Annotated in this window: 46 protein-coding genes (1 of these 46 cut by a window edge); 26 read left to right on the forward strand and 20 right to left on the reverse strand. The window is 54.3% G+C overall.

Annotated elements, in window-relative coordinates; genetic code table 11:
* The 5 genes from tsaD to COO92_RS09670 all read left to right on the forward strand — a co-directional run.
* On the forward strand, nt 1-341 hold the 3' portion of the coding sequence (gene tsaD, locus COO92_RS09650; protein ID WP_101301649.1) for a tRNA (adenosine(37)-N6)-threonylcarbamoyltransferase complex transferase subunit TsaD. Its footprint begins 718 nt before the window's first position; 341 of the gene's 1,059 nt are visible here — the last part of the coding sequence; its start codon lies off the left edge, out of view; its stop codon occupies nt 339-341.
* Nucleotides 342-388: 47 nt separating this feature from the next.
* Nucleotides 389-1,393, forward strand: a complete 1,005-nt coding sequence (locus tag COO92_RS09655) for an NAD(P)H-dependent glycerol-3-phosphate dehydrogenase (RefSeq protein ID WP_101301651.1) — start codon at nt 389-391, stop codon at nt 1,391-1,393.
* Nucleotides 1,394-1,508: 115 nt separating this feature from the next.
* Nucleotides 1,509-1,787: a YciI family protein gene (locus tag COO92_RS09660; RefSeq protein WP_022732746.1), complete on the forward strand. Its 279-nt coding sequence runs from the start codon at nt 1,509-1,511 to the stop codon at nt 1,785-1,787.
* 3 nt (nt 1,788-1,790) lie between these two features.
* Nucleotides 1,791-2,204 (forward strand): EVE domain-containing protein, encoded by a 414-nt coding sequence (locus tag COO92_RS09665; protein ID WP_101301652.1) that lies wholly within the window; start codon nt 1,791-1,793, stop codon nt 2,202-2,204.
* The gene (locus tag COO92_RS09670) at nt 2,201-2,536 is read left to right on the forward strand and encodes a Rieske (2Fe-2S) protein (RefSeq protein WP_101301653.1); all 336 of its coding nucleotides are present in this window, start codon (nt 2,201-2,203) and stop codon (nt 2,534-2,536) included. Before COO92_RS09665 ends, COO92_RS09670 begins: the two co-directional genes overlap by 4 nt.
* 27 nt (nt 2,537-2,563) lie before the next feature.
* On the opposite strand, the gene COO92_RS09675 is transcribed toward COO92_RS09670, so the two are convergent.
* A complete protein-coding gene (locus COO92_RS09675) occupies nt 2,564-3,376 on the reverse strand; it encodes an alpha/beta hydrolase (protein WP_240626391.1) in 813 nt (270 codons plus the stop codon).
* A 68-nt stretch (nt 3,377-3,444) separates the two neighbouring features.
* Between COO92_RS09675 and COO92_RS09680 the strand changes: the two genes are divergently transcribed.
* The 4 genes from COO92_RS09680 (at nt 3,445) to COO92_RS09695 (ending at nt 6,889) form a co-directional block, all read left to right on the forward strand.
* Entirely contained in the window at nt 3,445-4,659 is a 1,215-nt protein-coding gene (locus COO92_RS09680; protein WP_101301657.1) for a glycosyltransferase family 4 protein, read from the forward strand.
* A complete protein-coding gene (locus COO92_RS09685; RefSeq protein WP_420823343.1) occupies nt 4,656-5,684 on the forward strand; it encodes a glycosyltransferase family 9 protein in 1,029 nt (342 codons plus the stop codon). The genes COO92_RS09680 and COO92_RS09685 overlap by 4 nt, the downstream gene beginning before the upstream one ends.
* Nucleotides 5,685-5,914: 230 nt before the next feature.
* Complete coding sequence (gene infC / locus COO92_RS09690; protein ID WP_022732740.1) at nt 5,915-6,430, forward strand: translation initiation factor IF-3; 516 nt, start codon at nt 5,915-5,917, stop codon at nt 6,428-6,430.
* A gap of 54 nt (nt 6,431-6,484) precedes the next feature.
* The gene (locus COO92_RS09695; protein WP_022732739.1) at nt 6,485-6,889 is read left to right on the forward strand and encodes a response regulator; all 405 of its coding nucleotides are present in this window, start codon (nt 6,485-6,487) and stop codon (nt 6,887-6,889) included.
* A gap of 79 nt (nt 6,890-6,968) precedes the next feature.
* Here COO92_RS09695 and COO92_RS09700 read toward each other — a convergent pair whose 3' ends face one another.
* On the reverse strand, nt 6,969-7,928 hold the full coding sequence (locus COO92_RS09700; RefSeq protein ID WP_101301658.1) for an AEC family transporter: 960 nt from the start codon (nt 7,926-7,928) through the stop codon (nt 6,969-6,971).
* 253 nt (nt 7,929-8,181) lie between these two features.
* Between COO92_RS09700 and rpmI the strand changes: the two genes are divergently transcribed.
* The 4 genes from rpmI (at nt 8,182) to pheT (ending at nt 12,362) form a co-directional block, all read left to right on the forward strand.
* Complete coding sequence (gene rpmI / locus COO92_RS09705) at nt 8,182-8,379, forward strand: 50S ribosomal protein L35 (protein WP_022732737.1); 198 nt, start codon at nt 8,182-8,184, stop codon at nt 8,377-8,379.
* Nucleotides 8,380-8,395: 16 nt separating this feature from the next.
* Nucleotides 8,396-8,752, forward strand: coding sequence for a 50S ribosomal protein L20 (rplT, locus tag COO92_RS09710; protein ID WP_022732736.1), 357 nt, complete (start codon nt 8,396-8,398; stop codon nt 8,750-8,752).
* Between the two features lie 126 nt (nt 8,753-8,878).
* Nucleotides 8,879-9,949, forward strand: coding sequence for a phenylalanine--tRNA ligase subunit alpha (pheS, locus tag COO92_RS09715; protein ID WP_022732735.1), 1,071 nt, complete (start codon nt 8,879-8,881; stop codon nt 9,947-9,949).
* Between the two features lie 4 nt (nt 9,950-9,953).
* Nucleotides 9,954-12,362, forward strand: coding sequence for a phenylalanine--tRNA ligase subunit beta (gene pheT, locus COO92_RS09720; RefSeq protein ID WP_101301660.1), 2,409 nt, complete (start codon nt 9,954-9,956; stop codon nt 12,360-12,362).
* 107 nt (nt 12,363-12,469) lie between these two features.
* On the opposite strand, the gene COO92_RS09725 is transcribed toward pheT, so the two are convergent.
* Together COO92_RS09725 and COO92_RS09730 are read right to left on the reverse strand one after the other, a co-directional pair.
* Nucleotides 12,470-12,943, reverse strand: a complete 474-nt coding sequence (locus tag COO92_RS09725; RefSeq protein WP_101301661.1) for a hypothetical protein — start codon at nt 12,941-12,943, stop codon at nt 12,470-12,472.
* Nucleotides 12,944-13,054: 111 nt separating this feature from the next.
* Nucleotides 13,055-15,103, reverse strand: a complete 2,049-nt coding sequence (locus COO92_RS09730; RefSeq protein WP_101301663.1) for a sensor histidine kinase — start codon at nt 15,101-15,103, stop codon at nt 13,055-13,057.
* Nucleotides 15,104-15,666: 563 nt separating this feature from the next.
* Here COO92_RS09730 and lepA point away from each other — a divergent pair.
* Both lepA and COO92_RS09745 read left to right on the forward strand, forming a co-directional pair.
* Nucleotides 15,667-17,472 (forward strand): translation elongation factor 4, encoded by a 1,806-nt coding sequence (lepA, locus tag COO92_RS09740; RefSeq protein ID WP_101301666.1) that lies wholly within the window; start codon nt 15,667-15,669, stop codon nt 17,470-17,472.
* A 137-nt stretch (nt 17,473-17,609) separates the two neighbouring features.
* Nucleotides 17,610-18,071 carry a heme-degrading domain-containing protein gene (locus tag COO92_RS09745; protein ID WP_101301668.1) on the forward strand — a complete coding sequence of 154 codons (462 nt, stop codon included), beginning with the start codon at nt 17,610-17,612 and terminating at the stop codon, nt 18,069-18,071.
* 49 nt (nt 18,072-18,120) lie between these two features.
* Here the strand turns inward: COO92_RS09745 and COO92_RS09750 are convergent, their stop codons facing one another.
* From COO92_RS09750 to COO92_RS09760, 3 genes are all read right to left on the reverse strand, one after another.
* A complete protein-coding gene (locus COO92_RS09750; protein WP_101301670.1) occupies nt 18,121-18,393 on the reverse strand; it encodes a hypothetical protein in 273 nt (90 codons plus the stop codon).
* Nucleotides 18,394-18,535: 142 nt separating this feature from the next.
* Nucleotides 18,536-18,943 (reverse strand): GFA family protein, encoded by a 408-nt coding sequence (locus COO92_RS09755; RefSeq protein WP_101301672.1) that lies wholly within the window; start codon nt 18,941-18,943, stop codon nt 18,536-18,538.
* A 27-nt stretch (nt 18,944-18,970) separates the two neighbouring features.
* Nucleotides 18,971-19,993 carry an NAD(P)/FAD-dependent oxidoreductase gene (locus COO92_RS09760; RefSeq protein WP_101301673.1) on the reverse strand — a complete coding sequence of 341 codons (1,023 nt, stop codon included), beginning with the start codon at nt 19,991-19,993 and terminating at the stop codon, nt 18,971-18,973.
* Nucleotides 19,994-20,233: 240 nt separating this feature from the next.
* Here COO92_RS09760 and tsaE point away from each other — a divergent pair, with 240 nt between their 5' ends.
* The 6 genes from tsaE to trxA (COO92_RS09790) all read left to right on the forward strand — a co-directional run bounded on the left by tsaE (nt 20,234) and on the right by trxA (COO92_RS09790) (nt 29,702).
* The gene (tsaE, locus tag COO92_RS09765; protein WP_101301674.1) at nt 20,234-20,710 is read left to right on the forward strand and encodes a tRNA (adenosine(37)-N6)-threonylcarbamoyltransferase complex ATPase subunit type 1 TsaE; all 477 of its coding nucleotides are present in this window, start codon (nt 20,234-20,236) and stop codon (nt 20,708-20,710) included.
* The gene (locus COO92_RS09770) at nt 20,707-21,831 is read left to right on the forward strand and encodes an aminoglycoside phosphotransferase family protein (protein WP_101301676.1); all 1,125 of its coding nucleotides are present in this window, start codon (nt 20,707-20,709) and stop codon (nt 21,829-21,831) included. Before tsaE ends, COO92_RS09770 begins: the two co-directional genes overlap by 4 nt.
* The gene (locus COO92_RS09775) at nt 21,828-22,589 is read left to right on the forward strand and encodes a nucleotidyltransferase family protein (protein ID WP_101301678.1); all 762 of its coding nucleotides are present in this window, start codon (nt 21,828-21,830) and stop codon (nt 22,587-22,589) included. Before COO92_RS09770 ends, COO92_RS09775 begins: the two co-directional genes overlap by 4 nt.
* The gene (addB, locus tag COO92_RS09780; protein WP_101301680.1) at nt 22,589-25,756 is read left to right on the forward strand and encodes a double-strand break repair protein AddB; all 3,168 of its coding nucleotides are present in this window, start codon (nt 22,589-22,591) and stop codon (nt 25,754-25,756) included. The genes COO92_RS09775 and addB overlap by 1 nt, the downstream gene beginning before the upstream one ends.
* Nucleotides 25,753-29,217 (forward strand): double-strand break repair helicase AddA, encoded by a 3,465-nt coding sequence (gene addA / locus COO92_RS09785; RefSeq protein WP_101301682.1) that lies wholly within the window; start codon nt 25,753-25,755, stop codon nt 29,215-29,217. The genes addB and addA overlap by 4 nt, the downstream gene beginning before the upstream one ends.
* A 164-nt stretch (nt 29,218-29,381) precedes the next feature.
* Nucleotides 29,382-29,702, forward strand: a complete 321-nt coding sequence (gene trxA, locus COO92_RS09790) for a thioredoxin TrxA (protein WP_022732720.1) — start codon at nt 29,382-29,384, stop codon at nt 29,700-29,702.
* Nucleotides 29,703-29,771: 69 nt separating this feature from the next.
* On the opposite strand, the gene COO92_RS09795 is transcribed toward trxA (COO92_RS09790), so the two are convergent.
* Nucleotides 29,772-30,722, reverse strand: coding sequence for a hypothetical protein (locus COO92_RS09795; RefSeq protein ID WP_133125055.1), 951 nt, complete (start codon nt 30,720-30,722; stop codon nt 29,772-29,774).
* Between the two features lie 349 nt (nt 30,723-31,071).
* On the opposite strand from COO92_RS09795, the gene lanM reads away from it, so the two are divergent.
* Entirely contained in the window at nt 31,072-34,236 is a 3,165-nt protein-coding gene (gene lanM, locus COO92_RS09800; RefSeq protein ID WP_101301684.1) for a type 2 lanthipeptide synthetase LanM, read from the forward strand.
* 119 nt (nt 34,237-34,355) lie between these two features.
* Here lanM and COO92_RS09805 read toward each other — a convergent pair whose 3' ends face one another.
* Complete coding sequence (locus tag COO92_RS09805) at nt 34,356-35,297, reverse strand: GNAT family N-acetyltransferase (protein ID WP_101301686.1); 942 nt, start codon at nt 35,295-35,297, stop codon at nt 34,356-34,358.
* Between the two features lie 226 nt (nt 35,298-35,523).
* Between COO92_RS09805 and COO92_RS09810 the strand changes: the two genes are divergently transcribed.
* Together COO92_RS09810 and COO92_RS09815 are read left to right on the forward strand one after the other, a co-directional pair.
* Complete coding sequence (locus COO92_RS09810) at nt 35,524-35,715, forward strand: hypothetical protein (protein WP_133125056.1); 192 nt, start codon at nt 35,524-35,526, stop codon at nt 35,713-35,715.
* Nucleotides 35,716-36,022: 307 nt separating this feature from the next.
* Complete coding sequence (locus tag COO92_RS09815; RefSeq protein WP_101301688.1) at nt 36,023-36,232, forward strand: hypothetical protein; 210 nt, start codon at nt 36,023-36,025, stop codon at nt 36,230-36,232.
* A 133-nt stretch (nt 36,233-36,365) separates the two neighbouring features.
* Here COO92_RS09815 and COO92_RS09820 read toward each other — a convergent pair whose 3' ends face one another.
* From COO92_RS09820 to COO92_RS09840, 5 genes are all read right to left on the reverse strand, one after another.
* A complete protein-coding gene (locus tag COO92_RS09820; protein ID WP_101301689.1) occupies nt 36,366-38,825 on the reverse strand; it encodes a DNA translocase FtsK in 2,460 nt (819 codons plus the stop codon).
* 86 nt (nt 38,826-38,911) lie between these two features.
* Entirely contained in the window at nt 38,912-40,102 is a 1,191-nt protein-coding gene (locus COO92_RS09825) for an aminotransferase class I/II-fold pyridoxal phosphate-dependent enzyme (protein WP_101301691.1), read from the reverse strand.
* A gap of 214 nt (nt 40,103-40,316) precedes the next feature.
* Nucleotides 40,317-41,555: an ammonium transporter gene (locus COO92_RS09830; RefSeq protein WP_022732713.1), complete on the reverse strand. Its 1,239-nt coding sequence runs from the start codon at nt 41,553-41,555 to the stop codon at nt 40,317-40,319.
* Nucleotides 41,556-41,896: 341 nt separating this feature from the next.
* Nucleotides 41,897-43,225: an ammonium transporter gene (gene amt, locus COO92_RS09835; RefSeq protein ID WP_101301692.1), complete on the reverse strand. Its 1,329-nt coding sequence runs from the start codon at nt 43,223-43,225 to the stop codon at nt 41,897-41,899.
* A gap of 23 nt (nt 43,226-43,248) precedes the next feature.
* Nucleotides 43,249-43,587 (reverse strand): P-II family nitrogen regulator, encoded by a 339-nt coding sequence (locus COO92_RS09840; protein ID WP_007088725.1) that lies wholly within the window; start codon nt 43,585-43,587, stop codon nt 43,249-43,251.
* Between the two features lie 518 nt (nt 43,588-44,105).
* Between COO92_RS09840 and COO92_RS09845 the strand changes: the two genes are divergently transcribed.
* The gene (locus COO92_RS09845; protein ID WP_101301693.1) at nt 44,106-45,329 is read left to right on the forward strand and encodes a UbiH/UbiF/VisC/COQ6 family ubiquinone biosynthesis hydroxylase; all 1,224 of its coding nucleotides are present in this window, start codon (nt 44,106-44,108) and stop codon (nt 45,327-45,329) included.
* Between the two features lie 224 nt (nt 45,330-45,553).
* Complete coding sequence (locus COO92_RS09850; protein WP_101301695.1) at nt 45,554-46,219, forward strand: OmpW/AlkL family protein; 666 nt, start codon at nt 45,554-45,556, stop codon at nt 46,217-46,219.
* 136 nt (nt 46,220-46,355) lie between these two features.
* Here COO92_RS09850 and COO92_RS09855 read toward each other — a convergent pair whose 3' ends face one another.
* The 6 genes from COO92_RS09855 to COO92_RS22190 form a co-directional block, all read right to left on the reverse strand.
* The gene (locus tag COO92_RS09855; RefSeq protein WP_022732709.1) at nt 46,356-46,745 is read right to left on the reverse strand and encodes a gamma-butyrobetaine hydroxylase family protein; all 390 of its coding nucleotides are present in this window, start codon (nt 46,743-46,745) and stop codon (nt 46,356-46,358) included.
* A gap of 15 nt (nt 46,746-46,760) precedes the next feature.
* On the reverse strand, nt 46,761-46,949 hold the full coding sequence (locus COO92_RS09860; protein WP_022732708.1) for a Trm112 family protein: 189 nt from the start codon (nt 46,947-46,949) through the stop codon (nt 46,761-46,763).
* 47 nt (nt 46,950-46,996) lie between these two features.
* Nucleotides 46,997-47,686 carry an LON peptidase substrate-binding domain-containing protein gene (locus COO92_RS09865; RefSeq protein ID WP_101301696.1) on the reverse strand — a complete coding sequence of 230 codons (690 nt, stop codon included), beginning with the start codon at nt 47,684-47,686 and terminating at the stop codon, nt 46,997-46,999.
* Nucleotides 47,683-48,603: a thioredoxin gene (trxA, locus tag COO92_RS09870; protein ID WP_101301697.1), complete on the reverse strand. Its 921-nt coding sequence runs from the start codon at nt 48,601-48,603 to the stop codon at nt 47,683-47,685. The genes COO92_RS09865 and trxA (COO92_RS09870) overlap by 4 nt, the downstream gene beginning before the upstream one ends.
* A gap of 133 nt (nt 48,604-48,736) precedes the next feature.
* Nucleotides 48,737-49,246 (reverse strand): prolyl-tRNA synthetase associated domain-containing protein, encoded by a 510-nt coding sequence (locus COO92_RS09875; protein WP_101301698.1) that lies wholly within the window; start codon nt 49,244-49,246, stop codon nt 48,737-48,739.
* Nucleotides 49,243-49,463: hypothetical protein (locus COO92_RS22190; RefSeq protein ID WP_206186387.1), on the reverse strand; the 221-nt coding region annotated here is incomplete at its 5' end. The genes COO92_RS09875 and COO92_RS22190, both read right to left, overlap by 4 nt.

The raw sequence follows: 49,463 nt of genomic DNA on the forward strand, positions 1-49,463 counted from the left end.
CCTTTCAACGTGCGGTGGGCGATACCCTGATTGATCGGGCGCGCAACGCTGTATTCGAATTCATGCAAGATTACCCGGCGGGTAACACGCTTGTTCTGGCCGGTGGGGTTGCGGCGAATAAATATCTGCGTGGGCGTTTGACCGAGCTTACCGATCAGGCGGGCATGAAGCTGGTTGCGCCACCCCTTGATCTTTGTACCGATAATGCCGCCATGATTGCATGGGCCGGGCTGGAACGGTTCCGTCTGGGCGAACGTGATGATCTTGATTTCAAGCCACGCCCGCGCTGGCCGCTGGACCCCGAAGCCCCCAAGCGCCCCGGTGCCGGGGTTAAGGCATAAATCGATTCGATTAAAAACGACCTCATATTTTGCCCGGAAAACAGATCATGAAAAAGCGCATTACAGTTATCGGCGGCGGCGCCTGGGGAACGGCATTGGCCATACAGGCCGTCCGTGCGGGTGCGGATGTTGAACTGATTTTGCGCAATCCCGATCTGGCCGAACAGATCAACGCCAATGGCGAAAATGATCTTTATCTGCCCGGTGTTTCGTTGCCCGGCGCATTGCGGGCAACCACGGCCTATGACGGGTTGCGCGATGCGGATGCGGTTTTATTGGTGACACCGGCCCAGCATTTGCGTGAAACCCTGACCAAGCTTGCGGCCCACTGGACCGACGATCTTCCGGCTGTGATTTGCTGCAAGGGGATCGAAAAGGAAACCGGGGCATTGATGGCGCAGGTTGTGACTGAAACGCTGGGCAATGTGCCGGTTGCGGTTCTTTCCGGGCCAACCTTTGCCAAGGAAGTTGCCACCGGGTTGCCTGCGGCGATTACCCTTGCCTGCGAAGATCGCGGCTTGGGCAAGCGCCTTGTCGAACTGATTGGCACACCGGAATTTCGCCCCTATTTCAGCACGGATGTTGCCGGGGTTGAAGTTGCCGGTGCGATCAAAAACGTTCTGGCGATTGCCAGTGGCGTGGTTGCCGGGCTTGAGCTTGGCGATAATGCGCGCGCGGCCTTGATTACGCGTGGCATTGCTGAAATGTCACGGCTTGCGGTTGCCATGGGCGGGCGGGTTGAAACCATGCTGGGGCTTGCCGGGCTTGGGGATTTGACCCTGACCTGTACCGGGACATTATCGCGCAATTACACGTTTGGTGTTGCCCTTGGACAGGGGCGCAAGTCTGCTGATATTCTGGGCGAACGCCGTTCGGTGACCGAAGGCGTTTATACGGCGGCCTCAATTACCGCAGTTGCGATGAAATATCAGGTCGAAATGCCGATTTGCACGGCAGTTGATCAGGTTGCCAACCATGGCAGCGATCTGCGCAGCACGATCAATGGGCTTTTGCAGCGTCCTTTCCGTGATGAACTTGAGGCCGCGCAGTAGACTTTTCGCACATACTGACCACAAGCAGGTCATTGGCGATTGGTTCAGCTTGAGAATGGGGCAACCTTCTGTCACTTTACGGGTATTGAACCCATAAAGAAGCAGGAAACAGTCCATGCATTTCTATATCCGTTGTGTTGATAAACCCGGTCACCTTCACGTGCGTAAAGCCAACCGTGATGACCATCTGGCCTATATCAAAGGCGGTTTTGCCGAGCGTATCGTTGCGGCGGGCCCGACCCTTGATCCTGATATGGAAGGCATGAATGGTTCGGTCTTTATCATCGAGTTTGATGCGATTGAAGATGCGCGCGAATTTGCCGCCAATGATCCATATGCCAAGGCCGGTCTTTTTGAATCTGTTGTGATCCGTCCGTTTAAAAAGGTCTTCTGATCCATGGCGTATTGGCTGATCAAAACCGAACCGGGCAGCTGGTCGTGGGACGATCAGATCAAGAAGGATGTTGAAGGGTGGGATGGTGTGCGCAACCATCAGGCTGCCAAGAATCTCCGCACCATGAAAATTGGCGACAAGGCGTTTTTCTATCATTCAGTGAATGAGAAACGCATTGTTGGCATCGTTGAAGTGGTGCGGGAATTTTACCCTGATCCGACGGATGCAAAGGGCAAATTTGTTCAGGTTGATTTCAAAACGGTCAAGCCGCTGAAATTACCGGTTACCCTTGCCGACATCAAGGCCGATCCACGGTTTGCCGAGCTTTCGTTGCTCAAGCAATCTCGCTTGTCGGTCATGCCGATTGATGATGCGTCCTGGGCGGCGATTTGTGAAATGGGTGGTGTCGCACCATGAGCGATTTGCCCAAAGCAGGCACAGTTTTGTGCGCGCTAACCGATCTTGATGCGACCGGTGCCAAGGGCATTAATCTTGGCGGGACGGGCATTTTTGTCGTGCGCAGCGATGAAGGTGTTTTTGGCTATGTAAATAGCTGTCCGCATATCGGTGTGCCGCTTGATATGGAACCAGATGAATTCATCAGCGACTTTGGTGATGAAATCATCTGTTCGACCCATGGGGCGCGGTTTCGCATCCAAGACGGTGAATGTGTTTCTGGTCCCTGCACAGGCGATGTGCTTGAACCGGTTGCGGTTAAGGTCGAGGACAACCAGGTTGTCCTCGCCTGACACTTCGTGGTGGCAAAGGCGGTTGGATTATCCTTTCGCCTTTGCCAAAATTTCATCGAGATGTTTGGTAATGACGTCGAGCTGATCAGGTTCGGACAATCGATGATCGCCGGTCTTGATCAGATCAATGCGGACATCGTCGGTTACCAGTGCGTCGGTCAGACGAAGGGCGGTTTGCCACGGTACATCGGGGTCTTTCATGCCTTGAACCAGACGCACCGGGCATTTGATTTCCAGTGGTTTGCGCAAAACGAGCTGATCGCGGCCATCCTCTATCAGATTGCGTGTGATGGTATAGGGATCGTCGCCATAGTCGGTGGGTTCGATCAAGGCGCCGTCTTCCATAATCGATTTTTTCTGATCGTCGCTAAACTGTGCCCACATCAGGTCTTCGGTAAAGTCAGGTGCGGCCGCGATCCCCACAAGCCCGGCAACCCGTTCTGGTCGGGCAAGGGCGACCCGCAACATGATCCAGCCGCCCATCGATGACCCGACAAGAATTTGTGGTCCGGTGGTAATTTCATCAAGAACGGCAATGGCATCCGCCGCCCATTGGCCGATTGTGCCATCGGCAAATTTGCCTGACGATTGTCCGTGACCACCATAGTCAAAGCGGGTATAACCCAGCCCCTGCCGGATGCAGTGCTCCTCAAGGTGCGTTGCTTTTGTACCGGTCATGTCTGACATGAAACCGCCAAGGAACATAACGCCCGGCATCTTTAAAGTCCGGGAATTGGCGGCTTGAGTGTCAGATTGCTTGCCGGGCGTGTGATGGTATGCGATTTTCAATCCATCCCGCCGGTCGAGATGTTGGGGGTGTTCAAGCTGCGGTTTAGGCATGTCATGTGTCATCCGGGGCGGAGTCCTTGGATGTTGGTGGTTGGAGTTGCATGAGCGCGTCAGAAGTAATGACTGAAGCAGTCTATCGATCAGAGCCCCGAGCGCAAGGCGGGGACTATCGTCCTGCCGTAATTTTACAGGTTTTGCCAGAACTTGACGCCGGTGGGGTCGAGCGCGGAACGGTTGATATTGCCCGTGCCATCGTTGACGGTGGCGGCAAGGCGCTTGTCGCATCCCAGGGGGGACGGCTTGAGCGCGAACTGGACCGCTTTGGGGCCAAGCATATCAATTTGCCGCTGAAGTCCAAAAACATCCTGACCATGCGCAAGAATATCGACGCACTGGTGAAGCTTATTTCGGACGAAGGTGTGGACATCATCCATGCCCGTTCGCGTGCACCCGCCTGGAGTGCCTATTTTGCGGCGCGCAAGGCCGGAATTCCGTTTGTGACGACGTTCCACGGGACGTATTCCGGGTATAAAAATCCGTTCAAGCGCCGCTATAACGCGATCATGACGATGGGGGATCAGGTTATTGCGATTTCCCAGCACATCGCCACCCACATCAACAAGTATTACAAGGTTGAACCAGATCGTTTGAATATCGTTCCACGCGGAACGAATGTTGATCTTTTCAATCCCGAAAATGTCAGTCAGGAACGGCTTATTGCGCTGTCAAACCTGTGGCGTCTGAATGGCGAAGAATATGTGATTATGTTGCCGGGTCGTATCACGCGCTGGAAGGGGCATGGTTTCCTCATTCGTGCCTTGCCGGCGGTTCTTGAGGCCCTTGGGCATCGTCGTGTGCGGTGTCTGATTGTTGGATCAGATCAGGGCCGGACCGGTTACCGCGACGAAGTGCTGCAGGTCACGAATAAGCTTGGGCTTGAAGATGTCGTACATATTGTCGACCATTGTGCCGATATGCCTGCGGCCTATATGCTGGCCGATGTCGTTGCCTGCCCGTCGATTGAACCCGAAGCCTTTGGCCGTATTCCGTCCGAGGCACAGGCAATGGGACGTCCGGTTGTTTCAACTGCGCACGGTGGGGCGATGGAAACGGTTCTTCCGGGCGAAACCGGGTGGCTTGTTACGCCCAATGAAGTCGAACAGCTTTCACGCGCACTTGTTCAGGTTCTGAGTATGACGCCTGAAAAACGCGCGACCCTTGCGGCCAAGGGGCGTCAGCATGTGATCGATCATTACTCGCTTGAACAGATGGCCGAACAGACACTTGGCGTTTATGCCAAGGCGCTTAAGCGCGTTCACAGGAATGCAGCATGAACGACGATATCATGAGTATGCCAGTTGATCCGGTTGTTACAACAGCCGGTAAAGAACTGGCGGTGGATGCGTCGGCAACGGGCAAGCGTATTCTGGTGATCAAGCTTTCTGCACTGGGCGATGTTATTCTGGCAATGGGGCCGTTTGCGGCGATCCGTGCTGCCCATCCTGATGCGCATATCACGGTTCTGACCACACGGCCGTTTGTCGATCTGATGAAAGCCAGTGGATTTTTTGATGCGATTGCCATCGACCGTCGCCCAAAATTGACCAATCTGCGCGAAGTTTTTGCCCTGCGCCGTTTTCTGCGCAACGGTAATTTTGACCGCGTTTATGATTTGCAAACCTCGGACCGGTCCGGGTTCTATTACAAATTGTTCTGGCCAAGCCCAAAGCCCGAGTGGTCCGGAATCGCACGTGGATGTTCACACCCGCATGCAAATCCCGAACGCGATAGCATGCACGCGCTTGATCGAATTTTTGACCAGCTTGAATATGCCGGTCTTTCGAAGGTTCCTGTTCCCGTTCTTGCCGGACCTGACATTGATCTGGATCGTTTTGGCATTCGCAGTCCGTTCGTTCTGATTTGTCCGGGCGGCGCGCCGCATCGCCCGGCAAAGCGATGGCCCGCAGAACGGTTTGGGCTTTTGGCCAAGAAACTTGCTGATTATCGCTTAACGCCGGTTCTGATCGGAACCGAGAAGGAAAGCGACGTCCTGGGCAAGATTGATGCCATGTGCCCGAAGGCCCGCAATCTGATGGGGCGCACCGGGTTTCTTGACATTGCATCGCTTGGTGCGCGGTCGGTTTTGGCGATCGGCAATGATACGGGGCCGATGCATATTGCGGCTGCCGCAGGGGCGCCATCCATTGTCCTGTTTTCGCGCGAATCGGATCCAAAATTAAGTGCACCGCGCGGAATTGGCGCAAATGCCGTTAGCACCGTTCGCGAAAGTGACCTGCGGGAATTAACCGTTAATCGTGTGATGGAAGAAGTGCGCCGTCGTCTTGATTTGGACGAATAAAAAACCGGTAATGGCACAATAAGCACACCGTTAATTCAAAAGCGCGGAAATTGGCGCTTTGAAAGGTTTTGACTTGCCTAAAAACATTGCTTTCTGAGCGCACCGGGATATGCTAGTGCAGGTCTAGTGAAAAACGCGGTTTCATAGAAACGCGGTTTTCCATATTACTCTTTCTGACCGATTTGTTTGATTACCATAGGAGATTATCCATAGCACGACCACGCAAACCGATGCAGCCGACCAAGGATGGTCCGCGCGTCAATGAGGATATTAAAGCCCGTTTGATCTGTGTTGTCGACGCTGAAGGCAATATGTCGGATCCGATGACGGTGCGTGAAGGCGTTGAAAAGGCAGCAGAAGTTGGACTCGACCTTGTCGAAGTCGCTCCGAATGCCGAACCGCCAGTGTGCAAGTTGATCGACTACGGCAAGTTCAAATACGAACAAAGCAAAAAGCAGAACGAAGCCAAAAAGAAACAGAAGGTTATCGAAGTCAAGGAGATCAAACTCCGTCCGAACATCGATATCCATGACTACAACGTCAAACTGCGCGCCGCGCAGAAGTTTCTTGGCGGTGGTGATAAGGTGAAAGTTACGTTGCGCTTCCGCGGACGTGAAATGGCCCACCAGGATCTTGGTCTTGGCATGCTCCAGCGCTTCTCGGGGGATCTTGAAGATCTTTCCAAGCCGGAAATGATGCCGAAGATGGAAGGTCGTGTTATGATTATGGTACTGGCGCCGCGTTAAGACGCGGCGTTTTGCCGTTCTGCCCAAAGAGGTCCAAGCCAAAGAGGGAATGCCATGCCAGCCGTAAATGATCTTCTGATCGTTGGTGTTGATGACGACCCGAAAAGTCTGGTTCTTCTGAAACGAATCGTCGAAAGCGGCGGTTATCAGTTTCAGGGGGTTTCCTCTGGCAAGGACCTTTTAAAACTCCTGAAGTCGGCAAGGCCGCGCATCATCCTTCTGGATATCATGATGCCCGACATGAACGGGTTTGAAACCGCACTTAATGTGCGGACCCATTTCCCCAATCTTGCCTGCGCGATCATTTATGTCACGGCACGTCAGAGCGAAGAAGACCTGCGCGGCGGTGTTGCCGCCGGGGGCAACGATTTTGTCCTTAAGCCGGTCAATCGCGAAAAGCTGATGACACGAGTCGAAAAATGGATCGGCCGCGCCCATAACATCAAAACGGCGGTTTGACGGTTCACCTGTAATCTGCACCTTCACGCATTGCGTTTGAATGCCAGCCCTGTCGGTATCAGCCGATGGTGGAGTGTGTTTATGGGATAAGTGGGCGCAGGGCTGTGATCAGCGAATCAATATATAATGTCAGGATCGAAAAGCTGATAACGCCGACGGCTGTGGTCACCAGAACAATTGACGAGCTTCTAACGATATATCGGTCATAGGTTGTTGCGATGACAAAAACATTCCCCGCCGTTGGTAAGCCTGCAAGCAGTAAAACAGCCTGTGCCTCCAGCCCGGAAACGGTTCCAAGAGTATAAAACGCAATGAAGACGGCCACGGGATGGGCAACCAGTTTGGCAATGCTCATGACGGCTAGCTCGGCACGGTTTTCGGCAATCGGACGACCGACAAGTGCGACGCCAATGGCAAATAGTGCTGCCGGCCCGGCACTGCGTCCCAGAAGTTCCAGCAGATAATCCACACCGTCTGGCCAGCGAAGGTCAAGAATGCTGGCCGCAACGCCGGTCAGAATCGCGATGACAACCGGATTAAGCAACGTTCCGCGCAGGATTTTGCCCAATGGGTTTGTGCCATCGGCATGTTTCGCTGTTTCAAGCAGGAACAGCGAAAGCGGCAACATGAAAATCAGATCAAACGACAGGGCGACAATCAGGGGAACAGTCGCCTGCGTTCCAAGCAACCCAATGATCAGGGGTAAGCCCATGAAACCGACATTGGGCATGGTGCTGCCAAAGGAAAAAAGCGTCTGGCAGGCGGGATCGAGTTTGAAGACACGTTTTGCAATAAGCCGCGTTGCGCCATAAACCAGAAGCGTTGCCCCGCCGTAAGCAAGCAAAATGTCGGGCTGCCAAATCTCTGATGGTGTCCGGCTGGCAAGGGCGCGAAACAAAAGGGCAGGCAAGGCAAAGTAAAAAACAAAGCCATTGATGCCGCGCATCCCTTCGCTCGAGACGATCTTGGTCTTTCCGCCAATCCAGCCAAGGGCAATCAGGCTGAAAAAGGGCAGGATGATAGATGTAATTTGTGCCATGCGACCTGTGATATAGAGGCGAGAGAATGAAACTGGGCGGGTTTATTTGATCTGTCGAATGCACAATGGCGGGGCAGAGCCGCAAAAAGCAAGGGCAAAGGGGCGAATTGGTCCTTGAAAAAGGCAAATGCTGAGTCTATAACCACCCGTCCCCGAAACAGGTGGTGAGGCTGGAAAGTTTGTTATGAACTTTCAGGGCATGCCCAGCCGCCGTAGGGGATTTCGTTTTCATTGCATATGCAAGGATAGAAAAATGCCCAAGATGAAGACCAAAGCGAGTGCTAAAAAACGCTTTAGCCTGACTGCAAGCGGAAAAGTGCGTCGCAACGTGGCAAACAAGCGCCACCTGCTGACTGCAAAACCTACCAAGATGAAGCGCCAGTCGCGTGGTACAGAGATTCTCTGTGACGCCGATGCCCGCATTGTCAAAAAATTCCTGCCGTACGGTTAAGGTTAAGGAGAGTTAAATGGCTCGTGTAAAAGGGGGCGTGTCTTCACACGCCCGTCACCGCAAGGTTATTAATGCTGCCAAGGGTTACCGAGGCCGCCGCAAGAATACTTTCCGCACTGCCGTTCAGGCTGTGGAAAAAGGTTTGCAGTATGCATACCGCGATCGTCGCGTTAAGAAACGCCAGTTCCGTTCACTCTGGATCCAGCGTATCAACGCCGGTGCACGTGAAAACGGTCTGAGCTATTCGCAGTTCATGAACGGCCTTAAGAAGGCTGGCGTTGAACTGGACCGCAAGGTGCTTGCTGACATCGCAGTGCGTGAACCTGAAGCTTTCAAAGCTCTGGTTACACAGGCGCAGGCTGCACTCGGCTAATAAACCTTTGTAATAAGGTTTATATAGGCACTTGCCTGATTTGATCGGGGGCGGCCATATTGGCCGTCCCCTTTCTTATTTTACGTTCTTTTTGTTTTTGAAACCCAAGCCAAAGCGTCGGAAGTTATGGAAAACATCGAAGCATTGCGCGAAGAGGTTCTGGCGGAAGTCGAAAATGCGGCCGATCTGGCTGTACTTGAAGATGTCCGCATCAGCGCCCTTGGCAAGAAAGGCCGTATTACCGGCCTGATGAAAAACCTTGGCAAGATGGACCCCGATCAACGTCGTGAATTTGGTCAGACGCTGAACGCGGTCAAAGACCAGGTTGCAGGCGCAATCGACACCCGCAAAACGGCCCTTGAAGATGCCGCCCTTGAGGCGCGCCTGTCGGGTGAGCGGATCGACGTTACCCTGTCGTCACGTCCTGATGAAACGGCAGGCCGTATTCACCCGATCAGCCAGACGATTGACGAAATTGTCTCGATCTTTGGCGAGATGGGCTTTGCACTGGCCGAAGGGCCGGACGTCGAAGACGATTTCCATAACTTTACCGCGCTTAACATTCCGCCGGAACATCCCGCGCGCGAAATGCAGGACACTTTCTATCTGCCTGAACGCGAAGACGGGTCGCGCCTTGTGCTGCGGACCCATACATCGCCTGTGCAGATCAGAACCATGCAAAACAAAACCCCGCCGATCCGCATCATTGCACCGGGGCGCACATATCGTTCCGATAGCGATATGACCCATACGCCGATGTTCCATCAGGTCGAAGGTCTGGTGATCGATAAAAAAACGCACATGGGGCATCTCAAGGGCTGCCTGCTTGAGTTTGTGAAAACCTATTTCGAACTTGATGACGTGCCGGTGCGCTACCGTCCAAGCTTCTTCCCGTTCACCGAGCCGAGTGCCGAAATGGATATCGGCTGTTCGCGCAAAGGCGGGGAACTCAAGATTGGTGAAGGCGACGACTGGCTGGAAATCCTTGGCTGCGGCATGGTGCATCCGCGCGTCCTGTCGGCCTGTGGTCTTGACCCGGAAGAATATCAGGGCTTTGCCTTTGGCATGGGGATTGAACGTATTGCCATGCTGAAATACGGCATTCCCGATCTTCGTACCTTCTTCGATACCGATCTGCGCTGGCTGAAACATTATGGTTTCGTGCCGCTGGATGTACCGAACATGGTAAGGGGCTGAGATTATGAAATTCACACTTGATTGGCTAAAACAGCACCTTGATACCGATGCGTCGGTTGCGGTGATTGCCGAGAAACTGACTGATATCGGCCTTGAAATCGAAGGGCTTACCGATCGTGCAGCAGCCCTTGCCGACATTCGTGTTGCCCATATCGAAGAAGCCGGACAGCATCCGGATGCAGACCGTTTGAAGCTGTGCCGGGTCAATACCGGCGAGAAAATCATTCAGGTCGTTTGTGGTGCACCAAATGCGCGCACTGGCATCAAGGTTGCCTTGGCTCAGCCCGGTGCGATCATTCCGATTGATGGATCGAAACTGAAACCGGGTAAAATCCGCGGTGTCGAAAGCCAGGGGATGATGTGCTCAACCCGTGAGCTGTGCCTTGGTGACGATCATGACGGCATTATCGAGTTGCCCGATGATGCGCCAATTGGTGCACCAGTTGCCGGTATCTTGGGTGCGGATGATACGATTTTTGAAATCGGTCTGACACCGAACCGCCCCGATTGCACCGGTGTGCGTGGTATTGCACGTGATCTGGCCGCAGCCGGTATCGGTACGCTTAAGGCCGACCCGCGTCAGGAAGCCGTTTCAGGTACATTTGACAGCCCGGTTGGTGTCACGATCAGTGACGACATTGCATCGAATAATGCGGTTCCGGCATTTTATGGCCGGTATATCCGTGGTGTGAAAAATGCCCAAAGCCCAGATTGGCTTAAAGCCCGTCTGGAGGCCATCGGCCTGCGCCCGATTTCGGCCCTTGTTGATATCACCAATCTGGTAACCCACGATCTGGGCCGTCCGTTGCATGTGTTTGATGCCGATAAACTGTCGGGTGACATCAATGTGCGTTATGCGACCAATGGTGAAAAAATCGCGGCCCTTGATAACAAGGAATACGCGCTTTCCGATACCATGGTTGTCATTGCTGACACGGCAAAGGCACTTGGCATTGGTGGCATCATTGGCGGCGAAGAAACCGGGTGCCTTGAAGACACAGTAAACGTGTTTGTCGAATGCGCCCTGTTTGATCCGATCAGCGTTGCCAAGACCGGTCGTAAGCTTCAGATCAATTCCGATGCGCGCTATCGTTTCGAACGTGGCGTTGATCCGCAATCGATTGCTTGGGGCATGGAAGTCGCCACCCATTTGATTACGGAAATCTGTGGTGGTGAAGTTTCGAACGTTGTCAAAGCTGGCGAAGTGCCAAACCCGCGCAACAGCTTTGATCTGCGTATTGACCGTATTCGTGAGCTTGGCGGTGTTGCGGTTGAGGCTGATCGTGTTGTTGAAATCCTGACATCGCTTGGCTTTGAGGTCAGTGGTTCAGGCCCGGTCATTTCCGCCGTCGCACCGACATGGCGTCCTGACGTGATTGGCGAAGCCGATCTGGTCGAGGAAGTCCTGCGAATTGTCGGTTACGACAAAATCCCGACTGTTGCGTTGGAACGCGAAAGCAGCCTGCCGGTACCGGCCCTGTCGCCGATGCAAAAACGTGTTGGTCTGACCCGTCGTGTTCTGGCGTCACGTGGCCTTTATGAGACCGTGACATGGGCCTTTACGGACTCGCGTTGGGCAAAGCTGTTTGGTGAGCTTAAAGACGGCCTGTATCTGGCCAATCCGATCAGTTCCGACCTTGATGTGATGCGGCCTAATGCGCTGATCAATATGATCGCGGCGGCCGGACGCAACCACGCACGCGGGTTTTCTGATCTGGCTTTGTTTGAAGTTGGGCCGGAATTCTTTGGTGATCAGCCGGGTGATCAGCGTCTTGTGGCGGCGGGTCTTCGTTCTGGTGCCACCACAGCACGCAGTTGGACCGGTTCGCGCCGTGACGTTGATGTGTTTGACGTTAAGGCCGATGCAGAAGCGCTGCTTGAGGCGCTTGGGACCAATGCGGCCAATGTGCAGGTTTCTACCGACGGTGCGCCAAGCTGGTATCATCCGGGACGCTCAGCCGCCTTGCAGCTGGGTCCGAAAAACGTTCTTGGGTATTTCGGTGAGTTGCACCCCAAAGTGCTTAAGGCGCTTGGTGTTAAAGGTCGTGTCGTGGCGTTTGAGCTGTTTGTCGAAAACGTGCCGATGCCAAAGAAAAAAGGTACGGCCCGTCCGGCGCTTAACGCATCAAGCTTCCAGTCGGTTGAGCGGGACTTTGCCTTCTTGCTTGATCAGGATGTGAAGGCCGAAGCCATTATTAAGGCTGCGCGCAGTGCCGACCGTAACCTGATTGTCGATGTGACGATCTTTGATCTTTATGCCGGCAAAGGCATCGAGGATGGCAAGAAATCATTGGCATTTTCGATCACATTACAGCCGACCAAGGCAACCTTGACCGAAGAAGAAATTGATACGGTCAGCAAAAACGTTGTCGCGGCTGTCGAAAAGGCAACCGGCGGATCTTTGCGGGCCTAGTTTGGCACCAAGTCAGTAAAACATTTAAAAACGGGTCGCTTTCGGGCGGCCCGTTTTCTTTTATCGGGGATGCAAAGTGTGGCTAATGCCAAGCGGCCGGGATAAATTTACCGACCGGGGCGCTTGCGCAGGATGGCATATTCTTCCTCGTCGAGATCAAGTGCGATCAACTCGGGCCCGTTGCTAAAGATGTGCCATTCCATATCGGTGTCATCGCATTCGATGCTGAGCTGATCGGCCATGCTGTTCCATGTGCATTGTTCGCGATCGTCATCGGCATCAAGGCGCCCGACACCATTGTCATAAAGATGCAAAACCAGAAGCTGCTCATCCTCGTCAATCGAATAGATGGCATATGTTTCGTTTGCAAAACGGTAGTTGATTTCCCTGCCATCCAGCCGCCGCCATCCGCGCGGCAATGGCTCCCCCGGTTCGTGCTGGGCAAAGAAGTTGGCAAGGGTCTGCATGTGATTGTCATTCATGGTGCGCATGTCCGAGCCACAGGCGCCAAGCGTAAGTAGCCCCAGCATTGCGACAGATGTCAGGATCGAACGACGGTTGCGGGCAAAGCTTATGGTCATGTTTTCCGTAACTCCCTTGGTGCCAGAGCGAGGCAGCTTTTTCCCTGCGTCACGCCTATGCCGACATACCAAGCAATATGCTTGCCATTTGATGCCGGGTTCTAGCCGTCGTTATTCAGACCGGCTGGCACGGAGTGTAAAGATGAATGTGGCGCCCGGATCACTGATCGGGCGGGTGGTATCAAGCCAGATTTTCCCGCCGTGCTGTTCGACAATTTTCCGACATAGCGAGAGGCCAAGCCCGGTTCCGGAAAATTCATCCTTATGCAGGCGCTGGAACAGACGGAAAATACGCTGGGCATGTTCGGGGTGAATGCCAATGCCGTTGTCACGCACTGAAAAACGCCAGAAATCACCCGACGGCGTATCGGGTTCAACCGTAATGTCAATATGGGGCGGGACGCCCGGACGCCGGTACTTGATCGCGTTTGACACAAGGTTCTGGAACAGCCGCGAAAGACCAATGCGGTCACCCATCAGGCTGGGCAGTTCGTTATGGGTTATGGTGGCATGTTCCTGACTGATGATTGTTTTAAGGTCTGCCTGTGCTTCGTTGAGGACCTGATTGCAGTCAACTGTGCTGAAATCTTCATTGGTGCCGGTTTTGGCGTATTCCAGAAGGTGGCTGATCAGCTTGTGCATCCGCTTTGCGCCATCAACCGCATAGTCGATATATTCGTCGGCTTCCTGATCAAGTGTACCGGCATAGCGTTTTTTCAAAAGCTGGGTATAGCTTGCGACCATGCGTAACGGTTGTTGCAAGTCATGTGATGCAACATAGGCAAACTGTTCGAGGTCCTCGTTGCTGCGTTTAAGCTGATCAAGGGTGTCGCGCAGTTTGTTGGCATTTTCCACAAACTCGGTGACATCGCGCGCGCTGCTAAAGGTCATGCCGTCAAAGGGCCCGATGGCATGCCACGAAAGCCAGCGGATATTGTCGTTGCGATCCCGAAGGCGCAGGATCTGCTTTGTGTCACCCGAATCACGCTTTTCGGTAAGGGAGCGTGATGAGGCAAGGGCGATTTGCTGGTCTTCGGGCTCGAACAGTTTGAAAAATGGCTGGCCGATCAGATTATACAGACGTGTCCCGACCAGTTCTTCGAACGCAGGGCTAAACCCGTGCAAAATTCCATCGGTATCAACTGCAATTGATGGTTCGGGCGTGTGGCGCAAATAGGTTTCGAACGGATTGCAAAGTTCCTGCTGTGCAGCGGTTTCAAGCAATAGAACGGAAATAAAATCACGTTCGTTCTCAAGGTACCTATGCGCCATAAGATAGAAACGCTGGGTATGGTTGGCATCAATGCGAATATCGACCATCGCGCCAATCCGCGCGTCCGGCCAGACATTGTCAATAAGCGGTCCGCGCAGTCTTGCCATTGAGGATGGCGTTAACCGGTCAAGGAATTCGGTTAGCAGCGGTTTGATGTTTTCATTCGACGGGCCAAGAATTTCGGGCCAGTTCATTTGTGTGACTAATTTCCCGTCAGCAGTATCGACCGGCCAGCTGATGACCGCACAGCCACATTCCGACAGAGTGTTTTCCGTCTCGCTGAAATGTTCGGCCAAATGGGCGGCGCGCAAATGCTGGCGCTTAAGGCGTTGCCACAGCCAGATCGCCAACCCGCACAGGATGGTCATGGCCATGACAAACAAAAGCGCGTGCAAAATGATGGCCTGGCGCCAGTTTTCCATCAGTTTTGATCGCGGGGTATAGGCAACCAGGATCCGATCAAGATCAGGCAGTTTGCTATAGGCCAGAATCATGACCTGTTGCCCATGGACGCACAGCAATGAATCGCGATCCGCAGGCTGCTTGACAATGTATTCCGCCAGATCGCCAATCAGATGTGGCGGGATATATCCGCTGACCTGTTCAAGTTGACCATTTAACAGCCCCACCGTGACACCGGAATTGTCATCAACGATTTTTTGCAGATCGACTGTGCTGTGTTGTAACAGCATCAACCCCAGTCGGTAGGCGGTTGCCTCAAGTTGGCTGCTGGCTTGGTCAACGGCGCTGTCATACAGCGTTTTCTGGATGAAGAAGAAGGAAAACAGCAGGACAAACACGCCGGTCATGGTCAAGAGCGCCAGCCTTTTGCGCAGCTTTGCCAAGCTGCGACGAGACAGGGTTTGCTCGATTGAGGTCATGAACATGTTGGCAGGCGTTCCCACTCGGACTGTTTCGGCTCATCCTTGTTAGATGGGGTGAGCTCTGACTAAAACCTATGTTCTTTTTCTGCGGTTGAAAAGCGCGTAGATGGTCTAAATCTTATGTAACGACAAAGAAATTGCGTCTGCAAACAGGGATTTGATGAATGCGGTGGCACCTTTGACGCAATGACAGGTGGATCGCGATGATGTTCGGTCGTGATGGCATTGCAAAACACTGGTGGGCATTTGCAACACAACGCTTCTATTTGCAGGCAAAAACCCCTATAAACCCGCTGGTGATTGATCCGGGGAATTGTTTGTTCAATTTCCTGACTGCTTTGCGGATCACATATGGCGGGTTTTCCTGTAAGTGTCACATCGTTTAGGCGATGTGTTTCATCCCAGCGTCGCTGCCAGAACATGGTGTGCAGACCGGGATGGATGCTTTCGGCTGAACCTTGCGTGTGACGGGTTTCGCGACAGTCAGACAACGACAATCACAGCGTTTCGATATTGTTTTGCCCCTTGGCCGAATGCGAGCCAACTTTAGTGCCAGAAGCAGCCATATGACCGACCTTAAGCATATTCGTAATTTTTCGATCATCGCACATATCGACCACGGTAAATCGACCCTGGCCGACCGTCTGATCCAGTTGACCGGCGGCCTGACCGACCGTGAAATGGCTGAGCAGGTTCTCGATTCGATGGATATCGAACGTGAACGTGGCATCACCATCAAATCACAGGCCGTGCGTCTTAAATATACCGCCAAGGATGGGGTTGAATATACCCTCAACCTGATGGATACGCCCGGTCACGTCGACTTTGCCTATGAAGTGTCGCGCTCTCTTGCGGCTTGCGAAGGATCACTTCTGGTGGTGGATGCCGCACAGGGTGTCGAAGCCCAGACGCTGGCCAACGTTTATCAGGCAATTGAAAACAACCACGAAATCGTTCCGGTTCTGAACAAGGTTGATCTGCCTGCCGCAGAGCCAGACCGTGTCAAAGAACAGATCGAAGAAGTGATTGGCATTGATGCCAGTGACGCGGTGATGATTTCGGCCAAAACCGGCCTTGGTGTACCAGACGTGCTTGAAGCACTGGTAACCCGTCTTCCATCCCCGACCGGGGATGCGACCGCACCGCTTGAAGTTTTGCTGGTCGATAGCTGGTATGACGCCTATCTCGGTGTGATGATTTTGGTGCGGGTCAAGGAAGGCACGCTTAAGCGCGGCCAGAAGGTCCGTTTCATGAACGCCAAGGTCACCCACACCATTGACCGTGTCGGGGTGTTTACGCCAAAACCGATCGCGCTTGAAGAAATGGGCCCGGGCGAAGTCGGCTTTATCAACTGCGGTATGAAAACTGTTGCCGAATGCGAAGTCGGGGACACCATTACCGAGGACAAACGCCCGTGCGCCAAACCGCTGGCCGGTTTCAAACCGTCCATTCCGGTTGTGTTCTGTGGCATTTTCCCGGTCGACACCAGCGAATATGAAACCCTGCGTGACGCGCTTGAAAAGCTGCATCTCAATGACGCATCGTTCCAGTTCGAACCGGAAAACTCGACCGCCCTTGGTCTTGGTTTCCGCTGTGGTTTCTTGGGGCTTTTGCATCTTGAGATCATTCAGGAACGCCTTGAACGTGAGTTCGAGCTTGATCTGATTACGACCGCACCGTCGGTGTCCTACAAGATCACCATGAGCAAGGGCGAAGAAATCCTGCTGCACAATCCGGCAGATTTCCCCGATGTCACCAAGATCGCCAAAATCGAAGAGCCATGGATCAAGGCATCGATCATGGTGCCCGACGATTATCTTGGCGGGATTTTGACATTGTGTACCGAACGCCGTGGTGTTCAGCTTGACCTGACCTATGTCGGGAACCGCGCAATGGTGGTCTATAAATTGCCGCTCAATGAAGTGGTGTTTGATTTCTATGACCGTCTGAAATCGATTTCGCGTGGCTATGCCAGCTTTGATTACGATATCGCCGGGTATGACGAAAGCGATCTGGTCAAGGTCTCCATTCTGGTCAACGAAGATCCGGTTGATGCGCTGGCATTGATGGTTCACCGTTCGGCCGCAGAATACCGTGGCCGTGAGATTTGCAAACGTCTTAAGGATCTTATCCCGCGTCAGATGTTCAAAGTCGCCATTCAGGCCGCCATTGGCGGCCGGGTGATTGCCCGTGAAACCGTATCGGCAATGCGCAAAGACGTGACGGCAAAATGTTACGGCGGTGACGTGTCGCGTAAACGTAAACTTCTGGAAAAGCAGAAAGCCGGTAAGAAAAAGATGCGTCAGTTCGGCAAGGTGGAAATTCCACAGTCGGCCTTTATCAATGCGCTTAAGATGGGCGACGATAAATAGGCGATTGCCGAAGTTTCGGTATCAAAACAAAGGCTGCATCCCATTGGGGTTGCAGCCTTTTTTCTTTGCTGTTTTCAGAAGTACCTTCGCTGCGCTATGGATGATCCAACCACAACACATATCGCAGGAGCCGACCCATGGAGCTTGACCGTCTGATCAAACAGGAAGAAGCACTGGTGTTTGACCGCTTTGACGAAGACATCGCATGGGCAATCGGTTCCAAACTGGTGGGGGTGGCACAGGCGCAAAACGCACCGGTCGCCATCAATATCCGCACCCCGGACCGCACCCTGTTTCACGCATCCCTTCCCGGTGCCAAACCGGCAAATGACGGCTGGGCGCAGCGTAAAAGCAATGTGACGTTACGCGAACATGAAAGTTCGATGCGGTTTGGCGTGACCCTGCAAACCAAGGGTAAAACGCTTGCCGATCATGGCCTTGATTTTGCTGAGTATGCCGATCACGGCGGCAGCTTCCCGATCCGGGTTTCCGGTGTTGGTGTCATCGGGGCGATTACGGTATCGGGGCTGGCCTCCGCCGAGGATCACGCAATGATTGTTGGCGTGCTTGCCGACTTCTTGAAGGTCGATGTGGTCTGATCTGATCCTGATCCATGACCGGGCGATCCGACTGGATCAACGGGACGGTTTATTCTTCCAGGATCGCCTGCACCTTGCGCGAGACCCATTTCGAAATGATGGTCGAGCCGGCAACAAGCAGGCCGATGGCGACCGCTGTGCCAATGACAACCACAAAACTGCCCGCCGAACGGCCATACATCATCATTTCAATTGCGGCCTGAAACGTCACCATCAACAACAAAGTTCCGAGCAGCAAGGTGCCTGACCCAAAAAGAATCAGCTTATGCATATTTGTAATGAAGCTCGGGTTCTTTTGGTCTTCCTGACGTTGTTCACTCATAAAGGCCCCCTTGATGGTGGTGTGTGCAGATTTCGACTGTCAGTGAAGTTTAGCAGCCTGACATGAATGCACCCTAAGGGCCAGAGCCAAAAGCCCTTATTTTTGAAGTGTTTCAAGAGGTCAGGTTTAAGCAGGGGATGTTTTAGCTACCCTGATCGAAATGATCGATGTCGGGATCAATCACGGAAAATTCGGGCAGGGCTGTGCTGACCCAAAGGTGCTTTTTCGCCTTAAAACGGGTCGGGTCATCAAAGCTGCCAAGGCGTAGATCGATGGTGTCAGCACTTTCGCGGCTCCACCATGTCAGGCTCGACCCGCATTTGGGACAAAATCCGCGATATTTACCCGGTGTGCTTTCGTAATCGGTCGGTGTGCCGTCCCATGTGACGGCATCGGTCCGAAAGCTGACAAAGGTTGAAACACCCGATCCACTATCCTTGCGGCACATGCCACAATGGCAGTGGTTGGCGCCAACCGGGTCGCCAGATGCAGAAAAACGCACCGCGCCACAGAGACAGCCACCAACATGGGTCGGGGTATTTGTGGTCATGGTGCGCTTTCCTGAAATGCGTTTGGGTTATTCGTTCGGAACACCTGTGGTGGTCGAATATTCGAAATGGAATTCCTTGTCCGGGAACAGGTAGCTGCGCGCGGCATGGATCGCACTTGCCCCTTCGGCAAAGCCCGACAGGATCAGTTTTAATTTATGCTCGTAATGGGCGATATCGCCAATGGCAAAGATGCCCGGAACCGAGGTTTCCATGGTCGCCTGTGTCACACCGATATGGTTTTTATCGACATTCAGGCCCCAGTCGGCAATCGGTCCAAGTTCCATGGCAAGGCCAAAGAACGGCAAAAGGTGATCGGCTTCAAGTTCGCGTTCTTCGCCCTTAAGCGTTGCGACAACAACATGCGACAGCACACCGTTTTCACCGCGAAGGCCCTTGAGCTGATAGGGAATGACCATCTCGATCTTCCCGGCTTCGGCCAATGCTTGCAGTTTTGTACTGCTGTCTGGGGCTGCACGGAATTTCGGGCGACGGTGGACCACCATGACCTTTTCGGCAACATCATGCAGCGACAATGCCCAATCAACCGCCGAATCCCCGCCGCCGGCAATCACAACCTTTTTGCCGGCAAAATCAGCGCGGCGTTTGACGTAATATTGAACCCCGCCGGAATCCTCGTAATCGTCAAGACCATCCATCGGCGGCTTGTTCGGGCCAAACGCACCACAGCCTGCGGCAATGACAACCGCACCAGCGTCAATTACCGTGCCGGTGCTGGTGGTCAGCGTAAAGCGGCCATCATCACGTTTTTCAAGTTTGGTGACCTGCTGACCCAAATGGTACGTCGGTTCAAACGGAGCAGCCTGCTTGGCAAGCTGATCAATCAGGTCCTGACCGGCGATCTGCGGGTGGGCCGGAATATCAAAGATCGGTTTTTCAGGATACAGCGCGCTGCACTGGCCGCCGACCATTCCAAGCGCATCAATCACATGGGATTTAAGCCCCAGCATACCGGCTTCGAAAACCGCAAAAAGCCCAACCGGGCCTGCGCCAATAATGGCAATATCTGTGCTGTTTGATGCGTCTGACATGTTTAATCCATCCAAATTAATCGGTACAGACCCTAAGCCCGGCGGTCTGCGGGAAAACTAACATGGGCGAAATAGCATTTGGGGCAGAATATCGCAATGTAAACCGGCCAAATTTGCCGCCACTGCCCGGTTTTGCTGTGACCTTTATCGCCACGTCGTAAAATCATTGCGAACGGGCGGCTTCACCCCCTACAAAAGGGGACCATACAACATCCTTTTGCCAATCGATAAACGGACATCATGAGCAAGACAGTCGCTGTCAGTGATCAAAACGGGACCGAAGCCCTTGCCGCGCAGCTTGCATCCATCGCCAAGGCGGGGGATGTGATCTTGATGCATGGCACATTGGGCATGGGGAAAAGCGCGTTTTGCCGCGCCTTTGTCCGCGCAGTGGCCGGGAACCCGGATGAAGAAGTGCCAAGTCCGACCTTTACGCTGGTGCAGGTTTACGAGTTTGATCCCCTGCCGGTCTGGCATTTTGATCTTTATCGTTTGTCTGACGCGGAAGAAGTTCATGAACTTGATATCGAGGATGCCTTTGCCGATGCGGTCAGTCTGATCGAATGGCCTGACCGGTTGGATTATCTGACCCCGCAAAACCGGCTGGATATTCATATCGAACCCGGATCGAATGAGGATGCGCGCGTGTTTGTGCTTGAACCCCATGGCGCAGACTGGGAATCGCGGATTGCCAATATGACGGGGAAAACTCAATGACGGGCACGACAGTCGAACAGGGGCGGCGCAACGCAGATCGTCAGGATTTTCTCGGCGCCTGTGGCTGGCAGACGGCACAGGTCATGCCCTTGGTCGATGACGCGTCAGCGCGGAAATATTTTCGGCTTGAACGCAAACATGACACCGCCCTTTTGATGGATTTCCCGCCCAGTGCGATCCATGTTGACCCACACGGCATTTACGAAAACCCGGAACGTCCGGCATCGGTTGAGCCGGTGTTACAGACGACGGCCTTGTTTGAACGCGCCGGATGGCGGGTGCCAAAAATCCATGCGTCTGATGTGAAACGCGGGCTTGTCCTGATCGAAGATTTTGGTGATGTCACCTTTACCCGTGCACTTCAGTCGGGCGGGACGATGGATGGGGTTGGGCAGGATGGGCTTTATCTGCGTGCGGTGGATCAGCTGATTGGGCTGCATCGGTTTTGTGATGCTGGCGCAGTGGCCGATTGCGGATTGGTGACCTATGGGGCCGACAATTTCCGGCGCATGCTGACCAGTTTTAAAACCGATTATCTGCCATTGATCATTCCAGATGCGCAGAAGCGTGATGCGGCGATGGTCGATTTTGATCGATTGCTTGATGATGTCTTGCCGCTGTGCTGGCGGGTTGGGGATGCGATCATTCACCGCGATTATCATGTCGATAACCTGATGCTGGTCGAGAACGGCGATGGAGGGGATGATTGCGGGATCATTGATTTTCAGGACGCCGCCATTGCCCCACGTCCCTATGATCTGGCGTCGCTTTTGCGCGATGTGCGCCACGACATCAGCCCGGATCTGGAAAGCCGGATGAAGCAATTCTATCTGGCGGCCTTCCCAAGTCTTGATCATTCCGATTTCGAAACGGCTTATGTCGCCAATTCGATGGTGCGTAATTTCAGGATATTGGGCCGGTTTGGCTGGCTTGCGATCAAGGCCGGGAAAACGCGCTATTTCGATTTTATTCCGCGCTGCTGGGATCTTATTCTACGCGGGGCGGTCGATGGGTTGCCTGCCTTGCATCACTGGGTGGAAACCCACATTCCTTATGATGCCCGTAAGGCTCCGAACATTAGCCTGAGCCCAACGCATTCAAACAAAAAGGCGCCTCAATGACCGGCAGCACACAGAAAGCACAGGCGATGGTACTGGCGGCCGGTCTTGGCAAACGCATGCGCCCGATTACCGATACGATGCCAAAGCCCCTTGTGCCGGTTGCGGGCAAACCGATGCTTGATCATGTGCTCGATAAACTTGCCGCTGCTGGCTTTGATCAGGCCGTGGTCAACAGTCACTATCTGGGTCAGATGATTGTTGATCATGTTGGAATGCGCAGCACACCCAAGGTTCTGACATCGCCGGAATCCGATTTGTTGGAAACCGGTGGCGGAGTGAAAAAGGCCCTGCCGATGCTTGATCGTGATCTGGTGCTGGTTGCCAATGCCGATGTGTTCTGGACCGAAGGGGCCGAACCGCTTTTTGATCGGTTGATGGCGGCATTTGATCCCGAACATATGGATGCGTTGCTGGCGCTTTATCCGGTGTCGGGGGCGTTTGGTTATGACGGGGCGGGTGATTTCTTCTGGCAGGTTGACGGGCGGTTAAAACGACGTGGGGACGCGCCGTCGGCACCCTATTTCTTTACCGGCGTGCAGGTTTTATCGCCGCGTTTGTTTGAAAATACCCCCGATGGGTCCTTTTCGCTAAATGTTGTTTATGACAAGGCCCTTGCGGCCGGACGATGTTATGGTCTGGTGCATGACGGGCGGCATTTCCATATCGGTACGCCAGACGCACTTGCCGAGGCCGAACCGATCATTGCGGGTGCATTGGAAGATGAACGGGCCAAACAGGCAACAGTCGGGGAGCTATAATGGCCGACCTGTTTGATTATATGGACGCATCTGATGCCTTCGCCCAGGACATGGCGAACCCCGAAAACCTGTTTTTTATCCCGCCGGGTGAGGCCTTTGCCGATCTGATTGCCAAACAGCTGATGACCGAAACCGCCGATCAGCCCGATGCACTGCCTGATTATGTTTTGATGGTGCCCAACCGTCGATCCGCCAAGGTAATGCGCGATGCGTTCCTGCGCCAGTCGGGCGGGGCGGTGACGTTATTGCCGACTATTCGACCACTCGGCGAGGCGGACGAGGATGAACTGGCGATTTATGGCGCGGGCGGGCAACAGGCTGCCCTTGATCTGCCGCCAGCCATCCCGGATTTGCAACGCAAATTGCTGCTGACCCGCCTGATCATGACCCGGTCGGATCATCGCGGTGAAAAACCAACCGCCGATCAGGCCGCCCGTCTGGCCGGGGAACTGGCCCGGTTTCTTGATCAGGTTCAAACGGAAAACTGCCAGTTTGACGACCTTAAGGGACTGGTGCCCGAAGAATTCGCTGAACACTGGCAACTGACGTTAGAATTCCTGCAAATCCTGACCCTGCATTGGCCGGGTATTCTGGCAACTCAGGATGTTAGCGACCGGGCGATGCGGCGTAATGCGCTGATCAAGGCGCAGATTGAACTGTGGCAGGACAATACCCCGCAAACACCGGTTCTGATTGTCGGCTCCACCGGGCCGTTCCCGGCCTTGCGCGATTTGATGGCGGCGGTTCTTGCCATGCCCAAGGGACGCGTGGTTTTGCCCGGCCTGATGTCGGGGATTAGCCATGAAGACTGGGCCGCCATTCAAGATGACGCCGCCCATCCCCAGCATCTTTTGGACAAGACATTGCGCCATATCGGGCGCAGTGCGGACAGTGTTTTGCCCTGGCCTGCGTTGGGGGACGACAGTGACATCACGATTGAACGCCGCCGATTGGCGCGCGAAGCCCTGCGCCCGGCCAAAACCACCCATCATTGGCGCCACATTACCGGGTTCGCCCCCGATGTTTTGGGCGGCGTATTACGCGTCGATTGTTCGGGGGCGCGCGAAGAAGCCACCACCATTGCGCTGATGATGCGCGACGCCCTTGAAAATCCCGCCATGACCTGTGCGCTGGTGACCCCGGACCGTGGTCTGGCGCGGCGTGTGGCAACTGAGCTGCGCCGCTGGGAAGTTGAAATTGATGATTCGGCCGGGATCCCCCTTCATGACACCGCACCGGCGATTTATTTACGTCTGGTGGTGCGCGCGGTGCAGGAAGAATTCGCCCCCGTGCCGTTGCTTGAATTGCTGAAACATCCGTTGTCGGCGGCGGGGCTTCCGCCTGAAACCTTTCGTGTGTTGACCCGTTTGCTCGAACAGTATGTCTTGCGCGGGGCGCGCCCGGGGCCGGGGCTGGATGGGTTGCAAACCGCCCTTGATGGCTGGCGCGATGAATTCATTGAACGGATGAAAAACAGTGGTTCGGAACATGCCCATGCCCGGATTGAACGCACCCGCGATGATCATGCGCGGTTGACCGATCTGGTGGCACGTTGTGCTGAATGCCTGACCCCGCTTGCCGATTTGAATGCCGATAAAACGCTGTCTCCAGTCGGTGCATTGCGCAGCCACATCATGGCCGCCGAAGCCCTGGCCGCCAGTGATACCCAACCCGGTGCGGATCGCCTGTGGCGCGGCGAGGCGGGCGAAGCCTTGGCCGATTTCGTCCATGAATTGCTCAATGCCCTTGGCGAGTTCGTGGCGATGCCCGGCAATCGCTACGGCGCGTTTCTGGATGCGTTGATGGCGGATCGTGCGGTGCGCCCGCGTTATGGCAAACATCCGCGCCTGTTTATCTGGGGCACGGTCGAAGCCCAGATGCAGCAAGCCGATTTGACCATCCTTGGCGGTCTGAACGAAGGCGTCTGGCCCCCCGAAGCCGGGGCCGACCCATGGATGAGCCGCCCGATGCGCCAAAAATTCGGCCTGCCTGCCCCCGAACACCGGGTCGGGCAATCGGCCCATGATTTTCAGCAGCTGTTTTGTTCGCCCAATGTGGTGATGACGCGTGCTTTGCGTGTTGAAGGCACACCAACCGTGCCATCGCGGTGGTTGTTACGGATTGAAAACATTCTGCGCAAATCCGGGGTTTCGATGGAAACCGCCGATGCCGCCGAGTGGCGCGCACTGGCCGAAACACTTGACGAGCCCGCCGACGAGATGCGCCGTAAAATTGGCCGTCCGGCCCCCAAGCCGCCGGTGTCTGCCCGCCCGCAACGTTTGTCCGTCACCCAGATCGAAACATGGATGCGTGATCCCTATGCGATCTATGCCCGCCACATCTTGGGGCTGCGCAAGCTTGACGGGGTGGACGAAGACCCCGGTGCCGCCGATTACGGCAACCTGATCCATGACGCCCTTGATCAATTCATCGCGCGTCATCCAGATCATTTACCGCCCGACGGTGAACAGGAATTGCTGATCATTGGCCGCGACGTATTCAAACCCCTGGCCGCCCGACCGGGGCTTTGGGCGTTCTGGTGGCCGCGGTTCGAACGGATTGCCAAATGGTTCATCCAGACCGAAGCCACGCGGCGCGGCGATGTGCGTAAATCCTATACCGAGCAATCAGGTACCCTTGATACGCCAAGCGGGTTTCAGGTGTATGCCCGTGCTGACCGGATTGATGCGCTTCGCGATGGCGGGATTGCGATCATTGACTATAAAACCGGTGCGCCGCCCAGTCAGGGGGATGTGGCAAACGGTTTTGCGCCGCAATTACCGCTTGAAGCAGCGATTGCGGAAAAGGGGGGCTTTGGCGATGTGCCGGCTGGCCCGCCCGCATCAATGGCGTTCTGGAAGCTTTCAGGTGGTGATCCGGCGGGTGAGATTGTCGAGATCAATACCAATCGCATGAAAACCACGCCCGCCGCACTCGCACATGAGGCAGTTGATGGGGTGAACGATCTGGCCGCCGCCTTTGCCGATCCGGCGACACCGTATCTCAGTGTGCCGCATCCTGATCATGCGCCGAAATATTCCGACTATGTTCATCTTTCGCGTCGGCGCGAATGGATGGGCAGCGAAGATGTCGAGAATGTCGAGGATGGCGATGTTAGCGCTAACATCAAGGCTGGGCCAGATGTTGGGGAAGGGGATAAGTCATGACCGAAATGCGCGGAACTGATCCCAATGTCCTGCAACGCAGCGCGTCTGATCCAAGTGCTTCTGTCTGGGTGTCGGCATCTGCCGGGGCGGGCAAGACCAAGGTTCTCTCAGACCGGGTTTTGCGTCAGATGCTCTCTGGCACCGAACCCCATCGTATTTTATGTCTGACCTTTACCAAGGCGTCAGCGGCCGAAATGGCCAACCGGGTTAATGAGCGTTTGGGGCATTGGGCGACGATGGAGGACCGCGCCCTTCATGACGACCTGACCAATCTTTCGGGTGCAGCCCCCAGTTCAGACGAAACCATGCGCGCGCGGCAATTGTTTGCCCGGGTTCTTGATGCGCCGGGTGGCATGAAAATTCAGACCATTCACGCCTTTTGCCAGTCGCTGTTGCGGCGTTTTCCGCTTGAAGCTGGTCTGGCGCCGCACTTTGAAATCATGGATGACCGAACAGCCGCCGAAACGATGGCTGCGGTGCAGGAAGAAGTTCTGGCCTTTGCCCGCACCGGGCGCGATGAGGGTTTGGCAGATGCGCTTTCGGTTGTGACCGGACAGGTTCGCGAAGGTGCCTTTGGCGAGGTTATGAGCGAACTTGCCCGTGAACGGGGTCGTCTTAAACGCATGCTGACCAATCTTGGCGGGGCGGACCGCATGCGTGATGCGGTGTATGCGGCCCTTGGTGTGCCGGTCGGGGTCAGCGAAGACGCGATTTTGCGAAAGGCCCTGTCAGACGATGCCTTTGACCGCGATGGGTTAATGCGGGGGCTTGCCGCCCTTGAGGCCGGAACCAAAACCGATCAGGCACGTGTGCCAGCCTTGGCGCAGTTTTTGGAAAAAACCAACGTCGAAGACCGGCTTTCGGTGTTTGGTGAGTATCGCAGCGTGTTCTTTACCGCTGCGGGGGAACCGCGCGCCAAACTGATCACCAAGGGGGCGGCGGAAAACCATCCGATGGGGGCTGATGCGCTGGAACACGAAGGTGCCCGTCTGATTGAAATTGATCGCCTGCGCAAGGCTGCGGCCATGGCCGGGGCGACGGCGGCCTTGATCACCATTGGCAACGCGATGCTGGACCGCTATGCGACGAAAAAGGCGCTGCATGCGCGCCTTGATTACGATGATTTGATCCTGACCAGCCTGAGCCTTTTGCAACGTCAGGCCGGCATGGCGGGCTGGGTGTTGTTCAAACTCGACGAAGGCCTTGATCACATCCTGATTGACGAAGCGCAGGATACCAACCCCGAACAGTGGGAAGTGGTGCGTATTCTTGCCGAAGAATTCTTTATCGATGCCGGGCGTCATGCCGATAAACCCCGCACCATCTTTGCCGTTGGGGATGCGAAACAATCGATTTACAGCTTCCAGCGGGCCGATCCGGAAAAATTCGCCGAAATGCGACGCTATTTCCGCGAACGGGCCCAGCAAATCGAAGCTGCATGGCGCGAAGTACCGATGAACATTTCATTCCGGTCCACCGATGCGGTTTTGGGCACGGTGGATCGTGTCTTTGCCGGGCCGGTTGCCAAACAGGGCGTTGGCGATGAAGGCGATGATGTCGCCCATAGCCCGTTTCGGGTTGGGCAGGCCGGCCGGATTGAACTTTGGCCAGCGGTTGAACCCGAAGAACGCACGCCTGAAGACCCATGGACGCCACCGACCCGGATTGTGCGCCTTGAGGACCCGGAAATCAGATTGGCCCGGGTTATTGCCGGGCGCATTCGCCATGCGATTGATGAAGGCGAAATCCTGACATCACGCGGGCGTCCGGTGCGGGCCGGTGACTTCATGATTTTGGTGCGCCGTCGGACCGCCTTTGTCGATGAAGTGGTCAAGGCGCTTAAGGAACGCAATGTGCCGGTGGCCGGTGTTGACCGGATGCAAATCACCGATCAGTTGGCGGTAATGGACTTGGTGGCGTTTGGTCGGTTCCTTCTGATGCCCGAGGACGATCTGACACTGGCCGAAGTTTTGAAAAGTCCGTTGATCGGGCTTGATGACGATCAGTTGTTTGAAATTGCCCACAATCGGCCCAGAACCCTTTGGCATGCGCTGCGTGAAAAGGCGGCCATTGTTGAGGACGGATCGCCGTTCGCACGCGCTTACGGGTTTTTGTTCAAATGGCTGGGGCGGGTCGATTACGAACGCCCGTTTGAACTGTTTGCCGAATTGCTGGGCGGGCGGGGCGAAGATGCCCGTGGTGTGCGTGCGCGCCTGGTCGGGCGGCTGGGCATTGAGGCCAACGACCCGATTGATGAGTTCCTCAACCTTGCCATGGGCTATGAAGCCGATCATGCCCCGACCTTGCAGGGGTTCTTGCACTGGCTGATGGCCGGCGATGCGGAAATCAAGCGTGACCTTGAACAAAGCGGGCGCGATGAAGTCCGCATCATGACCGTGCACGGGGCTAAGGGGCTTCAGGCCCCCATCGTCTTTTTGCCCGATACCATGCAGGTGCCAACACAGGCCCCCAACCTGTTTTGGCAGGAAGACCGCAATTTGATGTTCTGGTTACCGCGCGTCGCACTTGAAACCGATGTTGTGTCGCGCCTGCGCGATGCCATCGCGGTGAAGCGCGATCAGGAATATAACCGGTTGCTTTATGTTGCGCTGACCCGTGCCGAAGACCGGCTTTATATCTGTGGCTGGCAGGGACGCCGCAAGGCGCCGGACCATTGCTGGTACAATCTGTGTGAACAGGCGATGGAAGGCTATGCCAAGTCCGAACAGATTGATCTTGGCACCTATTCCGGGTCCGGCTGGTCTGGCGAAGGGTGGATATGGCAAACCGATCAAAGTCAGGCGCCCAAACCCGACCGTGTGGCGGCAAATGATGCGCAGGAACAGCCCCGTGCACGCACGTTGATCCGTGCGACGGCACCGGTTGAAACCTTCCCGCCCAAGCCGCTGGCACCCAGCAAAATGATCGAAGACGACGAAGTTTTCCAGTCACCCTTGGGCGGGGATCAGGGGCAAAGCTTTAAACGCGGTCTTTTGATCCATAAGCTTCTGGAATTGTTGCCAGACCTTCCGGTGGATGCCCGCCGTGCAGCCGCCGCACGGTTCCTTGCGCAATCGGTGCATGGTCTTGAGCCCGATCAGCAGGGCGAAATTGCCGATGAAACCCTCCGCATTTTTGAAAACCCCGACTTTGCCCCGGTCTTTGCCATAGGCTCACGCGCCGAGGTGCCGTTGGTCGGTGTTGTGGGTGGGGATGTTGTTTCCGCCCAGATTGACCGCCTTGTGGTGCGTGACGATGAGGTCATGATTGTCGATTACAAAACCAACCGCCCGCCGCCGCGCGATGTGGAGGGCACGCCCAAGGCATATCGTCGTCAAATGTCGATCTATCGTGCGGCTTTGCGGCAGATGTATCCGGGCAAGAATGTCAGGTGTTTTATCCTCTGGACCAATGGGCCGTGGATGGTTGAGCTTCCCGATCATGTTCTGAATTTTGGCTAAAGGCTGCGACTCTGCAGAAGTCTTGGCTTTGCGCTGGTGACATTGCAGCAGATCGCCCAATGCGCTTGACGTTTGCGTCAGTGCTGCCTACCTTGGCCTCATACAGCGGATCGAGGTGTGTGGGGGACGACCCCAAGCCTCGTAACAACTAGGATACTGAAAGTATGACCACGATTAAAGTTTCCGACGGTTCGTTCGATAGCGACGTTCTGGGTTCCAACGACCCGGTTCTGGTCGATTTCTGGGCAGAATGGTGCGGTCCGTGTAAGCAGATTGCGCCATATCTCGATGAAATCGCCGGTGAACTGGGCGGTAAGCTCACGATCGCCAAGGTGAATATCGACGAAAACCCGAACACCCCGGCAAAATACGGTGTGCGCGGCATCCCGACCCTGATGATTTTCAAGGGCGGCGAAGTTGCAGCGATGAAAGTCGGCGCACTCCCGAAAAGCGCACTTGTTGACTGGATCAACCAGTCGATCTGATCGCTTGATCGGAACAGAACTTAAAAAGGCGGGCTGAATTTCAGCCCGCCTTTTTTCATGTGTACGCGTCTATATCGTAAATGCTTCGCCTGCCGGAATACGGCGTTCCCAGATCATGAGTTCTTCAATCCGGGTTAGTCCAAACCGTTCAAGCGCCTTCCACGACGCGGCATTTCTTGCTTCGGCATAGCCAATAATCGGAACGTTCCACCGGTCTGCGACCAGCTGGGCCAGATGTCGACACATCAGGTCAACCGAACCGGTTCCCCAATGGCGACGCAAGCAGGTATATTGCGGTGAAAGAACGGAATCTCCCAGGTAGCTTAGCGTAATGCTGCTTGTAACTTCATCACCGAGTTTGGCGATGATGATATCATTGGCGTCAGCCTCAAAATTCTTGCGCATGCGCTCAGGCGTGCTGGGGTTAACGCTGTCGCGGTTTGAAAAGGCGCGGTTATAGATGTCTGCCAACTTTTCAAAGATTTCCGGATCAGAAGCGACATACGCATCATCAATCACAAGTGTTGTATATCCGCGTTCAACCGCCCGATCCGCATGTGGGAATTCACCAGACCGCGGTGGCCCGGGTTCACGCTTATAGCGATAGGTTCCGGGTATCTCGGCAAACCCCATCTCTGTCATTTTTGTGTGCGGCAAAGTCACTTCAGACGGGTTGTAAACGTGGTAACGGGTGTCACGCGTGGCGGTATTCGTGTTTTCCGTCGCAAGAACTGCGCGCAGTAAGCTTGCATTTGTTTCGGGGTTTTTGTCTTTGCCTTCGGCCGACATCATCACCAGAAGGCCGCCCTCACGGGTTTCCTTACGCTGGATTTTGACCGCCGCCTGCATCTTGCCGTCTTCGTCCTGAAGTGCATAGTCACTGCCTTGCGTTAGAATGGCGGCGGCCAGATCAATGGTTTGGTAGTACCGCCGCCCTTCTTCGTCGGCGATTTCCATGCGCAACGCGACATAGGGCGCGATGTTTTCCTGCGTGACGGCGACAAGTTGCATGTTGCTCAAAACTTCTCTTGGCTTAGGGTCAGGACCTATTAATTCATTGTGTTCTGTTTGAATAAAAACGTTCAAACAGATTTGATATCAGGGAAGGAAAGGCTTGATGCCTTTTCAAGCTGATATCGGGACTGGAGGGATGTTTTTATCCAAACCCTTCGGGCACCAGTCAATTTATGTGTGGAGGGTGTCGCTGTCCCTTGAAAACCATGAGGTTTCCTGCGGGAAATCTCCTACCCACACATAAATTGGCTGGTGCAGAACGCATTTAATTAATAGGTCCTGACCCTAAAGTCACAATTAGGGTCTTAGGTTTAACTATCAGTGCTTTAATACGCCAAAAGGTCAAGGGGAACAGATGGATATCGATCCGTTTTGGGCATCAATCGCGGCAAAGGCGGCTACCATTGATGAACGGCTGTCGGGAAAATACGTTCCTGCTCCCGGCAAGGATGAGGCATGCTATGCATCTCAGTCCGAAACTGACGATGCTCATCAGCGATTTCTGCAGCAATGGTGTGAATTTGCTTCTAACGGGGATGCTGACCTGTTTACCCGCCGTCTTGCCAGAGACGGTCTGAAGGCAAATGACGTTGCCCCGTATCTTGGGGATGTTGTGCTCCGTGCCGGAGAAGAACCCCCGGAATGGCTTGCGACCGCATATTGGGTATTTGACGCGATTGTATTGGGGGACGGTGATGCTGCTGGGGACTGTCCCCCCGATATTCGCAATGACGTGCCGTTTGCAGATTTGATCTGGCCGGTTGTCGTTGCTGCGCGGGCGCGGGTTCAGGGTTTTGATGCGGCCCTACTGAGTGTGGATGCAAGACACGATCTTGATCGTATTTTGATCCTGCGCTTGGCCAAGGTTTACACGCATACACTTTATGAAAGCTTTGAATCGTTTCGTCAGGCCGTTGGTATCAAGCCTGAAGACACATCCGGGCCGGAGGTCTATGACGCCTTCACATCTGCACTGCGCAGCGGACCCTTTGCCAATCTGGTGTCAAACCGCCCCGTCATGATCCGCCTGCTGGCAACCATTGTTGATCAGTGGATTGTCGTAACAGGTGAGTTCATCGACCGTTTGCGGCGTGATATGGCCGCGTTTGGGGTCCATTTCCCGGAACTTCGTGAAGTATCAGTTGTTCAAAAGATTACCGGCGGGATTTCAGATTCCCATGATCACGGGCGGTCGGTTCTGATCCTTGAATTCGATACGGCTGCCAAGATTGTGTATAAGCCGCGCCCGATTGGTGCAGAGCAGGCCTGGAAGGGCCTGTCGGATTGGTTGGTCAAGAGCGGTTCGGACATCCGGCTTGGTGCTGCGCAAACATGGTGCCTGCCAGATTATGGCTGGATGGCATATGTCGACCATGACGCAGCCCTGTCATCGGATCGGGCGCCTGCTTTCTATCGTGCTTCCGGTCAGTTGCTTGCGCTGCTTTACTGCCTGAAGGGCAGTGACATGCATCATGAAAACGTCCTGATTGCAGATGGGCGCCCTGTGGTCATTGACCTTGAAACACTGTTTCAGCCGGAATTGCGGTTTCTGCCGGGCGGCACAAAGGCGCTGCATGCAAAGGAACTTGCGACCCACAATTTTGGCAAAGGCGTGATTGCTGTGGGGCTGCTGGCGCAACGCAAAAACATTGCCGGGCATTGGGTTGATGACGGTGGTCTGGCCACATCGGTGCCAAAGCCGGTTCGCGATGTCCGGTTAACGAACATTAATCAGGGCAATATGATCTTTGAAACCGTCACAGTGGAAAAGCCGCTTTCCGGCTTGGGCATTACCATTGATGGCAAACCAGCCGATGCGGCGGATTACGTTACAGACCTTATCGACGGGTTTTGCAACACCATTAATTTCCTGTCTGATAACAGCGCTGCGTTCCTTGGCAAAGACGGGCCGCTTGGTGGATTTAAGGATGTGCGCATTCGCCATGTTTTGCGCCCAACCGCCTATTATCAGGAACTCGAATACGCCATACGTACGCCGCAAAATCAGCAGGATGGCTTTGTCTGGAGCCTGCATTTCGAAAGACTCGCACGTCGTGCGCGCTGGGATATTGATGATTATCCCGGGTGGGGCATTCTTGCCCACGAACGCACAGCATTAACCCGAATGGATGTGCCGCTTTTTACCGGTAAGACAGATCAGGATGGTGTCTGGGCCGATGGTAAACTTGTTTGCACCGATTTCACCGCATCGGCGGTGTTGCCCAACCTCCGTGATCGTCTGGACCATCTGAAAGCCAATCTGGAATATGATTGTGCAATTATCCGCCAGCATGCTCTTTCAACACGGTTTGCCAACTTGCCGCCGCGCAGGCCATGGACGGATACGCCTGTTTGCAGCGATGTCGCTGTCGCCGCCCACCAATCGGCCCTTTCCATCGCACGATACATCGCCGATCAGGCGATCCTGTGTGATGGCGCTGCGTGCTGGATGATCGCAGATGCCACAGCGGATGGCGCAGCCCTTCAGGTCACCGCGATGGGCGAGCAGTTTTATGAAGGCACCGCCGGTGTTGCCCTTTTCTTTGCCGGATGTCACGCGATTGATCCGAGTGGTGAATGGAAAACACTGGCTTTGGAGGCACTTGAAGCCCCACGTGCGACGGCAGACCAACTGAGTTCGGTCGGTGGGTTTGAGGGATTTGGCGGCCTTGTTTATGTGTTGGTACGCTGTGCCGATCTGCTTGATGCACCTGAATTGCGCGATGAAGCCATCCGAATTTCCGAATGTATTGATGATGTCGCTGTTGATGCGGACAAGGCACTCGATGTCATAAGCGGGGTGTCAGGCGCGATACTGGGGTTGCTGGCGCTTTATCGCGACACCGGTGATCGCGCCGTGCTGGATCGGGCTATAATGTGCGGAAAACATCTTCCCGACGACCCGGCGGCATGGACAGGTATTGGCGATCGCGTATTGGCAGGCATGTCCCATGGTGCTGCCGGGTCGGTTTTGGCCCTTTTGAAACTCTATCAGGCCTGCGGTGATGGGGCATTTCTGATCTTGGCCCAACGGGGTCTTGAGTTTGAACGCAGCCTGTTTGACCCGGTCGAAAAGGGATGGCCCGATTTACGCGGTGAAAAACCAGTTCGTGATCCTGTCCAATGGTGTCATGGGGCAGCGGGGATCGGTTTTGCCCGGATGGCGGCCCTTGATGTGCTGGATGCCCCGGCCATTCGCGATGAAATTGAAACGGCAATCGCGGCGGTTCTGGCAACCCAGGACGGGGGGCGTGATAATCTATGCTGTGGCCATGCCGGGCGGTTTTCAATGTTGCGATATGCTTTGGAACTTGGATGTGGCCCGGATGATCTGGAACATCGCTTTAATCATCGTTTGTCTGCGTGGATCAGTCGGCTTGATAACCCGGATATTATCGGCCTGATGGCGCGTGACAAGGTGTTTCAGACCGGCTTGATGCAAGGATTGCCCGGCATTGGACAGGCGCTTCTTGAAATCGCAGCCCCCGAAAAAATCAGACCGGTGCTGACACTGGAATAACTTTTCTGATTTTTCGGTGCTCCTTTTGGGCAAAGGCAGACAAGAAAAGCATACTAACACCCAGTTGACGATCGCGGTCTTGATCGCCTGTGTTTGTCTTTTGGCAGGGCATGATACGATCAGAACTCTACCCGCGAACCTGCCGTGAACGTGCGTTGCCAGCTGAAATGCTCCTGAACCGGATAGAGGCCAAAGCGTTCCAGCGCGCGACGCGATGCTGCGTTGGGTGTGTCGGCATAGGCAATGATGGGGAGGTTCCAGCGTCGGGTAACTTCCTTGACCTGATGTTTGCAAATCAGATCAGCCGCCCCGGTTCCCCAGTGTTTTCGCAGGCATTCCAATTCGGTCGCAAGAACTTCTTGGTCAAGTTTTAGAAAATGTGTGCTGGCGACAAGTTCGTCATCCAGCATGCAGATAACATAACCACTATCGAGTTGATGGTAATTTTTTTCCCGTTCCTCGGCGGTTATCTTTTGTGCATTGGGGCGCCTTGCAAAGGCCCGATCATAGACGTTGCTTATGCGCGAAAAAATGTCGGGATATTTCGCAATCAGATCATCATCAAGCACCATCGGGCGATAGCCAAGCTGTTCTCCCTTGGCGGCATGTGGGAATTCACCCGCGCGTGGTGGAGCTGGATCGCGGACATATTTGATGTTTTCTGAGTTCTTTGAAAACCCCATCGCGTGCATGTCTGCCTCGATAAAGGAAAGCCCGCTGGATGGATAAAGGTGGTAGCGGGTGTCGCAATCAACGGATGGTTGGTTTTCAGTTTTAAGCAATCGCGCGATCAGGTTGGTCAGATGCTTTTCGTCGCGCTTTTTTGGGTCAATCAACACGTAAACCGACATGCCATCATCATCAGTTTTACGTTTGATCGCGGCTGTGGCGACCACGACATCATCTTCCAGCAAGAAGTGATGAGACGTACTGGCAAGGATCATGGAAACCTGATCGGTTCCAGAAAGGTAGCTGGCGGTACTGGCGTCGACGACAGAAAGCCGGAAATCCAGATACGCCGCGACAGTGTCTTTTGTCACCGCAATGAGGGTTAAGGTCACGCATCTTTCCTTTGGGCCTGTCGGCAAAATGATGTTTCATCAAATGGCATTTTGGCAACAAGATCAATTTCTAAACAATTGTTTAGAAACGATTTGACGCAGTTGGCCGACCATCAGGATATATTGACATCGGATTGCAGGTGTCGTTCAATCATAGCGTGAATATCTTTAATGGTAATTTGGGGTAAAGAGCATGGTGCGAATGGAATGCACAACGAATGACCAGATGGCAGCCTGGCTTGTTTCTGGTGGTGCCGCTTCGGCAAAAACGATCATTGCAATGGACGATCAGGGTGTGGAATTGCAGGCGGCGATGCTGACGCGCTCACCACAGACCTGCTACAGCATTGGTCGTGATGACAACGGCCTTTCGGCTGCTGCTTATACCCATAGCATCGAATGCCGTACGCATCGGTAAGATACGGACATGACGGCGTTGCCACCTTAATTTCTGCTTCTGGTCTCAGATTTCGGTTTGTTGGAAGTATGTAGGATTAGCGGATAACTTTGGCGTGTTCTGGCGATGAGAAAGAGGCGGGCTGAATTTCAGCCCGCCTCTTTCTTGTGGGAAACGCTCTGAGGCAATCCAGGGAGACGGGTCCATTTAGGCACGCCGCGTTGGATGTGACGTTTACTTCGTCACGCATTCCCGAATTGACTTGTCCTCCCGATTGTACTTCTATTGGATAGTAAGTCTTTTCTTATGCAATTCAGGGATGAGAATCATGAACGCGATGGGAAATGCCACCGGCGATTTGATGGCCAATTGGATGACCAGTGGTGGGGCGTTGTTGGTGCAGGATGCAAACGTGACCGATAACCTTGACCAAGGACTGAGCACTGCTGCCAGCACTCAAGGTGCTTCTTGTGGATGGATTGACCCGGAAATCAGTGCTGCGCAAGGATCGCATCAGTTCAGGTGTGCAGTTTCGTAATCGGGTCGACTGACAGCGGCCTTGTGCTCCGGTCTTGCCGACTTGCCATGTGCGGACATCGACGTCGCCAACTGACGTTTTGAAAAGGGGTGGGCCGTGACAATGGCCCACCCCTTTTCAAATGCAACGGCCTTTAATACTCGTACGGCGAACCATCCATATTTTCCATCAGCACTTCGCGTTTGCCAACATGGTTGGCACCGGACACAACGCCGTTTTCTTCCATCTGTTCGATGATGCGTGCGGCGCGGTTATAGCCAATTGACAGTTTGCGCTGGATAAAGCTGGTGGATGCCTTTTTCTCGCGAAGCACTATGCCAACCGCCTGATTGTACAGATCATCGTCTGATCCATTGCCGCCCCCTGCACCAGCATTGCCGCCTGCCATATAGGCGGCAACCGGGTCTTCTTCGGGTTCTTCGGTAACGGTTTCAAGATAGGTCGGGTCGCCCTGATCACGCAGGTGCTTGACAATGCTTTCGACTTCCTCGTCCGATACAAACGGGCCATGGACACGCTGCAAACGGCCGCCCTGGCCCATGTAAAGCATATCGCCCTGACCCAGAAGCTGCTCGGCGCCCATTTCACCAAGAATGGTGCGGGAATCGATCTTGGACGTCACGGAATAGGAAATACGTGTCGGGAAGTTGGCCTTGATCGTGCCGGTGATCACGTCAACCGACGGGCGCTGTGTCGCCATGATCAAATGCAGGCCTGCTGCACGGGCCATCTGGGCCAGTCGCTGGATCGATGCTTCGACATCCTTGCCCGCCACCAGCATAAGATCGGCCATCTCATCGACAATCACGACGATAAACGGCAGCGGCTCCATCGGCAGTTCCTGATCTTCAAAGATCGGTTTGCCGGTTTCGGGATCAAAGCCGGTCTGAACCCGCCGTGTAAGCTGCTCACCCTTGGCCGCGGCTTCCTTGATGCGTTTGTTGTAACCGGCAATGTTACGCACCCCGACCTGGCTCATGGCGCGGTAGCGGTCTTCCATCTCGCGCACCGCCCATTTAAGCGCAACAACCGCCTTGTGCGGGTCGGTGACAACCGGGGTCAAAAGATGCGGAATGCCGTCATAAATCGACAGCTCCAGCATTTTCGGATCGATCATGATAAAGCGGCATTCTTCGGGTTTCAGGCGATACAGCAAGGACAGGATCATTGCGTTCACACCAACCGATTTACCCGAGCCGGTGGTCCCGGCAATCAACAAGTGCGGCATTTTCGAAAGATCGGCAATCACCGGGGTTCCGCCAATATCCTTGCCCAAGCTCATATTAAGCTTGCCGGTATTTTTTTCAAAATCACTCGATGCCAGAATTTCGTGCAAATGCACGGTTTCGCGGCGTGAATTTGGCAATTCAATCCCGATAACGTTACGACCCGGAACCACAGCAACACGGGCGGCAATCGCACTCATGGAGCGTGCAATATCATCGGCCAAGCCAATCACGCGCGATGATTTAACCCCGGCAGCGGGTTCAAGTTCATACAGGGTTACGACGGGGCCCGGGCGGACCTGAACGATTTCGCCCTTTACGCCAAAGTCCTGCAACACGGTTTCCAGAAGACGGGCATTTTGCGCCAGTGCTTCCTGATCAATCTGGTTGGCGTCGGCCGGGTCAGGCTCACTCAAAAGATCAAGCGGCGGGAAACGGTATTCTTCTGATCCAAGATCAAAGGATGCCTGACGCTGGGCGGAAGCCTTGTCACTGGGTTGCAGTTTTGCCGCTGGGGCGGCGACGATATGAACCGGCGGTTCGTGATCGACGTCGTCGTCAAGCTCGTCATATCCGTCGTCATCGCCGGTGTGACCAGCGGGCGGTTCGGACCGGCGGGTGGAAATGGAGGTTCCCATTTTGCCTTTGCCACTATCCATCGATGGTTCCTGCCGCGACCGTGCCGTGCGTTTGGTCCCCGGCTCATCGTTGGTTGATCCCGGAATGGCGGCCCGGGTCCCTGATACGACCTTACCGGCGGCATAGGAAAGAACACCCCCAAGGCGCGCCCAGTCAGACAGCGAATAGGCCATGCAAAAGATGGTCAAAACCATGCCCAGCACCATGGACGCCAGAGCAATCAGCGCACGCGCACCGGGAATGCCGATCATGGCAAAACCGGTTTGCAATTTCGAAAGCAGCAAATCACCGGCAAACCCGCCAAGACCAACCGTTAACGGCCAGTGCATGCCCGGTTCGATGGCAGCAGCGGAGGTCGCCACCAGCAACAGTGCCAGCGGCAAGACAAGGAAGCGTACCCACATCCAGTTAAACGGTTTAACCGCAATCAGCCGCATGCCCCAGCCCAGCAACAGCACAGTCAGCAATGCAGACGCCAAACCAAGGGTGCGCAACATCAAGTCCGCGCCATACGCCCCGACGATACCCAGCGGATTAAACAGCGTTGCCCGGTCACTGGCATGGTTAAACGACGGATCACCGGGATGGAACCCGATCAGCATGATGAAAAGGGTAATGGCCAAAAGGACCAGCCCAAGTCCGCAAATTCGCAAACCGCTTCGTTTCAGCAGCATCACAAGACTGCCGGGCATGAAGGCGGTTCCAAGAATGTTTGACTGACTGCTCATCTGGGTGTCCGTAACTGGTTATGGTCGGTATCTTGCGCGATAGTGTCGTCGATCATTTGGTCGGTGTTATGTCGGCACGGGTAACGTCAGTTTTCCAGTGCCTGTGCAATGCGTGTCAGACCGTCGCGCGTGGTTGCCAAATCATGCACCAGCGCGATGCGGATAAACTGTTTGCCCGGATTGCCGCCCTTGGCATCGGTGATCGAAAGATAACTGCCCGGAATGACCTTGACCCCGGCTTCGCGCCAGATTTTCTTGGTCGCGGCTTCGTCATCGCCAACATCAAGCCACAGGAAAAAGCCCCCCGGTGGACGATAAAATCCGAACCGGTTGCCAAAGATTTCCTCGGCAATGTCAATTTTGGCCCGATACAGATCACGGTTTTCCTGCGCATGGGCGTCATCGTTCCAAAGATCGACCGATGCGGCCATTACCGGCATCGGGATGGTGGCCGAACAATAGCTGCGCAGTGCGGTGAACCGTTTGACGATTTTGCGATCGCCTGCGACAAAACCTGATCGTAATCCCGGTGCGCTCGATCGTTTCGACAGGCTGTGAAACACAAGGACATTATCCATGTTCCCGCCCTGTGCTGCACAGATTTCAAGCGCACCTACCGGTGCGGCACGATCATAAATGTCGGCATAACATTCATCCATCGCCAGCACGAAATCATGTTTGCGCGCCAGTGCAATGATGCGTTCAAGGTAATCACGCGAGGCAATAGATCCTTGCGGATTGGCCGGTGAACACAGGAAAAACAGGCGGCACGCGTCTAACGTTTCGGTATCGATCTGATCAAGATCGGGCAAGAAGCCATTTTCAGGACCGGCGGCAAGCGGGACCATTTCCGCATCATTAAGCACAGCGGCCCCGCAATAGACCTGATAAAACGGGTTGGGCAAAAGGACCTTGGGCTTGGGGCCGGGTGTGTCTTGCGGGATGACGGTGGTCGCAATCAGATAAAGCGCCTCACGCGTGCCCGCCACGGGCAGGATATGGTCATCACGATCAAGCATGTCGGTGGGCAGATCATACCGGCGATCAAGCCAGTTTTTAATTGCCTCACGCAGTTCCGGCGTGCCAGCCCCCGGTGGGTATTTGTGCCAAAGGTTTGCATGTTTAACCATCGCATCGGTGATCATTGCAGGTGGAGTGTGCTGCGGCTCGCCAATCGACATCACCAACGGCGATTGTCCCGGTTCAATACCGTCAAGCAAGGCCGCCAATCTTGGGAACGGATAGGCAGGCAATTGATCGAGGCGTTCGTTAAACATGGTTGACGTCATTCCAGCTTGATCTGTGGCGCATCAGTGCGAAAGCCATGATGCGGATGCATGTTGGTTTAATATGGGCAATTTCCCCTCACTCTACCCCTATGCCAAAAGTGCAAAGAAAGATTTAAGAAGTGGCGTGTCTGAACGTAAAAAGCCCGGAAAGGTGCGCTTTCCGGGCTTTTGATTTTATGGTTATGTCTTTGGAGGTTTGCGACTAGCTGGCGCGCAAGTCATCCTCTGGATACGCACCGATCTTGTGGATCGACACATCTGCGCCATCAAATTCGTCTTCTTCAGACAGGCGAATGCCAATGGTTTTCTTCAATATCCCATAGACAGCAAACCCGGAAATGACGGCAAAAACAACACCCGCCAGCGATCCCGCCAACTGGGCGCCAAATGATACGCCGCCCATACCGCCAAGGGCTTCGAGGCCAAAGACGCCACAGGCAATGCCGCCCAAAAGACCGCACATCCCATGCAGCGGCCAGACGCCAAGCACGTCATCAATTTTCCATTTCGCCTGACACTGGTTAAAGCCCCAGACAAACAAAGCCCCGGCAAGCCCGCCGGTAACAAGGGCGCCAATCGGATGCATGACGTCCGATCCGGCGCAAACTGCCACCAGCCCGGCCAATGCACCGTTATGGACAAAGCCCGGGTCATTTCGCCCGGCCAGCAAGGCGGTTAAAATGCCGCCGACCATTGCCATCAGTGAATTAATCGCAACAAGCCCGGTGATGCCGCTAACCGATTGGGCGGACATGACGTTAAAGCCAAACCAGCCAACACACAAAACCCACGACCCAAGGGCCAGGAACGGGATGTTGGATGGCGGAATCCCAATCAGACTGCCGGTCTTGCTATAGCGTCCGCGCCGTACACCAAGGCAGATGACCGCACCAAGGGCGATCCATCCGCCGACCGCATGGACAACAATTGATCCGGCAAAATCATGAAACGGTGCACCAAAGGTGGCTTCGATCAGGTCCTGAAACCCGAAATTATTGTTCCAGACCATGCCTTCGAACAATGGATAGAAAACCCCGACCAGAATGGCCGTGGCGAAAAGCTGCGGATAAAAACGCGCGCGTTCGGCAATGCCGCCTGAAATGATGGCCGGAATGGCCGCAGCAAAGGTCAGCAGGAAGAAGAACTTAACAAGGTCATAGCCGCTTGAGGCAAACAGATGTTGTCCATCGACCATGGCGGAGCCGGAAAGAACGGTGGCACTGGCAAAGAAATTAACCCCATAGGCAACGCCATACCCGACAAAGAAATAGGCAATGGTCGATACCGCAAAATCGACAATGATTTTAACCAGTGCGTTGACCTGGTTCTTTTTGCGCACGGTGCCAACTTCAAGGAAGGCGAAACCGGCATGCATCGCAAGCACCATAATGGCGCCCATCAGGACGAAAAACACGTCCGAGGCAGTCTGGAAAGCCTCCATAAGGCATCCCCCCGTTTATTAAAAAGCGTTTCCTCTCGGTCCGTTCTTGCCGGGGCAGTCGGACTCTGGTTCGGAGCAGCCAAGATCAATTTCTGTGCCAACCGGGATTGGAAACGAATGCGGGTCATATTCTTCTAAGGGGGAGATCATGCTGTCGGGGGGAAAGGTACTTGGGGGCGGCAGGGACCCAAAAACGCATTATGCCTTTGCGTTGATCAAAATGCTGCCCAAAAAGGCAGCACACAAACAAAAGACCCGCCGGGCGAAAGACGCCGGGCGGGTCAGTGGTCTGACAGGCTGGGTACCGTGCGAACACGGTACCCGTCAGGAAATCGTATCGCTTAGAAGCGCTGCGAACCTTTACCGAATTCCGGATAAGCTTCGAGGCCAAGCTCAGCAGCATCGCTGCCCATTGCTTCGTCTTCTTCGGAAAGACGGATACCAACGGTGAACTTCAGGATCAACCACACGATGCTCGAGGCAACGATGGTGAAGGCACCCATTGCAACGATACCGGTCAGCTGAACACCGAACGATGCACCGTCATTGGTGAACGGAACAGCAAGCGTGCCCCAGATACCGCAAACCAAGTGAACCGAAACTGCGCCAACGACATCGTCGATTTTCAGTTTGTCGAGCAGCGGAACTGCAACAACAACCAGAACACCGCCGATTGCGCCGATGATGATCGCCGAACCAATGGTCGGGGTGTCCGGACCAGCCGTGATCGAGACCAGACCAGCCAGTGCACCGTTCAGTGCCATGGTGAGGTCGACCTTTTTGTAAAGGATCTGGGTCAGGATCATGGCAGCAACAACACCGCCAGCAGCCGCCATCGAGGTGTTGCCATAGATGTTGGCAATCGCGATGACATCAGCACCCGAGCCCATTGCAAGCTGGGAACCACCGTTGAAGCCGAACCAGCCGAGCCACAGGATAAAGGTACCAAGCGTTGCAAGCGGCAGGTTGGAGCCCGGCATCGGATGAACCGAACCGTCTGCGCCATACTTGCCTTTACGTGCGCCAAGGATGATCGCACCGGTCAAAGCAGCCCAGCCGCCGACCGAGTGAACAATGGTTGAGCCAGCAAAGTCAGCAAAGCCCATTTCCGACAGCCAGCCGCCGCCCCATGTCCATGCACCGGTGATCGGATACAGAACGCCGGTCAGAACAACGACGAAGATCATGAACGGCCACAGTTTGATGCGCTCGGCAACAGTACCCGATACGATCGATGCTGCGGTTGCAACAAACACCATCTGGAAGAACCAGTCGGATGATGCGGAATAGCCGCCCGAGAAATCACCCGCAAGAGCCGCTGCATCATCAGCACTCCAGAGGCTGATAGAACCGATCCAGCCGGTTACATCCATGTACATCAGGTTATACCCGATAAGGTAGTACATGATGCCTGCAACCGCGAAGAGCGAGATGTTCTTGAGCAGGATGGTAGAAACGTTTTTCGTACGAACCAGGCCGGATTCCAGCATGGCAAAGCCAGCTGCCATCCACATGACCAGTGCGCCACTGAACAGGAAGCTAAAGCTGTTCAGAATGTATTGAGTCTCGGCCGAAACGCCAGCGTCCTGAGCAAAGGCCGGAGAAGCGATTGCGAGAACGGCGGTGCCTGCAAGAGCGGCAAGGCCGGTTTTCTTCATAGGAATATTCATTGTGTCTCCCCTTGTCTCTGGACTTACAGGGCGTCGTCGCCGGTTTCGCCTGTGCGGATACGGACCGCCTGGCTCACATCAAGAACGAAAATCTTTCCGTCCCCGATTTTCCCGGTTTGAGCTGTTTTGGTGATAGCCTCGACAACCTGATCGACCAGATTATCCGTGATGGCGACTTCCAGCTTCACTTTCGGCAGGAAGCTGACCATGTATTCAGCACCACGATAAATTTCGGTCTGGCCTTTCTGACGGCCAAAACCTTTTACTTCGGTGACCGTTAACCCCTGAACGCCCAGTGCGCTAAGCGCCTCGCGGACTTCGTCGAGTTTGAACGGTTTGATGACAGCAGTAACAAGTTTCATATTGTGCGACCTCCCGGCATATCCGTTGAGTACCAACGTGGTAATCACGATTTCGCAGTCTCAACCCTCAAACCAAGAATCGTGCCAGACTCAAAATAATAAATGTAAGTAACTGTTTTAAAACGAAGAAATGTCAAATTTAGTCATTAGTGATCGTGAGGTCGCGATGATGTGCAGGATTAAAATATGCACAGAATCTAAGGTTGTTTAAAAAATGTGCATATTTTTTAATCAACCAAAGCGTCAGAAAAACCTGTTTTAGGTCAAGGCTCTGTCGCAGGGTCGTCGATAAGGTGCCGGCTTTGGAAAGTTACCCCGCAGGGAGTGGGCCAATCGCCAACGGATCGCGTACTTTCTTAAGGTGTTGGTCACAGTGCGGCCTTGTTCGCAGGGGTATAATTTCCTGCATTTTCTTGCCCGCTATGGCGACGCCGGGTAAACATGTGCCAAACGGATAAAAGGTCAGACAAAACAGGTTCACCTGTCGGTCTGACCCCACAGGATAGGGATTTTGCGCCATGCATGATCAGGACGTGATGAAGACGGATGTCATTATTTTGGGCGGTGGCCTGAACGGGGCGGCCATGGCGCTGTCGCTGGCGCACGGTGGGATGAAATCAGTGGTGATTGACTTTGCCGATCCCAAAACCATCCTGAGTGCCAATTATGATGGCCGGACGTGCGCAATTGCTGCCGCCTCGAAATCCGTGCTTGAGGTTATTGGTGCCTGGAAACACATGGCTGACGCGGCCCAGCCGATCCTTGATATCCGGATTGCCGATGGTCAAAGCCCGCTGTTCCTGCATTACGATCATGCTGATCTTGGCGACGCGCCACTGGGCTATATCGTTGAAAACCTTGTGACGCGCGGTGCCTTGTACCGGGCGATTGCCGAAAACGACCTGATCGAGATGTTGGCCCCGGCACGGGTTGAGGATATCGCGCGCGATCAGGGCGGCATGACCATCACCCTTGCCGATGGACGCGCCGTGCGTGCGCCACTTGCCATCGGGGCAGAAGGCCGCAATTCGATGCTGCGCGACTGGGCGGGGATCAAGACATATGACTGGAGCTATAAGCAAAGTGCAGTTGTGTGCACGGTTAAGCATAAGCAGCCTCATAACGGCCTTGCGGTCGAGCATTTCCTGCCGGCAGGCCCGTTTGCCATTCTGCCGATGACGGAAAACCGGTGTTCGATTGTCTGGACCGAAAGCACGGACCTTGGCAATTATCTGGTTAATCTCGATGAAGAAACCTTCACCGACGAGTTGCACCGTCGCTTTGATGGCTATCTTGGTGATCTTGAAGTGATTGGCCCGCGCTTTTGCTATCCGCTGGGGCTTCAGCATGCCTATCACTACACCGATGACCGGATCGCCCTGATCGGGGATGCGGCACATGGCATGCATCCGATTGCCGGGCAGGGCCTTAATATGGGCATTCGCGACGTTGCAGTATTGGCCGAAATTCTGGTCAATGCCCGTCGTCTGGGACGCGATATTGGCAGCATTGATGTTTTGGCCGAATATGCCCAATGGCGCCGGTTTGATAATACGGTGATGCTGGCGGTAACAGATGTGACCAATCGGCTGTTTTCCAATGATATTGCCCCGATCCGCTGGGCGCGTGACATTGGCCTTGCCGTGGTTCAGAAAATCCCGCCGCTTAAGAAAACATTCATGTCACATGCCATGGGATATGCCGGGACTCTGCCCAAACTGATGCAGGGAAAGTCGCTTTAAACAAGCAACCTGCGTCGTGTCCTCTGACCCAATGTGATGAAAAGGGATGCAGGGGTAGAGATAGAGTGCTTCGAACATGCGTTAGGGTTTAATATTTCAGGGTCATTTAAAGTCGTTCAAAATGTTGTCTTTTTTAATGAACCATTGTTGATTTGTGTCAACAAGTCAGCAATGGCTTAGGCGCAGGTTCCCCTCGAGTTAAATTTAATGACAGGGGACAGGACATGACATTTTCCCATAAACTGATGTTGTCGGCTGCTGTGGCGGCAATTTTTGGCGCAACCATGGTTGCCGGTGGTGCAGCACAGGCGCAAACTGCGGAATTCAAGACCAAACAGGCCGGTGATTTTCTGATCCGCGGTCGTGTCATCGGGGTGGTTCCGCAGGAAGACTCCTCTACGGGGGATATTGCAACCGGCGAAGCCAAGGTGGATAACGACTACGTTCCTGAGGTCGATTTTTCCTACTTTCTGACCGATAACATAGCTTTGGAGCTTATTGCCGCAACCACCAAGCATGATGTGAAATGGCAGAATCCGGATGTTGACCTTGGTTCGGTCAATCTTTTGCCGCCGACCCTGACCTTGCAGTATCACTTTATGGCTGATCAGCGTTTCAGCCCGTATGTTGGTGCGGGTTTGAACTACACCATGTTCTACAATGAGAAATCCGGTGCCGCGAATTCGATCAAATACGACGATGGCTTTGGCTATGCGTTCCAGGCCGGTTTTGATTATGCCATCTCAGGCCCGTGGTCGTTGAACGTCGATGTGAAAAAGCTCTTCCTCAATACCGATGTTACAGCAGACCTTGGCGGCACATCGCCTGCCAAAGTTGATGTCGATCTTGATCCATGGGTCTTTGGTGTCGGTGTTGGGTATCGCTTCTAAGTCTTCTCGAAAGCGGATCGAATGTGCCAGAGGGCGGCGACGCAGCCTCCCCGGCCGGTATAGAACGAAAAATCCTAAAAGCGGTCCTGTCATCTGACAGGGCCGTTTTTGTCTTTTCGCTAAGAGGGAAGGAGTATTAGGACGGTTTGCGCGGATCGCGTGACAGGCCACGGGCCTCGAGCGCGCGAAGGTAATCTGCCCATAGGGTATCTTGTGTGTCGTGTAATTCGCGCAGGTAGTGCCAACTGAAAAGTCCGCTGTCATGCAGGTCGTCGAAACTGATGCGGATGGCATAGTTGCCAACCGGAACAATATCTATAACGCCGACATGGCGTCGCCCGGGGATGATTTTCTTTTCCGACGGATGGTGGCCCTGCACCTCGGCCGATGGGCTTTCAACCCGAAGCAGTTCCGCACTAAAGCGTGACGAAACTCCATCATCCCAGACGATTTCCAGAATGTGTTCGTCACGCAGATAATTGATTTCAACTGGTGTGAAATCAGGTGTGAAACCGTCTTTGGCCATGAAGTTTAAGCTGCCTTAATCGTCGATTGCGCGGGCTTCGTCAGGCAGCATGATCGGGATGCCGTCACGGATCGGATAGGCCAGACCGGCTTTGGTGCTGATCAGTTCGTTATTGTCGCGATCATACTCAAGTGCCTGCTTGGTGACCGGGCAGACAAGGATTTCAAGAAGTTTCGGGTCTACCGGGCTGTGGGTCGCGGTCATAATGTGGCCTTCGGTTTGGTGGGCGTCGTGTGACAGGTCTGTGTGGCTTAGTTTGAATTGCTGTGCGCGTGCTTTGGATTGGCATGTGCCGCCATTTCAAGCAAGGTTGTCAGCATATCGCCGCGATCATACAGGGTTGTGCATTCGAGCAAAGCCTGTTTTTCAAGCGGGCTAAGCTGGCAGCCCATCGAAATGGTGGTGATCAACATTTCATCATCGCTGTCGGCCAGCGTATCCCAGCATGACCGCAAGGAATGCTGCGCAAAATAGACTTCCAGTGCCGTGCGCAGGCGATCACGGTTGATCGGTGCGTCGACACTGGGGATGTCCAGGTCATCTTTCCATGCGCTGAAATCACCACGTACAGTGCGGTAGCCGCCCTCATTCTCGGGCAGTTCTTCCACCACATTGAACCGGCAAACACCGGTCAATGTGATTAAAAAACGTCCATCATCGGTTTCGCTGAAGGCGGTAATGCGTCCCGCACAGCCGGTGTTGAAAATCGGCGGATTATCCTGATCAACCAAAAGGCTGGCACGCTGATCCGGCCTTGGCTGGATCATGCCAATCATGCGGTCCTGACCCAATGCATCCGTCACCATATTAAGATACCGCGGCTCAAAAACATTCAGCGGCAGATGCCCGCGCGGCAGCAGCAACGCGCCACCCAGCGGGAAAATCGGCATGGTGTCTGGCAAGTCCGAATACATCGGATCGAAGGGACCGCATATGCTCATGAAAATAACACCGTTGATAATGCTCGGCGTCCGGCGACGCTGGCGGGGTCTGATGGGCCCCATGCTTCAAAGAATTTAAGGAGCTGGGTGCGCCCCGCATCCTCGTTCCATTCACGGTCGGTGCGAATGATGGTGATCATGGCTTTGACGGCATCTTCGCGTTTGTTGGTCGCAAAGCAGGCCATGCCAAGATCGTATTGTGCCTGCAAATCAGAAGGATTGGCGGCAACTTTGGCGCGCGCGGCTTCAAGGTCTTCCGGGCTATATCCGGTTTCGGCCAGTTCAAGCGCACTGATGGCAGCCGCAATCGCGGGTTTGAGGCGATCAAGATCAGACATATTGTCAACGAAGTGGCGGGTTTCTTCAATTTCGCCCATACCAACCATACAGCGGATCATGCCGCCAATGGCAACTTCGTTTTGCTGTTCACGTTCAAGCACGCTGACATACAGGCTATGTGCTGTGGCGTGGTCGTCTTCGGCAAGGGCTGTGGCCGCCTGTTCAAGAATGGCTTCAATCGGGCTTTCAATCGGGCCGCCAGCAAGTTTTTCATAGAATGCGCGCACTTCGCTTTCGGGCTGTGCGCCCTGAAATGCATCAACCGGACGGCCATCCTTAAAGGCATAGACGGTCGGAACGGACTGGATGCGCAACTGCGCTGCCAGTTCCTGATTCTCGTCAATATTGATTTTGACAAGCTTCACCCGTCCACCGGCTTCGCGGGTGACTTTTTCAATCGTCGGCGTCAGGCTTTTGCACGGACCGCACCAAGGTGCCCAGAAATCCACGACAACAGGCACTTCCATAGACGGTTCGATGACGTCTTGCACAAAAGTTTCGACAGATCCGTCCTTGATCAGGTCGGGCGTCGTGTTGGTGGCAGGTTCCGGCGCGTTCGCGTCAAGAATGATGGACATTATCTTTAACTCACTAATTCAGGATTTAAGATGATGTTGCCATTGCCGTCCGACAAGAGGTGTAATGGCAATATTAGGTGTGTATTATACGTCAATATAAAGGACTAAAAGGTTTCTCAGACGTTTAGTTGGACTATTGGTCATCTAATTCGTTTTCAAAATCAATGATCTTTGCGTCATAGCCCAGTGACGAGACGAACCGCAACAGGTCCATAGACTGAATTGTCGTGGTTCGGTCATTCCGCAAGGGGTGAAAGTTCAATTTGTCGCCACTGGCCAGTTTGGCATCAAGTGCCAGATTAACCACGCGATCCTGATCATTGATCAGGGCAAAGGGCGTTACCGACCCCGGTGTCACGCCAAGCGTTTCGATCAGAAGTTCTGGTTTACCGAACGAAAGGCGCGCCGATCCAAGCCGTTTGTGCAGATGGTTCATACGGATTTGCGTGTTTTCCTCGGCCACCACCAACCAAAGAGCGTCCTTTTTGTCTTTGACAAACAGGTTCTTGGAATGCAGACCGGGCAGGTCGCCACGCAAACTCTGCGAATCCTCAACCGTAAACAGCGGCTCATGGCTGTGAGTCGTGGTTTCGATTTCCAGTTTTTCCAGATATTCGAAAAGCAGGGTTGATGGATCGCTCATGCTGTTTTCCTTGTGGATGTGATGCCAGAAGATACCCAAGTTGAAAACCGGACGCAAATTTGCGCAACGATGGTCGGATTTCGGCGATTGGACCCAGTAAAGTCAAGGAAAACCGCCAAAATTTCCGATGTGACACTTTCGTGGAAAAAAGGGTTGCAATCGCTCTTTGTTGGGCTATTATCCGCGCCGCTCCACAGGGGCAGGAAATACTGATGAA

Origin of the sequence: Thalassospira lohafexi, from assembly GCF_002844275.1 — a bacterium.
Classification (GTDB): Bacteria; Pseudomonadota; Alphaproteobacteria; order Rhodospirillales; family Thalassospiraceae; genus Thalassospira; species Thalassospira lohafexi.

What these genes read in the sequence shown, in the direction of transcription:
- COO92_RS09745 (WP_101301668.1), top strand. Translation starts at nt 17,610, where the DNA reads ATGGAGCTTGACCGTCTGATCAAACAGGAAGAAGCACTGGTGTTTGAC.
- COO92_RS09750 (WP_101301670.1), bottom strand. Translation starts at nt 18,393, where the DNA reads ATGAGTGAACAACGTCAGGAAGACCAAAAGAACCCGAGCTTCATTACA.
- COO92_RS09830 (WP_022732713.1), bottom strand. Translation starts at nt 41,555, where the DNA reads ATGGAGGCTTTCCAGACTGCCTCGGACGTGTTTTTCGTCCTGATGGGC.
- COO92_RS09730 (WP_101301663.1), bottom strand. Translation starts at nt 15,103, where the DNA reads ATGTTCATGACCTCAATCGAGCAAACCCTGTCTCGTCGCAGCTTGGCA.
- COO92_RS09875 (WP_101301698.1), bottom strand. Translation starts at nt 49,246, where the DNA reads ATGAGCGATCCATCAACCCTGCTTTTCGAATATCTGGAAAAACTGGAA.
- COO92_RS09665 (WP_101301652.1), top strand. Translation starts at nt 1,791, where the DNA reads ATGGCGTATTGGCTGATCAAAACCGAACCGGGCAGCTGGTCGTGGGAC.
- COO92_RS09860 (WP_022732708.1), bottom strand. Translation starts at nt 46,949, where the DNA reads ATGACCGCGACCCACAGCCCGGTAGACCCGAAACTTCTTGAAATCCTT.
- addB (WP_101301680.1), top strand. Translation starts at nt 22,589, where the DNA reads ATGGCCGACCTGTTTGATTATATGGACGCATCTGATGCCTTCGCCCAG.
- COO92_RS09775 (WP_101301678.1), top strand. Translation starts at nt 21,828, where the DNA reads ATGACCGGCAGCACACAGAAAGCACAGGCGATGGTACTGGCGGCCGGT.
- COO92_RS09660 (WP_022732746.1), top strand. Translation starts at nt 1,509, where the DNA reads ATGCATTTCTATATCCGTTGTGTTGATAAACCCGGTCACCTTCACGTG.
- COO92_RS09670 (WP_101301653.1), top strand. Translation starts at nt 2,201, where the DNA reads ATGAGCGATTTGCCCAAAGCAGGCACAGTTTTGTGCGCGCTAACCGAT.
- COO92_RS09865 (WP_101301696.1), bottom strand. Translation starts at nt 47,686, where the DNA reads ATGAGCATATGCGGTCCCTTCGATCCGATGTATTCGGACTTGCCAGAC.
- COO92_RS09680 (WP_101301657.1), top strand. Translation starts at nt 3,445, where the DNA reads ATGACTGAAGCAGTCTATCGATCAGAGCCCCGAGCGCAAGGCGGGGAC.
- COO92_RS09685 (WP_420823343.1), top strand. Translation starts at nt 4,656, where the DNA reads ATGAACGACGATATCATGAGTATGCCAGTTGATCCGGTTGTTACAACA.
- lanM (WP_101301684.1), top strand. Translation starts at nt 31,072, where the DNA reads ATGGATATCGATCCGTTTTGGGCATCAATCGCGGCAAAGGCGGCTACC.
- COO92_RS09855 (WP_022732709.1), bottom strand. Translation starts at nt 46,745, where the DNA reads ATGGCCAAAGACGGTTTCACACCTGATTTCACACCAGTTGAAATCAAT.
- COO92_RS09725 (WP_101301661.1), bottom strand. Translation starts at nt 12,943, where the DNA reads ATGACCATAAGCTTTGCCCGCAACCGTCGTTCGATCCTGACATCTGTC.
- COO92_RS09815 (WP_101301688.1), top strand. Translation starts at nt 36,023, where the DNA reads ATGAACGCGATGGGAAATGCCACCGGCGATTTGATGGCCAATTGGATG.
- COO92_RS09695 (WP_022732739.1), top strand. Translation starts at nt 6,485, where the DNA reads ATGCCAGCCGTAAATGATCTTCTGATCGTTGGTGTTGATGACGACCCG.
- COO92_RS09840 (WP_007088725.1), bottom strand. Translation starts at nt 43,587, where the DNA reads ATGAAACTTGTTACTGCTGTCATCAAACCGTTCAAACTCGACGAAGTC.
- COO92_RS09770 (WP_101301676.1), top strand. Translation starts at nt 20,707, where the DNA reads ATGACGGGCACGACAGTCGAACAGGGGCGGCGCAACGCAGATCGTCAG.
- COO92_RS09850 (WP_101301695.1), top strand. Translation starts at nt 45,554, where the DNA reads ATGACATTTTCCCATAAACTGATGTTGTCGGCTGCTGTGGCGGCAATT.
- amt (WP_101301692.1), bottom strand. Translation starts at nt 43,225, where the DNA reads ATGAATATTCCTATGAAGAAAACCGGCCTTGCCGCTCTTGCAGGCACC.
- trxA (WP_101301697.1), bottom strand. Translation starts at nt 48,603, where the DNA reads ATGTCCATCATTCTTGACGCGAACGCGCCGGAACCTGCCACCAACACG.
- rplT (WP_022732736.1), top strand. Translation starts at nt 8,396, where the DNA reads ATGGCTCGTGTAAAAGGGGGCGTGTCTTCACACGCCCGTCACCGCAAG.
- COO92_RS09755 (WP_101301672.1), bottom strand. Translation starts at nt 18,943, where the DNA reads ATGACCACAAATACCCCGACCCATGTTGGTGGCTGTCTCTGTGGCGCG.
- addA (WP_101301682.1), top strand. Translation starts at nt 25,753, where the DNA reads ATGACCGAAATGCGCGGAACTGATCCCAATGTCCTGCAACGCAGCGCG.
- COO92_RS09700 (WP_101301658.1), bottom strand. Translation starts at nt 7,928, where the DNA reads ATGGCACAAATTACATCTATCATCCTGCCCTTTTTCAGCCTGATTGCC.
- infC (WP_022732740.1), top strand. Translation starts at nt 5,915, where the DNA reads ATGCAGCCGACCAAGGATGGTCCGCGCGTCAATGAGGATATTAAAGCC.
- pheT (WP_101301660.1), top strand. Translation starts at nt 9,954, where the DNA reads ATGAAATTCACACTTGATTGGCTAAAACAGCACCTTGATACCGATGCG.
- COO92_RS09810 (WP_133125056.1), top strand. Translation starts at nt 35,524, where the DNA reads ATGGCAGCCTGGCTTGTTTCTGGTGGTGCCGCTTCGGCAAAAACGATC.
- COO92_RS09655 (WP_101301651.1), top strand. Translation starts at nt 389, where the DNA reads ATGAAAAAGCGCATTACAGTTATCGGCGGCGGCGCCTGGGGAACGGCA.
- COO92_RS09675 (WP_240626391.1), bottom strand. Translation starts at nt 3,376, where the DNA reads ATGCCTAAACCGCAGCTTGAACACCCCCAACATCTCGACCGGCGGGAT.
- COO92_RS09825 (WP_101301691.1), bottom strand. Translation starts at nt 40,102, where the DNA reads ATGTTTAACGAACGCCTCGATCAATTGCCTGCCTATCCGTTCCCAAGA.
- lepA (WP_101301666.1), top strand. Translation starts at nt 15,667, where the DNA reads ATGACCGACCTTAAGCATATTCGTAATTTTTCGATCATCGCACATATC.
- tsaE (WP_101301674.1), top strand. Translation starts at nt 20,234, where the DNA reads ATGAGCAAGACAGTCGCTGTCAGTGATCAAAACGGGACCGAAGCCCTT.
- trxA (WP_022732720.1), top strand. Translation starts at nt 29,382, where the DNA reads ATGACCACGATTAAAGTTTCCGACGGTTCGTTCGATAGCGACGTTCTG.
- COO92_RS09760 (WP_101301673.1), bottom strand. Translation starts at nt 19,993, where the DNA reads ATGTCAGACGCATCAAACAGCACAGATATTGCCATTATTGGCGCAGGC.
- COO92_RS09820 (WP_101301689.1), bottom strand. Translation starts at nt 38,825, where the DNA reads ATGAGCAGTCAGTCAAACATTCTTGGAACCGCCTTCATGCCCGGCAGT.
- COO92_RS09845 (WP_101301693.1), top strand. Translation starts at nt 44,106, where the DNA reads ATGCATGATCAGGACGTGATGAAGACGGATGTCATTATTTTGGGCGGT.
- pheS (WP_022732735.1), top strand. Translation starts at nt 8,879, where the DNA reads ATGGAAAACATCGAAGCATTGCGCGAAGAGGTTCTGGCGGAAGTCGAA.
- rpmI (WP_022732737.1), top strand. Translation starts at nt 8,182, where the DNA reads ATGCCCAAGATGAAGACCAAAGCGAGTGCTAAAAAACGCTTTAGCCTG.